Genomic DNA, 56010 nt, shown 5'->3' on the forward strand with positions numbered 1-56010 from the left:
CACCTCACCCTGCCCGCCTGGATCCACGACCATGTGGATGCCAGCCGCGCCTATCCTGGCGACGCCGAGAAAGTGGCGCTGGCGATCGATCTGTCGCGGATGAACGTGGAAGCACGCAGCGGCGGCCCGTTTGGGGCGGTGGTGTTCGGGCCCGACGACCGCATCATCGCCGCGGCGGTGAACCGCGTGGTGCCACAGAACACTTCGCTGGCACATGCGGAAAACATGGCCTACATGCTGGCCCAGCAGCGCCTGCAGACGCCACGGTTGAACGATGTCCTGTCGCCGGTGACCCTGGCCACCTCTGCGCAGCCGTGCTGCCAGTGCTACGGCGCCACCGTGTGGGCCGGCATCGACCGCCTGCTGATCGGCGCGCGCGCCGAAGACGTGATGGCCTTGACCGAATTCGACGAAGGCCCGCTGCCGGCCGACTGGGTGGGCGAGCTGACCCGTCGCGGCATCGAGGTGGTGCGCGATGTGCAGCGCGAACAGGCCTGCGCGGTGTTGCGCAGCTATGGCGAGGGTGGCGGTGATCATTATTGACCTCCCACGGCAGGCACTGCGATGAGCGGGCTGCTGTGCTATTGCCGGCAGGGCTTCGAGCCGGAACTGGCCGCCGAACTCAGCGCCCGCGCAGCGTTTGTCGGCATTGCCGGCTATGCGCGCACGCAGCGTAACGATGGCTATGTGTTGTTTGTCTGCGACGAGGCCGCGCAGATGGCCGCCAGGCTGCAGTGGCGCGAGCTGATCTTCGCGCGCCAGAAACTGGTGGTGCTCGCCGAACTCAAGGGCCTCGATCCCAAGGACCGCATCACCCCGATCCTGGCGGCGCTGGACGGCCAACCGCGCTTTGGCGATCTGTGGGTGGAGCATCCGGATTCGGACGCCGGCAAACCACTGGCCGGCCTGGCCCGCAGCTTCGGGAATGCGTTGCGGCCTGCATTGCGCAAGGCCGGCCTGCTGACCGACAAACCACAAGCGCGACTGCCACGCCTGCACATCTGTTTTCTGGATGGCGACCACGCACTGCTGGCAGTGGCCGACAGCAGCGACAGCGCGCCCTGGCCGCTCGGCATTCCGCGCCTGAAATTGCTGCCGGAGGCGCCATCGCGCTCGGCACTCAAGCTCGACGAAGCACTGCTCACGCTGCTGACCCCGGAAGAACGCGAACAGCTGGTCAAACCCGGCATGCGCGCCGCCGATCTGGGCGCCGCACCGGGCGGCTGGACCTGGGTGCTCACCCGCCAGCACGTGCACGTGACCAGTGTCGACAACGGCCCGCTACGCGAGCATGTGCTGGCCACCGGTCTGGTCGAACATCTGCGTGCCGATGGCTTTCACTGGAAGCCCGCGCAACCGCTGGACTGGATGGTCTGCGACATGGTCGAGCAGCCACGCCGCGTGGCCGAACGCATGGCCACCTGGGTGCGCGAAGGCTGGTGCCGCCACACCATCTTCAATCTCAAGTTGCCGATGAAAAAACGCTGGGACGAGACCCGGCTGTGCCTGGACCTGTTCGAGCAGCAAGCCGAGAAATCACTGACCGTGCGAGCCAAGCAGCTGTATCACGACCGTGAGGAAATCACGGTACTGGCGATGCGGGGCTAGGCGCTGGGAATTGGGAATCGGGATTGGGGAATCGTAAGAGCGGGGAGTGGTGGTGTCATTGCTACTCGCTGGCGGGCACTCGCTGACCAAGCATGACGTTTCACTCGCGCGCAGTTGATATTTTTCGGCGGGCGGTCGCGCTTTCGGTCACCGCAGGTAGTGCTGCTGCAGGCTTGTTCTCAGCGCATGCATCACGGCAGGCTGGTTTGCGCCAGCCTGCTCGCTTGATTTCAGCGGCCGCTCCGTCGATAAAAAGAGCGGGCTGCGGTTACAGCACGATGCGCTTGCTGCCCTCGCGCGCGGAGCGGTAGATCGCATCCACGATGCGGATGTCGCGCAGACCTTCTTCGCCCGGTGCACGTAGCGGCGTGCCGTTGAGGATGGCCAAGGCATCTTCATCCATCTGCAGTGCCTGCTGGTGCGGCACCTTGGCGTCGAACACGCGCCCATCGCTGGCCTTGCCGGTAACGCCCTGGTAGGCCTGAAACGGCGACAACTCATACCAGCCACGTTCGCACTCGGCACGCAGCACATTCATGTTGGCACCGAAGCTGGTCTTGCATGCGGCACGCACGGAATTGGGAAATTCCAGCGTAAAATCCATATGTTCGTCGACTTCGTCGAACAGCTCCGGGCGATCGGTCCAGCGCTTGGCGGTCACGGCCACCGGCTCGGCACCCACCGTATAGCGCGCGGCATTGAGCGGATACACGCCCATGTCGTACATCGCGCCGCCACCGAATTGCGAACGCAGGCGCCACGGCCGGTCCGCCGTGGTCGCATCGTGATAGCCGTTGTAGCCGGCTTCGGCACGCACGCGCTGCATGGCTCCAAACGGCTTCTCGCTGGCCATCGCAATCAGGCGCCGTGTGTTGGGCTCGTGCTGCATGCGATAGCCGATGGTCAACGCCACCTTGTTGCGTTTGCATGCAGCGATCATCGCCTCACACTCGCCTGCGTTCATTGCCATCGGTTTTTCGCACCACACGTGCTTGCCGGCCGCGGCCGCGCGCAATGTCAGCGGCGCATGCAGATGGGTGGGCGTGACGATGTAGACCACGTCGATGTCGCCGTTATCGGCGATCTGGTCGAAATTCTCGTAGTTGTAGACGTTGCGATCGGGAATCTTGTACTTGGATTGCCACTGCGGAATCTTCGAGGCCGTACCGGTCACGATGCCGGCGAGCCTGCAGTGCTTGGTCAAGGCCAGGCCCGGTGCGAGCTGTTCGCTGGCATAACTGCCCAGCCCGGCAAGCGCGACATTGAGCGGTTTTCCTGGCGCTTTTTTCGGCAATGCCCAGGCAGGTGCACCGAGCAGGATGCCTGCACCGCCGAGGGCGGCAAGCAAGCGGCGACGCGTTACGGATTCCACAGACATGCAAACCTCCCTCGCAAGACTAGGCCAATACTGCTCGCGCACCTTACTTGATCGGCGGCGATCACCGCCATGGTTGCAACGCACGTTCTGGCACACTGCGGCGCACCCTCTCGGAGCCTGTCGCATGATCGCTGCCGCCTGTGTTCGCTTGTTGCCGTTTGCGCTTGTCTTGTCCAGTTCGCTCGCCATCGCGGCCGATGCGCCCTTCGTTGCACGCGACCTGATCGGCGATGGGGCCTTCACGAGCAATGCAGAGGGCCCGGCCGCCGGGCCGGACGGTGCGATCTACGCGGTGAATCTCGGCAAGGACGGCACCATCGGCCACATCACGCTGCACGCCGATGGCAGTGCCAAGGCCGAGGTCTTCCTGACCTTGCCCGAAGGCAGCCGCGGCAATGGCATCCGTTTCCGCGATGGCGCGATGTTCGTGGCCGACACGCTTGGCCGCAAGATCCTGCGCGTGGATCTGCGCACGCGCGCAGTGAGCACGTTCGCCGCGCTGCCCGCCTCCAACGGCCCCAACGATCTTGCGCTCGCCCCCGATGGCAGCTTCTATACCAGCGATCCCAACTGGACCGACAACAGCGGCCGCCTGTGGCAGGTCAGCCGCGATGGCGCCGTGCAACTGCTCGAAGACGGCATGACCACGCCCAATGGCCTGGATGTGAGCCCGGATGGCAAGCACCTGTACGTCAACGAGAGCATGGCGCGCAAGGTGTGGGTCTACGACCGCGTGGACGGCGGCCTGCGCAACAAGCGCGTATTGATCGAATTCCCCGATTTCGGCCTGGACGGCATGCGCTGCGATGCCGACGGCAATCTCTACATCGGCCGCTACGACGCCGGCCAGATCGCGGTGGTGTCGCCGCAGGGCAAGCTGCTGCGCACCATCGCGCTCAAGGGCCGCAAGGCCAGCAACGTGGCGTTTGGCGGCACCGACGGCAAGCAGGTGTTCGTCACGCTGCAGGACCGCGGCGCAGTTGAAACGTTCAGGTCCGACCGCCCCGGCCGCGAAACCGGACGCTGAAACTGCTGCGCACGTCGCAGCGGTTCTCAGGGCGCGCAACGGCGTCCTGGCATGCTGCATGTCACCTGTGGAGGACTCCTCATGCAACCGATCGAACTGAAGGACGCGGCCGCCTTTGGCAGCGAATTCCTGCGCCTGACCTTGCTGCAAGGCTTCCAGTCGCTCACCAAACGCGATCTGGAATTGTTGATCTTCGTGTTGCTGGAGCGCGACGGTGCGATCTCCCGCAATAGCTCCAATGCCGCGGTCGCACTGCAGCTGCGGGTGACCTCGGCCAAGGTGAAGGCCCTACGTCGCGATGGCTACGCACGCTGGCGCGCGTTGGTGCCCGAAGAAGGCGACGCGGCAATGCAGCGCATCGTGGCCAACGTACTCACCGAAGATAATCTGCGCTCGGGCGCAAAACATGTCAGCGAACGCAGCCGCAAGGAAGGGTTTCTGGCCGTGCGTATCGAACACCCCGATGATGCACAGCAGTTCGAGCAGGCCATTCTGGATGTCGGCGCGCTGCCGGTGTACGAGCGCAATCGTGAAGTGGTGGCGGTGCGCTTCGACACGCTGTTGAAGATCGCCGAACGCTGGGGCTATCTGCAGCCGGACCCGCAGGCCACCGTGCGCGAACTGCAAAAGCTCACGCCTACCGCCGAAGAAGTGTCCGACCTGCTGAAAAAAGACATCACGCAGGTGCGCTGGGAAGATGTGCGGCGCGCGCTCAACAGCCTGGGAGCCAAGGCCGTGGCCAGCACCGCCGAAGGCGGCTTGAAAGGCTTGCTGAAGATCGTGTTCCCCTTCATCCCTGGCTGAGCGTACGCACGGCGTTGCAGGTCCGCACGATCCTGCAACGTCGATGCGTTGATCAGCGGTTCTTCGCTGCGACAACCAGTCACCACCGCATGGCTGCACACGCTCAACACGCATGCGGATGCCGCGTCCACCACGGAAATACAGCGCGCCTCACAACCGGCCACGCCAGGAATGGCTCGCAGCCGCCCGCCATCGGCGCTAGGCTTGCGGGCTGTTCCACATCAGGGGGGTCTGATGACCAAGCTCCGCACCGTTACCTGTTTTTTGCTGCTACTCGCCAGCGGCACTGCCTGGAGCCAGCAGGCGCCCACGCCCGCCAGCAGCATGCCGTTGATCGATGTGCCCAGCGCCATCCGTACCCAGCCGCTGGCCAGCGGCGAAGTGACCCACCAGGCGCAGCTGGAGCGCCCGCGCGGCGAATCCAGCGTGATCGTGCGCTCCATCCAGCCCACCAGCGTGGTGGGCAGTTACCGCATCGATTTCCAGGCGATGGACACCGATGGCGACGGCCGCATCAGCCGCGCCGAGGCGCAGGCCAACCCGGCACTGGCCGATGAATTCGACGCCCTCGATACGCGCCACAGCGGCGCCCTCAGCCGCGAACAGCTGGCCGGCTGGCTGATCCAGTAACTGCCCGCGCTCCTTGCGCAGCGGGCCGTGCGCGCCGCCGCACGGCCACGCGCACAGTTATTCATGCAGCGGCCGTCTTTGCCTATTGCAGGGTCCGCTTGGGTCGGCTAGATTGTATTTAATGGATACAATCTGGACGCCCCGATGACCGCTCGCCTGGCCCTTGCTGCCGACCTTGGCTATCAACTGCAACTGGCTGCCCTGGCTTCCGGGCATGCCGCGCGGCAGGAACTGGCCGAGCTGCACCTCACCCCGGCGCGAGTCACCGCACTGATCCACATCCGCGACCAACCCGGTTGCGATCAGACCGAACTTGGTCAACGCCTGCTGGTCAATCGCGCCACCGGCATGAAGATCGCAAACGCGCTCGCCGAGCAGGGCCTGATCGAACGCCTGGCCGGCCGTGATCGGCGCAGCAAGGGGCTCTATCTCACGCAGATGGGCGAACAGACGCTTGTGACCGCGCAGGGTTGCCTGGCGCGCGCCACCGAACGCACCTGCAGCGATCTGCAGGCTGGCGAACGCCAGACCCTGTTGCGCCTGCTGTGCAAATTGAACGCCAGCACTGTCCTGCAACCGGCAGACGCCGAAGACGCGCTGGCCGAATCACTCTGATCCGCTACATCCCTCACTGCTAGGAGAGGCCGCTTGAACGAGCATGACGTGGTATCGGTGCATGTGGAAAACCGCATTGCGTGGGTAAAGTTTGCGCGGCCGGACAAGCGCAACGCGATGAGCCCGGCGCTCAATCGCCGCATGCTGGACGTGCTGGACGAGCTGGAATTCGACGACAACGTCGGCGTGCTGGTGCTCGGCGGCGAAGGCACCGCGTGGTCGGCCGGCATGGACCTGAAGGAATACTTTCGCGAGACCGAAGCACAAGGCCTGCGCGGGGTGCGCCGTTCGCAGCGCGAATCCTATGGCTGGTTCCGCCGGCTGCGCTGGTATCAAAAACCCACCATCGCCATGGTCAACGGGTGGTGTTTCGGCGGCGGCTTTGGCCCGTTGTTCGCCTGCGACCTGGCCATCGCCGCCGACGAGGCGCAATTCGGCCTGTCGGAAATCAACTGGGGCATCCTGCCCGGCGGCGGCGTCACCAAGGTGGCGGTGGAATTGCTCTCCATGCGCGATGCAATGTGGATGACGCTCACCGGCGAATTGGTCGACGGCAAGAAGGCGGCCGAGTGGCGCCTGGTCAACGAAAGCGTGCCGCTGGAACGGCTGGAAACACGCACGCGCGAAGTGGCCGAGTTGCTGCTCAAGAAAAACCCGGTGGCACTGAAATATGCCAAGGACGCCGTGCGTCGCGTCGGCACCATGACCTACGACGAGGCCGAAGACTATCTGGTGCGCATGCAGGAAGCGGCCAACTCGTTCGACAACAACGCGCGCAAGGAAGGCATCCGTCAGTTCATCGACGAAAAGCGCTACAAGCCCGGTCTGGGCGCGTACGAGCCGGACGCCGGCACCAACTGAGCAACGCCTTCGGCGCGTGAGCGGCCCGTGCAACGCACGTGCCGCCCACCGCTGCCGCCAGTGGTTTTCTGCACCGAGGAGGGAGTATGGAAGCCTTAGCCGCGACCCTGCGTGGCATCGCCGCGCGTGGACCGTTGGGACTGTTCATCGATGGTCAGTGGCGCGCCAGCACCGGCAGTCAGACGCTGGATGTCATCGCGCCGCACACCGAAGAACGCCTGCTGCGCTACACCGAACCATCGCATGCCGACACCGAGGCCGCGGTTGCCGCGGCGCGCAGAGCCTTCGACAGGGGCCCCTGGCCGCAGCTGCCGCCGCCAGAACGCGGCGCCGCGCTCAAGCGCATTGCCGAGCATTTGCGGGCGCGCATGCCGGAACTGGCAGATGCATGGACCGCGCAGGTCGGCGCCACCATCGGCTTCAGTCGGCGCGCCTCCAAGCAGGCGCCGGATCTGTTCGACTATTACGGCGACCTGATCACCACCCACCCGTTCGTCGAGCCACGCACGCGCTCCAGCGGCGGACGCGTGCACGTGGTGCAGGAACCGGTCGGCGTGGTCGTCGCCATCACGCCGTGGAATGCGCCGTTGGTGCTGCTCTGCTACAAGGTCGCCGCCGCGCTGGCGGCCGGCTGCACCGTGGTTGCCAAGCCGTCTCCGGAAACGCCGATCGACGCCTATATTCTGGCCGAATGCATCAGCGCCGCCGGGCTGCCGGATGGCGTGTTCAATTTGCTCCCGGCTGGGCGCGAGGTGGGTGAACAGCTGATCCGGCACCCCTCCGTGGACAAGGTGAGCTTCACCGGCTCCACCCAGGCAGGGCGATCGATCGGTGTGGCCTGCGCCGAGCGCCTGGCGCGCGTCGGGCTGGAGCTGGGCGGCAAGTCGGCGGCGATCGTGCTGGAGGATGCCGACATCGAGAAAGTGCTGCCCAGCCTGGTGCCCTACTCGATGCCGATCACCGGCCAGGTGTGTTTCGCGCTCACCCGCGTACTGGTCCCCGCGCATCGGCGCGAGGCCATCCTGCACGCGTATTGCTCGGCGCTGGCCACGCTCAAACTCGGCGACCCGTTTGCCGCCGACACGGGCATGGGCCCGCTGGCACTCGGCCGCCAGTTGGAACGTGTGCAAGGCTACATCGCCCAGGGCAGCGCCGAAGGCGCAAAGCTGGTCATGGGCGGCGAGCGGCCAGAGCACTTGCCACGCGTTTTTTTTCTTGAGCCGACCGTGTTTGCAGGTGTGACGCCGGAGATGACCATTGCCCGCGAAGAAATCTTCGGCCCCGTCGTGAGTTTTATCGACTATCACAACGAAGAAGATCTGATCGCCAAAGTCAACGACAGCGATTACGGCCTGCATGGCACCGTCTATAGCGACGATCCCGAACGCGCCTACGCGATTGCGCGACGCGTGCGGAGCGGCAGCCATTCGATCAACGGCATGTGCGTGGATATCGAGATGCCGTTCGGTGGTGTCAAACACTCCGGCATCGGCCGCGAAGGTGGCATCGAAGGCCTGCACGGGTTTCTCGAAACCAAAACGATCTATCTCGGCTAACACCGTTTAACGCAGTCAAAAGCGTGCAACACCGATCACGTTGCCAACATGCGCAACGCGCTGCGTCATGCGTCGCGTTGCGCTCGCTGCTGCAGCTTGCTTGCCAATGCTGTGGTGAACGCGCACTGCATACAGATGCATGTACTTGAACCTTCTTGCCACCTCCGTCGCACTACACGCCCGTCACTCCCTCATCCGTACCGGAAGACAGCGCCTTGACCATGCCGACCGACTCGATCTCGTTCCATGCCCGCCTGACACCGCAGCGGCTTGCTGCCCGCGACCTGCTGCTGCAACAGGAATGGACCTACGCCGAACTGGACGACCTGATCGGTCGCCTGGCTGCCGTGCTGCAGACACGCGGCTGTGTCGACGGCGAACGGCTTGCGGTGCTGGCGCGCAATTCGGTCTGCCAGGTTGCGCTGCATTTTGCCTGTGCGCGGGTTGGTGCCATCTACGTACCGCTCAACTGGCGGCTGAGTGGCACTGAGCTGGATGCCTTGTTGCAGCGTGCAGAGCCTCGCTTGCTGCTGGGCGACGATGTCGCTGCCGGACGCGCGCAGGTGGAAGACTTCGCCCGCTTCATCGACAACGCCAAGCAGCTTGCACCTGCCGAAACACCCTACATTCCGCCCGATCGGGTCAGCCTGATCCTGTTCACCTCCGGCACGTCCGGCCAGCCCAAGGGCGTGATGTTGAGCGAACAGAACCTGCAACAGGTCGCGCACAACTTCGGCGTCACCACACGGGTGGAAGCGCACAGCAGTTTTCTGTGCGAGGCGCCGATGTTTCATATCATCGGCCTGGCTACCAACGTGCGCCCGGTGCTGGCAATGGGCGGCTCGATCCAGGTCTCCAATGGCTTCGAGCCCAAACGCACGCTGGGCTGGCTGGGCAACCCGGCATTGGGCATCACCCATTACGTCGGCGTGCCACAGATGATGCAGGCCTTCCGCAGCCAGCCAGGCTTCGATCCTGCAGCGCTCCGTCATCTCACCGCGTTGGTCAGCGGCGGCGCGCCGCACGCCAGCGAGGACCTGCTGGGCTGGCTGGAGGATGGCATCCCGATGGTCTGCGGCTTCGGCATGAGCGAAGCCGGCACCGTGTTCGGCATGTCGGTGGATTGCGAGGTGATCCGCAGCAAGCTCGGTGCAGCGGGAATCTCATCACCCACCGTGCAGACGCGGGTCGTGGATAACGAGGGCAACGACTGTGAGGTGGGCATGCCGGGCGAACTGCTGTTGCGCGGGCCCAACCTCAGCCCCGGCTATTGGCGCGACCCGCAGGCCACTGCCGAGATGCGCGATGGCGCGGGCTGGTTCCGCACCGGCGACATCGTCCGACGCGATGCCGATGGGTTTTTCTGGGTAGTCGACCGCAAGAAAGACATGTTCATTTCCGGGGGTGAAAATGTGTATCCCGCAGAGATCGAAGCCGTGCTGGCCGACCATCCAGAAATCCGCGAGTGCGCCGTGGTCGGCATGGCCGACGCGCAATGGGGCGAAGTGGGCTATCTGGCGATCGTGCCAGCCACTGAAACCCCGGACCTGGAGCGGATTCGCAGCTATCTGAGCGAACGCCTGGCCAAGTACAAGGTACCCAAGCACCTGCGCGTGGTCGCGGCGCTGCCACGCACTGCCACGGGCAAACTGCAAAAAGCGCGCTTGAAGGATGCACTGGCGAACGAGGCCTGATGCAGGCCAGCGGGCCATCGAACAGGCGGGCGCGCGTATTGCGGCCCGCTTCGTTCTTGTCATTCCGCACTACCCACGCATGCACGGTACGCGACGCAACAAGACGCATAGATCCAAAGAGAAGACGCAGCTGCGCTCAACCGGCGCAGCGAGCCGCACGCCGGCTCACCACTGTGCAACACCACTTCCGGACAGCACTGCAGCAGATACACGGACACGGACACGACCGCGACGGACACGATCGCGATCGAACGGAGACCGGCACCCAACACGGGCGTGCCCAGCCGTCCCGTTCAACCACGCAGCATCACGCGCGCGCAGCAACCCTCAGCTACGCAGACGCATCCATCAGCACGTCGTATTCACCGGCCTGGTCATCGACCCACACGGCGCCCTGCTCGGCCATGGTCTTCAGCTGACGCTCCAGCTCACGCATCAACAGCCGCACGCCCGGCTTGAGGATCGCGCCGCTGTCGCGGTAGATCACGCCACCGGCGCGCGCCTGCGACGGCTGCTGCAGCTGAAACGCGCGTAGCTCGCCACGTGCGATATCGCCGGAGACCATCATGCTGGGCATTACCGCGATGCAATCGGTGCCGAGCAGGATCTCGCGGGTAAAGCTCGCCGAGCTGGAACGCAGCTGATCGCGCGTGGCCAGCCCGTGCTCGCGCATCACCTGCGCCACATCGCGCTCGACATGCTGGCTTAAAGTTGGCAGTACCTGGCGATACGCCGCGGCCTCGGCGATACGCACCTGGCCATCGGCGAACAACGGATGGTCGCTGCGCGCCACCAGGGCGATCGGGTCCTGATACAGCACCTTGCGCACCAACGCGTCGTAGCGCGCCAGCGGATACAGCCGTCCAACCACCAGATCGATCTCATTGCCGGCCAGCTTGGGCAGCAGCTCGTCGGTGCGCCCATGCAGCAGGCGCACGCGCAACGTGGGCTCGGCACGGTACAGCGCCGCCAGCACTGCAGGCAGCAGCCCGCTGGCGGCCACGGGCAGCGCGCCGACGGTGATGGTGAGCGCGTCGTCCTGCAGCAGCCCTTCGAACGTATCCTGCGCGCGCCGCAGTTGGCCCAGCACCACGTGCGCAGTCTGTACCAGCACCTCGCCCATCGCATTGGGACGCACCCCGCGCGAGTGGCGCTCGAACAGCGGCGCACCGACGATCTCTTCGATCTCCTGCAATGCGCGCGTCAGCGCGGGCTGGGTAACGTTGAGCACGCGCGATGCGCGCAGCAGGCTCTTTTGCCGGTCCAGCGCTTCGATGACGCGCAGATGCCGGACCTTGATGCGGTGTTCGAAGAACACGGAGGACATGGTCATGGGGACGACCTTCAGTAGGGAAAAACAAAAAGGCCCGCGCAATCGCGTGCCCTGGACGTGCGTGAGGTGGGATCAGCGCGCATCGGGTACGCGTCGCGTCTGCATGAAGGCTTCAAAGGTCTCGCCGCGCATGATGGCGTAGACCTGCAGGTTGGTCATGCGCACCACCCGGGCGAACTTTTCGATCACGAAGAAGTTGGCGCCGTACTGCACCAACCCCAGCCAATCGCGTGCGCGGATCAACTCTTTTTCCTGCTCGCTGAGGTCGGCCTCCTGCATCAACGCCTCGGCATCCTGCAGGAAGCGGTCGCGCCACGGCGCGCGAATCATGTGCCAGAAAAAGCGGTTGATCCGCAGCGCGCGATTGCTGGTGCGCAGATCGAACACATACGTGCCGCCGAGTTGGTCCATGCCTTGCACTTGTGGATTCATGTCCGATCCTCAGGCTGCATTCGCGTTTGCGTGCCCAAGCCAGTCGGCAGAGCGCGGGGCATCGGCGCGTTCTTCGCCGGGCTCGTACAGCACCACGGTCATTGCGGTGGTGGTCATCAGGTAATAGTTCTGGTGCAGCTTGCGGATCGGCCCGCCCATCGCGCCGCGCATCGCCAGCCACATGATCTGCTCCACGCTTTCCGCGCCGCCCAGGCGGACGTAGTCGGTATGCGTCAGGTCGGTCAGCGTTTCCGGTGCGTGCTGGAAGCGGTCCAGAAATTCCATGTCCCACTCGGTGTTGTTGAAGCCGGTGCGCTCCCCATGGATCTGGTGCGACAACCCGCCGGTGCCCACCACCACCACCTTGAGATCTTCCGGATACGACTCGATCGCCCGCCGCAGCGCCTGGCCCAGGCGGTAGCAGCGGCGCGCGGTCGGCAGCGGGTACTGCAGGACATTGATGGCGATCGGTACCACCGTGCCGGGCCAGTCGGGCACGTGCGGCCACAGTAGTGGCAACGGCGCGGCGCAGCCGTGGTCGATGGGCTTGTCCTGGAATACGGTCAGATCGAATTCGTCATTGACCAGGCATTCGGCGATGTGGGCCTGCAGCTTGACGTCGCCCCGGATGGGCGGCAGGTCCCGCAAGCCGGCGCCCTCGTCGGCGATCGGGAAACGCTCGCCGACGCCCAGTGCGAAGGTCGGGTACAGGTCGAAGAAGAACGTCGTGCAATGGTCGTTGTAGAAGAACACCAGCACGTCCGGCTGCTGTTCGGCCAGCCAGTTGGCCACCGGGGTGTAGCCGTCGAACAACGGCTTCCACAGCGGATCCTGCTGTTTGCCCTTGTCGTAGGCCACGCCGATGGTGGGCACGTGCGAGGTGCCGATCCCGCCAATGATGCTTGCCATGCTGCACTCCTGCGAGGCGAGCGGCCGGACCGCGTCATGCGGAACAGCGCGCGTCAATGTGGGTGGGATCGATGGCGCTTGGGATCCCAAACTCGATCAACCGGGACGGCTTCGCCCCGAAACGGTATCCTTGGGATCCAAATTGCCATCAAGCGACCTCATCCGCAAGGTTTTTGTGCGGGCTGCATCGAGTTTTGCCACTCGGGCGGGCAGGCAGCACGGTTAGGCGCGAGAGAATGGAGCCCATGGCGAACAACCACCGATTGCAAGCGGTCCAGCAGCTACGCGAACTGATCCTGTGCGGCACCTTTGCGCCAGGCGAGCGCATCACCGAGGCCGCCCTGGCCGAGCGCCTGGCGATTTCCCGCACCCCCATCCGTCAGGCGCTGCCTGCGCTTTGCCAGGAGGGTTTGCTGGTGCAGGCGGGCAACCGCGGCTACGCAGTGCGCCGCTTCAGCCAGCAGGAGAGCCTGGACGCGCTGGCGGTCCGGGCCCTGATGGAAGGTATGGCTGCGCGCGCGGTGGCCGAACAAGGCGCCTCCGCCACCCTGCTCGCCGCACTGCATGGCTGCCTGGACGAGGGTGACCGCATCCTGGCCAAGCGCACCCTGGATGCCAGCGACGAACTGGCCTACGGCGATATGAACGCGCGGTTCCACCGGATGATCGTGATGGCGGCCGACAAACCGATCCTGACCGAGACAGTGGACCGCTGCACGCTGGTGCCGTTTGTCAGCCCCACCAACGTGGTGTTCGGGCAACGCTCGCCGACGCTCGCCTACGACGATCTGTTCTACGGCCACCGCCAGCACGGCGCGATCGTCACCGCCATCGAGCAACGCGATGGCGCGCGCGCCGAACTATTGTTCCGCGAGCATGCCAACACGCAACGCCACAGCATGGGGATGTAAGTCTGCGGCTCGGCTGCGTTTGCATCGCAGCCAAACCGCGAAAGTAGCCTGCGTCAATACTCACGCGCGTGTCCACCCTGTCGTTGCGCAAGCGCGCAGTGCGAGTTGCGCCACTCCTGCACTCCACGTCACGTGCATGCCGGCTTTGCGCCCGCATGCACGCCGTAGCGCACGCTACAACGAATGCACGTACATCAGGTTCACGCTGTTACCGGCGACCGAATTCTCCACGTCCAGCGGGATGTACAGATTGAGGTTGAACAGGTTCTTTGCATCCACGCGCCAGGACAGCCCAGGACCCAGATACAGCTGCATGCGCTTGCTGTCGGCCACGCGCTCGCCGTTGGTCCGGTTGTCTTTGAGCTGCTGCAGGAAATAGCCGTTCACACCCACGCGCAGTTGCTCGCTCACTTTCACCGAGCTGGCAAAGTTGACCCAGACCGCATCGCCGGCCTGGCCGTTGCGAAACCGGAACCCCGGGATTGGTGGCACGCCACCGGCGCGATCGGTGCGGAAATTGTAGAGATAGTTGATGCGCGCACTGATTTCCCAATTATCGGTGGGCTGCACCGTGAATGCCCACTGCGGTGCGATCGACCAGAAACCGGTGCCCTGGTTGATGGCGATGTCGCGATCAAACTTACCGACCGGTGCGAACAGATCCAGCGCAAAGCGCTGAAAGAAGAACACACGCCCGTCCCGCATGACCGGCGGCATCTGCAGCGCCGGACCGAACGAAATATCGCCCATGCCAAACCCATTGCTGCGCAAGCGCACCGGGCTGTCGGCTGCGAACGAGGTGTCGTAATTCACCAGCGGGATGATGGTGTTGAAACTCAGCGAGCCGCGCCCCAGCGAATACGGGGTCACGTAGATCAACTGGGTCAGCAACGCACTGACCCCGACCTGCGGGTCGCGAAACGCAGGCGAGTTATCCCCGCGCGCATTCTTGATCGCATCCAGATCGTAGTAGCGCAGGTATTCCAGCACCGTCCAGCCAGGTGTGGTGGAGCCGAAGCCATCCATGAAACTGGTGCCGCCCAGGTTGATGCCCTGCGGCATGGCCACTGTGTCGGGCGCTGCCTGCGCAAGGACGACCGCCGGTGCCAACGTGCCGAGCAAGATGGCCAGCCTGCCCGCATGCTGGCGGCGCGACCGGGACGATGAAGGACGACGACCAACAGACAAGCATGCGCGTTCCACCAGGCGATTCTCCGATAAGGATGGGCGATTGAGGCAACGCGACAGGGGGGAGGAGCGGTGGTGCAATGCCGCCCGGGTTCGTCGGCGGCATCGGTGAACAGCGGTGGTAGGTGTCTAGTGCGCTTCCACACGCACCAGCAATGCGCCGAGGCGTTGCTTGAACAGCCACTGGTCGTCCTGGCGCACCAGCACGTCCTCGAAAGTGCCAATCAATGCCGGCGCCTGTGCGGTCCACGGCGGCGGCGTGGTGGCCTGTGGTGCGCTGTACAGCACCACGTAGCTATGCGCATGGGCCAATGCGTCCGAGTGCACGCTGACCAGGGTATTGAGCATGAGATGGCAGGTACTACGCGGCGCACGTGCACGGAATGCTTCGCGAATCGCCTCGCGCCCATGCACGGGCGCATCTGGCGCGCTAGGCCGTGCAAACACGCCATCGGCGGTGAACAACGCAGCCAGTGCGTCATGTTCATGGCGATCGTTGTGCAAGGCGAAGCGGCGGATCAGCTGTTCGCAGGCAACGGTGATCGAAGCGTCTGGGGACACGCGGTGGCCTCACTGGCAATGGTGGTACTGATGAAGAACGCGGCGGGCGACGCTGACGTCAGCGCGCGTGCATTGGCGAGCCGATGGGTCTGCCGTCGAACGGGGAGACGGTGGTCATGCAGCCAGCCAATCGCGCAGCGCGGCGCTGACCGCAGCAGGCGCTTCCACCGGCGTCATATGTCCGCTGTATTCGAACACCACCAACTGCGCGTGCGGGATCTGCCGCGCAATATCCTGGTGGCGTTCCAGCGGACTCCAGCTATCTTGCCGGCCAACGCCCAGCAGCGTCGGACACTGCACCTGCGCCAGCACGGGCGTGGCATCGGGCCGGTTCAGTAGCGCGGTCACCTGGGCGGCATAGCTCTGCGGGGTCTGCCGCATGACCATTGCCACCAGCGCGTCCATCAGTTCGGCATCGTCGTGGCGGTCGGGGTGCAGCATCGGCGGCAGCCACTGCCGGGCCAGCACCTGCATGCCGGCACGGTGGGCAAGCTCCACCAGCGCACCACGCTGCGCATGCTCCTGCGCGTGCGCCGGATGCACGCCGGTGTCCAGCAGCGCCAGACGCTGCACGCGCTCCGGCGCCTGCCGCACGATCTCCAGCGCCACCCGGCCGCCCATCGAATGACCGGCCAGCGCAAACTGGTCTGGCGCGGCGGCCAATGCCTGTGCAGCCATCTGCTGCACGCTGTCGATGCCGGGAAAATCGAGCACCTGCACCTCGGCGATATCCGCCAGCGCCGCGCGTTGCGCGTCCCAGATGCTGGCATCGCACAGCAGCCCGCTCAGCAGGAGCAGCGGCGGGGTGAGGTGTGCTGAAACGGAAGTCATGGCCCGACTGTAGCCAGCCCGGGCGCATCCGTCGTATGGAACATGCGGCCTTCGCTATTAGCGCTTGAACATAGCGGCCAGCAGAATGTCAGCGCAGTGCGCCTACGCGTTGCCGGACGCGCGCTTCCACAGCAGGTCCACCAGCGGTGGCAGCTTGCCTGCCGCCCCCAGCACCGAGCCGCGCAGCAGGGTCAGATGCATCTCGTCGTTGGAGAACACGCGATTGATGGCGTCGAACCCATACGCAGCGACGGTATTTTCGCTGCGACGCGTGCGCGCCCAGCGTTGCAGCCGGTGCGGCGCGGCCCAGTCGGCGCGACGCGCCAGTGCGTCGTGCGCCAACGCGCTCAACGCCGCGACATCGCGCAATCCCAGATTCACGCCCTGCCCGGCCAGCGGATGCACCACGTGCGCGGCATCGCCCAGTGTCAGGACGCGGCCGCTGACGTACTGCTGCACCAGTTGTCGCTGCAGCGGGAACGCCGCGCGCGGCGAACTCACCTGCACCGCACCCAGACGGCCGGCAAAGGCCTGGGTCAGCTCGCGCGAAAACGCAGCATCGTCCAGACCCAGCACGCGCTCGGCGTCGGCATCGGGCAAGGTCCACACGATCGAACTGCGGCCATCGGCGAACGGCAGGAAGGCCAGCGGGCCGGTGGTCAAAAAGCGCTGCCAGGCCGTGGCCTGATGTGCGTGTTCGGTGTCCACGAAGGCGACCACGCCGCGCTGCGCGTAAGCGTGACGCGCCACCGGCAGCCCAGCCAACTCACGCAGCGTAGAAGACGCACCGTCGGCGGCGATCGCCACCGCAGCTTCCAGCCGGCTGCCGTCATCCAGGCGTAGGCGCACGCCGGTGGCATCCTGGTCCAGCTCGACCACGCGCGCCGGGCAATGCAGCGCAATGCCCCGGGCATGCACGGCCGCCCACAAGCGATCGACCAGCAGATCGTTCTCCACGATCCAACCCAACTGTTCGCGGCCCAGGGTGTCTGCATCGAAGCGCAGTTCACCGCCGCCACCGGCATCCCACACCCGCATGCGGCGATACGGCTGCACGCGCGCGCCGCGTACGTCCTTCCATACGCCAAGGCGCTCCAGCAGCGTGGCGTTGTCGGCGGCAAATGCGTAGACGCGCAGATCCGCAGAATCGGCACGCCAGCGCGGTGGCTCGCGCCCCTCCACCAACGCGACCTGCAGGCCGGCATCGGCCAGCGCCAATGCGCACGCCGCACCGACCACGCCGCCGCCGACGATCACGGCATCACGCCCCGAGCGCCGGCTCATGCCTGGCTCCGGCACAGCTGCGGCACATCCCCGCGGAATCCCATCGCCCCACCGACCAGCATCGATTGCAGCGGTGCCGCCTGCGAGGCGGCCAGCAGCCCCAGGCTGCGCAACGGGCGTAGCAGCGGCGCCGGGTTGCCGGTGAGCCGTGCCAAGCCGCTGGAAAAACCGATGGTGTGGTCGCGATCCACCCGCCGCCGCGCCAGATACTCCGCCAGCAAAGCCGCTGCGCCGGCATCGCTGCGGTCGGGCTCGATCAGTTCGGCCAGCGTGAGCGCATCGCGCAGACCCAGGTTGAAGCCTTGCGCGCCGATCGGGTGCAGCGTCTGCGCGGCGTTGCCCAGCAGCACCACGCGCTCGGCCACTACGGTGTTGGCCAAGATCTGCACCAGCGGATACGCACTGCGTTCGCCACTGGCAACAAAACGCCCCGCACGCCAACCGGCGGCGCGTTGCAGCCGCGCCAGCCAGCCAGCCTCATCGAGCGCTGCAACCGTCTCGGCCTCGGCCCGCGCCACACAGTGGATCGCACCGTAATGACGGTCGCCACGCGGCAACAGCGCGGTCGGCCCATGCTCGCCGAAGCGCTCCCAGGCCGTGCCATCGGGCGGGCGTGAGGCGCGCACGCGTGCTACGAACAAGGTCTGCAGGAAATCGTGTTGTTCGGTGCCGATATGCAGCAGTTCGCGCACCGCGCTATGGCTGCCATCGGCGCCGACCACCAGCCGCGCACGCACCAGCTGCTCGCCGTCGGCAGTGGCCAGGCGCACCGCGCGAGAGCCGTCCTGCACCGGTTCCACGCCGATGCAGCGCGCAGGCCGGTACCGCTGCAAGCTACGCAATTCGTCCAGGCGCGCTTGCAGGGCCTCGCCGAAATCCCGTGCCACCACCACCTGCCCGAAGCTGTCGCGACCGTAGTCGGCAGCGTCAAGCTGCACTCGGCCAAAATCGCCGGCACGGCTCACATGGATGCGCCGGATCGGGCCCGGCGCGGTGCGCAGCTTGGCCATCACCCCAAGCGTGCCGAGCGCGTTGACGGTCGCGGCGGCGAAACTGAGGTTGCGTTGATCGAACACCGCCGGGGGTGCGCCGGCCGGCGTGGCCTCCACCAGCCCCACATCCAGGCCGATGCGGTCCAGCGCAATGGCCAGGCTCGAGCCCACCAGCCCGCCGCCAACGATCAAAACGTCATGTACGTGTGTCATCGGCACATGATAAGCCTTCGATCCTGGCCCGTTGCCGCCCCCGGAGTGGGACACGTTGCCGCGTCTGCTGCGGATACCCTCGCCCATGCCCTAGACCGGTAGTCCCGCAGGTCGCGTCCGCACGCTCGCCCGGGCGCGGGCATGCCGGGTTCCACGCTACACTCGCGAGTCTGTAATCCGGCCACTTCCGCGCATGACGCCTCGTTCGCACGACACCCTGGTCCTGAGCCTGCTCGCCGTCCTGATGGCGGCCACGCGCATCCATCATTTCGGGCAGGTCCCGGACGCCTCCTGGGCCGTGTTCTTCCTGGGCGGATTCCACCTTGCGTCGCGCACCAAACTGGCCTTCCCATTGCTGATGGGATTGGCGGTGGCGATCGACTGGCTGGTGATCACCCAGCAGGGCATGAGCTTCTGGGCGCACTACTGCGTCTCGCCGGCCTACTGGTGCCTGATCCCGGCGTACTTCGCGCTGTGGGCCGGCGGCACATGGCTGCGGCGGCACTACCACGGCGCGCAGTGGAGCGCGCTGGCCAAGCTGGTGCCCGCGCTGCTGATCTCGGTGGCGCTGTGCCAACTGATCGCCCAGGGCAGCTTCTACTGGATCAGCGCCAGCGTGGCCGAGCCAACCCTCGCCGGCTGGTTCAAAAACTACACCGACTGGCTGTGGCCCTACCTGCGCAGCGCAGCGCTCTACGTTGCCGCCGCAGCGGTGATCCAGGTGGTTGCAGAGCGCCTGACCAGCCCACACGGCCAGGCGCAGGCCGGCTGAGATGGGCAACCGGCTCTCCCGCATCTATACGCGCACCGGCGACGATGGCAGTACCGGCCTCGGCGACGGCAGCCGCACCGGCAAGGATGCGCTGCGCGTCAACGCCTACGGCACTGTCGACGAGGCCAATTCGGCAATCGGCGTGCTGCTGGCCGCACCCAACGTGCCTGAGCCTGTCGCCGCCCTGCTGACCACCGTGCAGCACCAGTTGTTCGACCTGGGCGGCGAGCTGTGCATCCCGGGCCATGCGGCCATCGACGCCGACGACATCGCCGCGCTGGAACGGCAGTTGGACCATTTCAATGACGACCTGCCCGCGCTGAAGGAGTTCATCCTGCCAGCCGGGGGCGAAGCTGCCGCGCGCTGCCATCTGGCGCGCACCATCGTGCGCCGCGCCGAACGCGAAACCGTCGCGCTGTCGCGACAGGAGCCGGTGCGCAGCGAGGCGATCGGCTATCTCAACCGCTTGTCGGACCTGCTGTTCGTGCTCGCCCGTGTGCTTGCACGCGCCGATGGGCAGCAGGAAGTGCTGTGGCGGCATGACCGCCGGCGCGGCTGACCGTGCGCAACACCGCGCGGACAGGCTAGATTGCTCCCATGTTGGTCTTCACCCATCCCGCCTGCCTGGGCCACGACGCCGGCCCCGAGCATCCCGAAAGCCCCGCACGGCTGACCGCCGTGGTCGAGGCCCTGCGCGACGCGTTTACCGACCTCGACTGGCGCGAAGCACCGCTGGCCAAGCTCGGCGACCTGTGCCGGGTGCACGAGCGCGAACAGGTCGATGCGGTACTGGAGACCAATTTCCAGGGCTACCACCAGCTGGACGTGGATACCTTGATGTCGCCGGGCTCGCGCGCCGCCGCGCTGCGTGCGGCCGGGGCCGGCATTGCAGCGGTGGATGCGGTGATGCAGGACGGCGCAGGCACGGCCTTCTGCGCGGTGCGCCCCCCCGGCCATCACGCCACCGGCCAGGTCTCGATGGGCTTTTGCCTGTTCAACAACATCGCCGTGGCCGCCGCGCACGCCCGCGACCGGCATGGGCTGGAGCGCATTACGGTGGTGGATTTCGATGTCCATCATGGCAATGGTACCCAGGCAATCTTCGAACGCGACCCAACCGTGCAATACCTCAGCACCCACCAGTCGGGCCTGTACCCGCACTCGGGCAGCGTGCATGAGCGCGGTATCGGCAACATCCACAACCTGTTGCTGCCTCCCGGCAGCGACGGTCTGCGCTTTCGCAATGTGTGGGAAGACGAGATGCTGCCGCTGATCGACGCCTTCCGCCCGCAACTGATCCTGATTTCCGCCGGCTTCGACGCGCATCTGCGCGACCCGTTGGCCGATCTGATGCTCGACGCCGACGACTTTGCCTGGCTGACCGGTGCGCTCCGCGCGCTGGCCACCCGGCATGCCCGCGGCCGGGTGGTGTCGATGCTGGAAGGTGGCTACGACCTGCAGGCGCTGCGCGAAAGCAGCGTGGCCCACGTCGGCGCGCTGCGATGAATCCGGCGGCGCCAGCGCGGCGCCCGGCGACCATGGCGATGAACCTCGCCCCCCTTCCGCGGGGACTCTTCATTGCCCCTATGCGGGCTATACGGCAAGCTAGCCGCCATTTTACTGGTTGAACTTCACGCGTGCGCCGAGCTCTCCGCCTGCTGCCCCTGCCCTTGAGCATTGCCATTTGCCTGCCGGCAATGGCTGCCGACAAGCCGTTGAACTGGGGACTGTGCCCGGCCGTGGACCCGCTGCCAGGCTTCGACGGCGCGCCCGCCGCCGATCCCAAAGCCGCAGAAATGCGCCAGCAGTTGCCCACCGACATCGAAGGTGACCAGCTTTCCGGCACCAGCACCACCCCGCAGTACCAGGGCAACGTCGCGCTCAAGCGCGGCGACCAGTTCCTGGGCGCGGATAATCTGCGCATGGACACCGAGACCGGCAACTACATCGCCGAGGGCAATGTCCGCTACCAGGACACCTCCTTTCGCATGGTCGCCGACCGTGCCGAGGGCAACCAGGACACCGACAGCCACAAGGTCACCAACATCCAGTATCAGCTGGTGGACCGGCGCGGCAACGGCGGCGCAGAATCAGTGGACCTGCAAGGCCAGGTCGGGCAGATGCACCGCTCCACCTACACCACTTGCGACCCGTCGCAGCCAATCTGGCGCGTGCGCGCTCCCGAGATCGACGTCGACAACGACGAAGGCTTCGGCACCGCGCGCAACGCCGTGCTGCAGATCGGCAAGGTGCCGGTACTGTATTTCCCGTGGTTCAAGTTCCCGATCGACGACCGTCGCCAGACCGGCCTTCTGTTCCCGCAGTTCGGCCTGTCCGGCCGTAACGGCTTCGACTATCTGCAGCCGATCTACCTGAATCTGGCACCGAATTACGATGCCACCTTGCTGCCGCGCTATATGAGCAAGCGTGGCTTCATGTTCGGCACCGAATTCCGTTACCTATACGACGGCGGCCGCGGCGAGATCACCGGCAATTACCTGCCTAACGACGACTTACGCAAGAAAGACCGCGGCAGCGTGTTCTACAGCGGCTATCACAACGTCAATAAGTATTGGCAAGCACGCGCCAGCATCTCTTGGGTCAGCGACACGCGTTATGTCGAAGACTTTACCAGCCGCTTGAACGGCATGGGCTCGGCCTCGAGTTTGCAGAGCACCGTCGGCATTTACGGCACCGGCGAGAACTGGACCGCGGGCGTGATGGCCGACCGCTGGCAGCTCACCGATTACACGCTGGATGAGACCGCGCTGCCGTACAACCGTCAGCCACGCGCTTATTTCACCTGGGAAAAGCCGTTTGGAATTTTCGAGGCGGGCATCTATGCAGAAGCCGTCCGCTTCACGCATGACGATTCTTACCAGGTGATCCGGAGACCGAACACCGATAACGGCAGCGATAACAATGGTGACGACTACGTTCGCACCAACATCGTCAACCGCGATTACGCTGGCGGCTCGCGTTTGGATGTAAAACCCTATATTTCGATGCCGTTGTCTGGCGCCGCCTGGTTTCTGACACCAACCGTGGCGTGGCGTTACACCGCCTACCAACTCGACGACAAGCTGGCCAACACGCTTCCGTTGACCGGCAACCGCTCGCCAACCCGCAGCCTGCCCATCGCCTCGGTTGACGCCGGTCTGTACTTCGACCGCGAAACCACGCTGTTCGACACCAAGTACCTCAATACCCTGGAGCCGCGCGCCTACTACCTGTATGTGCCGTACCGCGAACAGACCGACCTGCCGGTGTTCGACACACGCCCGTTCACCTTTAGCTATGGCCAGCTGTTCCGCGACACGCGCTATACCGGTGCCGATCGACAGAACGACGCCAACCAGCTGACCCTGGCAGTGACTTCGCGTTGGCTGCGCCAGGACGATGGCCGCGAAAAACTCTCGTTGAGCGCAGGCCAGATCCTGTATTTCAACGACTCACGGGTCACCATCAACAACAGTACAAATGCCGCCGCTGGCAGCGAGCAGACCATCGAACAGGGCAAGTCCGCCTGGGTGGCCGATGCCAACTACATGATCAACGACCGCTGGTCGATGGGCGCCACCTACCAGTGGAACCCGAACTCGCGCAAGGAAGATCTGGCTAGCCTGCGCACGCGCTACCTGCTCAACAACGACGGCATCATCAACCTGGCGTACCGCTACCGTCGCAATCCCACCGACAATACTGACCAGTTGGAACAGGCGGACTTCTCCTTCCTGTATCCGATCAACCCCACCTGGAGTGCGGTCGGTCGCTATTACTACTCGCTGCTGGACCACCAGCCGCTGGAAATGATCGGCGGCGTGCAGTGGGACAGCTGCTGCCTGGCGGTGCGCGCCCTGGTGCGCCGGTTCGTGCGCAACCGCGACGGCGAGATGGACAACTCCATCCAGTTTGAGTTCGTGCTCAAGGGCCTGAGCTCGTTTGGCCAGAACACGGACCGCACTTTGCGCCGTGCTATTCTCGGCTATTACCGCGACGACCTCTACCTGGTCCCGCCCAGCAACACCACGACTAATCCGGACGATTACGATCCGAACTTGATTCCATGACCAAGCCTTTCTCTGTACTCCTCGCCTCGCTGCTGGTGATCACCAGCACGGTCTCGCCGCTGGCCTCGGCACAGCAATCCCAGCCGCTGGATCGCATCGCTGCCATCGTGGATGAAGACGTGGTGCTGCAGAGCGAGCTTGATCGCGCTGTGCGCAACGTCAAGTCGCAATACGCCGGCCGCGACAACCAGTTGCCGCCGGACGACGTCCTGCAGCGGCAGGTGCTCGAGCGCCTGGTGTTGGTCAAGTTGCAGGTCGGTCGCGCCGAAGGCAGCGGTATCCGCGTCAGCGACGAGGAACTGAACCGCGCCATCGCCAGCATCGCCCAGCAGAACGGCACCTCCGTGGACGGTCTGCGCCAGAAGCTGGCTGCCGATGGTATGGGCTACGCCGATTTCCGCGCCTCGGTGCGCGATGAAATCATCGTGCAGCGCCTGCGCCAGAGCTTTGCGCAGAGCCGCATCAGCGTGAGCGAAGGCGAAGTGGACACCGCACTGGCCCAGCAGGCCACGACCGGTAGCCAGTACCACCTGGCGCATATCCTGGTCGGCCTGCCGGAAGGCGCCACGGCCGAACAGATTGCCACTGGCCAGAAGAAGGTCGACGGCGTCAAGGCCTTGATCGACAAGGGCGAGCTGGACTTCTCCGCAGCTGCAGTGCGTTATTCGGATAGCCCGAATGCACTGGAAGGTGGCGACCTGGGCTGGCGCAGCCTGGACGAGATTCCCAACGCATTCGCCCAGCTGATCCGCGACATGCAGCCTGGCCAGGTTGCCGGGCCGCTGCGTGGCCCCAGCGGTTTCCAGTTGCTCAAGCTGGTGGAAATGCGCGACGCCAATGCAGGCGGCGAAAAGAAGGTCCTCACCGAGTACAACGCACGGCACATCCTGGTGCGTATCGGCGACAACCAGACCGAAGCGCAGGCCAAGGCGAAGATCGACACGCTGCGTGCGCGCATCGTGGGCGGCGCTGATTTCCAGGCAACGGCGAAGGAGTCCTCCGAGGACACCAACAGCCGCGGTCAGGGTGGCGACCTGGGCTGGTTCCCAGCCGATGCGTTCGGCCCGGACTTCGGCAAGCAGGTTGAAGGTCTGACCGATGGCGCGGTGTCCGAGCCGTTCCGCACCCAGGCCGGCTGGCACATCGTGCAGCGTGTTGGTACGCGCCAGACCGATGTCAGCGCTGAAAATCAGCGCGCCCAGATCCGCGAGACGATCGGTCGTCGCAAGCTGGAAGAAGAGTACAACCGCTACCTGCAGGAACTGCGTGGCGAGGCGTTTGTGAGCTTCCGCACCGGCGACCGCGCCGATGCGGATGCCACCGCAGCGCCTGCACCGGCGGCTGCACCCGCTGCACCCGCTGCACCGACGCCGCCGCCGGCCCAGCCGACGCGCTAAGCCGATGGTCCCCTCGCTCGCGCTGGTGCCAGGCGAGCCGGCCGGGATCGGGCCGGAACTGTGTATCCGGCTCGCCCAGCAGCCGCGCTCGGATGCCCATCTGATCGCCTACGCCGATCCTGACACCCTGCACAGCGCCGCCAAGGCGCTGTGTTTGTCTGTCCGTCTGCTCGATCCCGACCAGCCCGCACGCCTGCCCGGCGATCTGCCGCTGCATCCGATCCGTCAGGCCGCCCCCACCCGCTTCGGCACGCCCGATCCCGCCAATGCGGCCGCAGTGATTGCCGGCTTGCTGGGAGCAGCAGGCGACTGCCTGTCTGGCAAGCTGCAGGGCATCGTCACCGGCCCGGTACACAAGGCCGTGATCAACGCCGGCGGCATTGCCTACACCGGCACCACCGAGTTGCTTGCCGCACAGGCCGGCTGCCCGGTGGTGATGATGCTGGCCAACAGCATCGTGCGGGTGGCGCTGGTGACCACTCACTTGCCACTGCGCGCGGTGCCGGAGGCGATCACCGCCGAGGCGCTGGCGCGCTGCCTGCGCATCACCGCCACTGCCATGCAACGGGACTTCGGCCTGGAACATCCGCGCATCGCCGTGCTCGGTCTCAACCCGCATGCTGGCGAAGACGGGCTGCTCGGCCGCGAAGAACTGGACGTCATCATTCCGGTGCTCGATCAATTGCGTAGCGAAGGCATGCAGCTGATCGGCCCGCTGCCGGCCGACACCGCCTTCCTGCCGCAGAAGCTCACCGACTTCGATGCGGTGGTGGCGATGTACCACGACCAGGGGCTGCCGGTGCTCAAGTACAGCGGATTCGAGCAGGCGGTGAACATCACCCTCGGCCTGCCCTACCCGCGCGTGGCGGTCGATCACGGCACCGCGCTGGAACTGGCCGGGCGTGGGGTGGCCGATCCCTCCAGCCTGCTTGCCGCGACGGCGCTGTGTGCACGCCTGGCAGCACGCAGCTGATTCGAAAGATCGGTGCCGCGCAGCGGCAGACCCGGTTCAGCACGTGAGCGAATGCCGCCGCGTCGGCACCGCGCTTCACCGCCACCACCAGCCATGCGTTTGTTGCTGTGCCACTCCGGCCTGAGGTCAACGTGGCATTAGGGCCGAGGGTCATCGCGTTTGCAGGCGAGGCATCGCCGGCATGTTCAAGGTGATTTCCGTCAGCGGCCTTTACCGTGCGGACACCTGTGCGGAACGTGATGCACTGAATGTCAGGCACAGCCGCGCTCTACTTTCGCGTGTCGCAAACGCCGCACCCAAAGTGGCACACCGCGCCCTCCCGTATTGGATTGGCGATGTGTGCAGCGAACGCTCGCTTGTTAGAGAGCCGATTGCCAGCTGCGCCTATCTACATCGGCCAGTAGTTGGGGGTGGCACGTCTGTCGCCACGGATGCTGCTTTGGCGCTCACCCGCAACTGCGCGAATCAGCGCCAGGCCAAGGCCAACAGCGCCAAATCAATCAGCTCTTCGGTAGACGCACCAGGCGCGTGCCGCGGGCATGCCCGCGCTCCGTTAAACTCTGCGCATGAATTCCTCTTTCAGCGCACCGGCCAAGAAGTCGCTCGGCCAACACTTTCTTGCCGACCGGTATTACATCGACCGGATCGTCCAGGCAGTGGATCCGCGCCCCGGCCAGCATCTGGTCGAAATCGGCCCCGGCCAGGGCGCGATCACCTTTCCGCTGCTGCGCAAGCACGGCGCATTGACCGTGATCGAGTTCGACCGCGACTTGATTGCGCCGCTGACCGAAGCCGCTGCACCGATCGGCCAGCTGCAGATCATCCACCGCGACGTGCTCGCCGTAGACTTCACCGCAGTGGCCGATGGCACCCCGATCCGCTTGGTCGGCAACCTGCCTTACAACATCTCCTCGCCGATCCTGTTCCATGCGCTGGACCATGCCAGCGCAGTGGCCGACATGCACTTCATGCTGCAAAAGGAAGTGGTCGACCGTATGGCGGCCGGCCCGGGCAGCAAGGTCTATGGGCGGCTGAGTGTGATGCTGCAGGCCTATTGCGAGGTGACCGCGCTGTTCGTGGTGCCGCCGGGCGCGTTCCGCCCGCCGCCCAAGGTGGACTCTGCGGTGGTGCGGCTGGTACCGCGCGATGCGGCCAGCGTGTTGATCAAGGACCGCAAGCGCTTTGCCGATGTGGTGCGCGCCGGCTTCGGGCAGCGCCGCAAGACCTTGCGCAACGCCCTGTCCACGGTCTGCGAGCCAGCGCATTTCGAGGCCGCCGGGGTGCGCCCGGACGCACGCGCCGAGCAGCTGGAGGTCGCCGATTTCATTCGTCTGGCCAATGTCGAGCTGGCTTGAATCACCGCGCCCGACGCGGCGCGAGACAGACCGCACGCACTCACCTCAAAGTACAGAACACCCTCTAAACTTTCCCCATGCAAGATGATCCGCGCTACCGGGTCGAGGTCGAGGTGTCACCACGCTTCCTCGCCCATCAATCGACTCCGGAAGAAGGCCGCTACGCCTTCGCTTACAGCATTCGCATCCAGAACGCCGGCGCCGTGCCAGCGCGCCTGATTGCGCGCCACTGGAAAATCACCGACGCCAACGGCCGCACCGAGCAGGTGGATGGCGAAGGCGTGGTCGGCGAGCAGCCGCGGTTGCGTCCGGGCGAGGCCTTCCACTACACCTCCGGTGTGCTGCTGGAAACCGAACAGGGGCAGATGCAGGGCTACTACGACATGGTGGCCGACGATGGCACCGAATTCACCGCGCCAATCGCCGCCTTCGTGCTGAGCGTGCCGAGGACGCTGCACTGATGGATGCTGCATTGAGGGAGCACGCGCGATGAGCGTCTGGGCAATTGGCGATCTGCAGGGTTGCTACGACATCACCCAGCAGCTGCTGGAAAAGATCCGGTTCGACCCGGCCCAGGACACGCTGTGGTTCTGCGGCGATCTGGTCAACCGCGGTGGGCAATCGCTGGAAACGCTGCGCCTGGTGCACTCGTTGCGCGCGCACAGCGTGGTGGTGCTTGGCAATCACGACCTGTCGCTGCTGGCGATCGGCGCGCGCTCGGAAGAAGAACAACGCAAGGTCAATCCGGATCTGCAGCGCATCGTGCTGGCAGAAGACCGCGACGTACTGCTCGACTGGCTGCGCATGCAGAAGCTGGCGCACGTGGACCGCGAGCTGGGCTGGATGATGATCCATGCCGGGCTAGCGCCCAAATGGACCACGCAGATGGCCGAAAAGCATGCGCGCGAAGTCGAGCAGCAGTTGCAGGGCGGTGGCTATCGCAAGCTGCTGCGCAACATGTACGGCGATCAGCCGGGCTGGTCGCCGGGCCTGAGCGGGTACGACCGCAGCCGCGCGATCATCAACCTGTTCACCCGCATGCGTTATTGCACGCCACGTGGGCGCATCGCCACCGACGACAAGGGCACACCCGGCACCCAGGCCCAGGGCCTGTACCCCTGGTTCGAAGTGCCGGGGCGGGTGGAGCGCGATCTCAAGATCGTCTGCGGCCACTGGTCGGCCCTGGGGCTGACCATCACCCAGGGCGTGCATGCCATCGATACCGGTGCGGTGTGGGGCGGCAAGCTCACCGCCTTGCAGCTGGATACCGACGAACTGCGCGTGGTGCAGGTGCCGGGTCGCGAGGTCACTGCGCCGGCAACGGCGCCGCGTGCACCGCGTCGCCCGCGCGAACGCCAGGGCCGGCAACGCGCACGCGGTGGGCGTGGTGGCGGCAATGGCAATGGCAATGGCGGCAATGCTGCTGCACCCGCTGCAGCGCCGGGCGACACGTCCCAGGAGTGAGCCCGTGCACGCGTCGGTGCCGCCGGCCCGACGCCAGGGGCCCATCAGCGGCGCTGGTAATCCACGAAACTGAAAGCGAAGGCGTGCCGCGCGTCGGCCGCATGCGCGCTGCGCTCGGCAGGCACCCACACCGCCGGATCGATCGGCGGGAAGTGCGTATCGGCGCCCTCGACGGCCGTGTCCACTTCGGTAACCGCCAGCAGATCGGCGCGCTCCATGGTCAGGCGGTACACCTCGCCTCCCCCGATCACGCACAGCTCCTGCGCACCGTCCTGCGCCGCGCGTTCGATCGCCTCGTCTACCGAGGCCACTGCATGCATGTCATCGAAGGGCACTTGCCCAGAACGCGTCAGCACCAGATTCAGGCGCCCTGGCAGCGCACGGCCCAGTGACTGCGCAGTCTTGCGCCCCATCAGGATCGGCTTGCCCAGTGTCAGCGCCTTGAAGCGCTTCAGGTCATCGGGCAGCTTCCACGGCAGATCGTTGTCGCGGCCGATGGCGTGGTTGCGGTCGAAAGCGACGATGAGCGAGAGTTTCATGAGGGCAAAGACGTCCGTTCAAACAGAGCGTCAGCGTAGCGCAGCGCCTGTCGAGACCCTGCGCTGTCGTGCTCACACCGCCACTGACGCCTTGATGGCCGGGTGCGGGTCGTAGCCGTCGATGGCGATGTCCTCGAAACGGAACGCGAACAGGTCGGTGACATCCGGGTTCAGGCGCAAGGTTGGCAGCGGACGCGGTGTGCGTGTGAGCTGCTCGCGGGCTTGCTCGAAATGGTTTGAATACAGATGCGCATCACCCAGTGTGTGTACGAAGTCGCCCACGCCCAGGCCAGTGGCCTGCGCCACCATGTGGGTCAGCAACGCATAGCTGGCGATGTTGAACGGCACGCCCAGGAAGATGTCGCCGCTGCGCTGATAGAGCTGGCAGCTGAGCTTGCCGTCCACCACGTAGAACTGGAACAGGCTATGGCAGGGCATCAAGGCCATCTGCGGCAACTCGCCGACATTCCAGGCACTGATCACCAGCCGGCGCGAGTCCGGGTTGCGCTTGATCTCGTCCACCAGCCACTGCATCTGGTCGATCTCGACGCCGTCCGGGCCGGTCCAGCGCCGCCACTGCTTGCCGTAGACCGGGCCGAGGTCGCCGTTGGCATCGGCCCATTCGTCCCAGATGCGGACCTGGTTGTCTTTCAGGTACGCGATGTTGGTATCGCCCTGCAGGAACCACAGCAGCTCATGGATGATCGAGCGCAGGTGCAGCTTCTTGGTGGTGACCAGCGGAAAACCAGCATTGAGGTCGAAGCGCATCTGCCAGCCGAACACGCTGCGCGTGCCGGTGCCGGTGCGATCGGACTTCTCGGCGCCGTACTCGAGCACGTGCTGCAGCAACTCCAGGTACGGCTTCACTTGGCCGCCTCCACACCTGCTGCAGTCGGCACCACCGGCTGCAGGACCGGCGCGCGGCGCGACAGCGCCAGCAGCACCAGGCCCACGCCGATCAGCGGCAGGCTCAGGATCTGCCCCATCGTCAGCCAGTTGAAGGCCAGGTAGCCCAGCGGTGCATCCGGGACGCGGACGAACTCCACGATGAAGCGGAACACGCCATACAGCAGCGCGAACAGTCCCGACACCGCATAGCGGGCGCGCGGCTTCATCGAGAAGGTCCACAACACCACGAACATCACCACGCCTTCGAGCGCGGCTTCATACAGCTGCGACGGATGCCGGGCGAAGCGGTCCAGCGCGCCGGCCGCGTACTGGGCCTGGAGTTGCGCGGGCGACCAGTCGGCCAGCTCCGGCGCATGCGGGAAGATCACGCCCCAGCCGGCCTGAGTGAACTTGCCCCACAACTCGCCGCCGACAAAATTGCCCAGCCTCCCGAAGCCCAGGCCCAACGGCACCAGGGGCGCGACAAAATCCATGACATCGAAGAAATGCAGGCGGTGCCGGCGTGTCCACAGGCCGCATGCGATCAACACGCCCAGCAGCCCGCCGTGGAAGCTCATGCCCCCTTCCCACACCTTGAACAGGATCAGCGGGTTGGCCAGGAAGGTGTCGAAGGCATAGAACAACATGTAGCCGATGCGCCCGCCAAGCACCACGCCGAGCATGCCGTAGAACAACAGGTCGGAAAATCCGTCCATGTCCACGCCGGGCAGGCGGCCGCGCAGGATGCGCGAGCGGCCCAGGGCCCAGGCGGAGAAGAACGCGGCCAGATACATCAACCCGTACCAGTGCACCTGCACCGGGCCAAGCGAGAAGGCGATGGGGTCGATGGCGTGCAGATAGATCATGCGGACCGCGGATCACGAAAAAGCGAGGCCGCTATTCTGACATCTACGGCGTCCTCAGCCGAGGATGTGCGGCCGATTGGGCAGCTCGTCTTCATGCTGGGCCTGGGCAGCGGCCGGGAAATGCGCGCACAGCAGTTCGGTCACCGCCTCCACCCCCGCCAGCACTGCGGCCTCGTGCTGACCATCGCGCAAGAATTGCTGCATGCGCCGGCAGACCTCGGCCCAGGCCGCGTCCGGCACCAACGCACGCAGCCCACGGTCGGCCACCACTTCGATGGCATGGTCGGCCAGCAGCAGATAGATCAGCACGCCGTTGTTGGCCTCGGTATCCCAGGTGCGCAGCTGTGCGAACGCCTGCTCGGCACGTTGGCGAGCACCATGACCGCGCCAGAGCGCCGCCACCGACAGATCCGCCTCCACCGCCACCATCACCTGACCGGTGTGCAACTGCTCGCTGGCCGCGATCGCCGCGGCGATGCTGTCCATGCTGCGCGGCGGAAAGCTGCGTTGCGCCGAGGGCGCAAACATGTGTCTGATCCAGCGCATCACCAGCTCCCCGAGGCGCCACCGCCTCCCGACGACCCACCACCCCCACCCCAGCCGCCACCGAACCCGCCGCCGCCAAAGCCACCGCCGCGCCCGCCGCGCCCGCCGCCACCGAAACCACCAAATCCGCCGCCCCAACCGCCACCACCGATGGAGCGGCCGCCGGAACCGGACGCCAGGCCAACGACCAATCCGGCAACCGCCGCGCCGATGCTGGCAAACACCAGTGAGGTCAGCAGCAACGCGGCCGCGCCGGCCGCTGCACCGCTTAGCACTCCGCGCACCGGCCGCGGCAATGCCCGCAGGAACACCCGCGCGATCAGCGCGACGAACACGCCGATGAACAGCGCCATGACCCAACTACCGCTGTCGCTATCGCTCAGATCCGACGCATGCCCGCTCACCGGCGCGGGCAAGGCCTCGCCTTCGATCAGCCCGGCCAGCGTGGCGGTGGCGTCACGGATGCCGCCGCCGTAATCGCCCTCGCGGAACCGCGGCGCCAGGTACTCCTGGATGATGCGGTTGGCCACGATGTCGGGAATCGCCCCTTCCAGGCCATAGCCCGGTTGAATCCTCACCCGGCGGTCGTCCTTGGCCACCAGCAGCAGCACGCCATCGTCCACGCCCTTGCGGCCAATCTTCCATTGGTCGAACACGCGCTGGGTGTATTGCTCGATCGCCTCCGGCTGGGTGGTCGGTACGATCAGGATCTGCAACTGCGCGCCCTTGCGTTGCTGCAGGGCCAGCGCCTGTTGTTCCAGCTGCTGGAGTTGGGTGGCATCCAGCGTGCCGGTGGTATCCACCACCGGCGAGCGCAACGGCGGGATGGCGGCCAGATCCTGCGCGACCACCGTGGCCGGCAGCAGTGCGCAGAACAGCCACAGCATCCACAGGGCATATCGACGCTGGGGCATTACAGACTCCAAAGGGCGGCATTGCCCATCGACATAACTGCCACGTTTTCAGGCACATGGCGCGTGGGGCCTGGCGCCGCGCTGTCGAACATGGCCGCATGCCACCGCAGGCAATAACGAGACAGAAACGGCGAGCCCTGCGTGGCGGCTGACCTGGTAACAGTGTTTGACCCAGAGCGTTCGTCGATGCAACCACTGCGAAGTCGCGTAGCAGCGCGCGGGGCATTGGCGTCACCGCACACACCTCTGACGCAATGCCTGGCCTCCATCACAGCGACGTGCGCGCCGCCGCCAACGGCCGGCCGCCTCATCGACGGCCAGCCATCTACTCGCTGCCCACCACTGCGCCGCATTACTGCGCAGGCTGCGGTTGCTGCTGCGGTGCCGGCTGCGTGCCGAAATTCACCTCCGGCGCGCGCGAAATCTGCGCCTCGTTTTCCACGCTGAAATTCGGCTTGGGCTGGTAACCGAAGATCTTGGCGGTGATCACCTGCGGGAACGAGCGGATGTAGGTGTTGTAGTCCTGCACGGTCTGGATGTAGCGGCCGCGCGCCACGGTGATGCGGTTTTCGGTGCCTTCCAGCTGCACCTGCAGATCACGGAACGATTGGTCGGACTTGAGCTGCGGGTAGTTTTCGCTGACCACCAGCAAGCGCGACAGCGCACTGCCCAGTTCGCCCTGCGCCTGCTGGAACCGCTTGAGCGAGGCTTCGTCATCGGCATTGACCTGGATCTGGCCCACCCGGGCACGCGCGTTGGTCACTTCGGTCAGCACCTGGCGCTCCTGCTGGGCATAGCCCTGCACGGTACGCACCAGGTTGGGAATCAGATCGGCGCGGCGCTGGTACTGGTTGAGCACCTCCGACCACCCCGCTTTGACGCCTTCTTCCTTCTGCTGGATCGCGTTGTAGCCGCAGCCGGACAGCGAGGCGGTGAGGACCAGCAGCACCAGGGCGCGAATCAGGACGGGCATGCAGGCGATTCCATGACAAGGGACCGCGAGCATGCCACGGCGCCAGTCAAGCCGGCATGCACATCCCGGCATGCGGTGCGGCGAGCCGCTTGACAGCCACCACCGCGCTGCCGCGCTCAGAACAGCCGCGGTAGTAGGACTAGGCCCCAGCACAGCAAAACGTTGATCAGCAGCACGAACACGGCGGCCGAGCCCATGTCCTTGGCGCGCCCGGCCAGCACGTGGTGTTCCGGGCCATACCGCTCGATCACTGCCTCGATGGCCGAGTTCAGCAACTCCGCGGCCAGCACGATCAGCAACGGTGCAATCAGCGCGATGCGTTCCAGCCCCGAATTCCCCAGCCATAGCGCCAGCGGCGTCAGCAGCGCCGCCAGGCAGACTTCCAGGCGGAACGAGGATTCATGCAGCCACGCCGCACGCAGACCCTGCCACGACCAGACCGCCGCCTTGAGCATCCGGCGCGGGCCGCGCGGCACGTGCCCCAGTTGATCGGCCATCCGTCAGCGCATCCGAACGCTGGTGCAGGACAAGGATTGGATCAGGGACATGGGGAGGCCGTAGCAGCGGAAAGTGGGAATCTTGCCACCGCGACGGTTCCGGCCGCCAGTCGCGCCCGGATTTGCCGCTGCAGCCGCGCTGCCGCACCATGCGCAGTCCGCTCCACGTTGACAGGTCTGCCCGATGAAACAACTGCCCTTGCGCGCGATGTTGTGCGCACTCGCCATTGCGTCCAGCCCCCTGCAGGCCGCCGCGCCGCCTGCCACGCCCCAGGTGCCGGCACAGGTCTCCAATGCGGCATGGGAGCAGGACATGCAGCGCTTCGCGGCCAGCGATGCGCAGCAACCGCCGCCCCAACACGGCATCGTGTTCGTCGGCAGTTCGTCGATCCGTTTCTGGGAAACACTGGCGCAGGATTTCCCCGGCAAGCCGGTGATCAACCGTGGCTTTGGCGGATCGGAAGTGCGCGACAGCACCTGGTACGCCGACCGCATCGTGATTCCCTACGCGCCGCGCCAGGTGGTGTTGTATGCCGGCGACAACGACCTCAACAGCGGGCGCAGCCCGGAGCAGGTGCGCGACGATGTGGTGGCTTTCGTCACACGCATCCGCGCCGCACTTCCCGAGGCACGCATTGGCTACCTGTCGATCAAACCCAGCCCGTCGCGTGCACAGCTGCTGCCGGCGATTGTGCGCGCCAACCAGCTGATCAAGCAGGCATTGGCCAACGTGCCGCGGACCGACTACATCGACATCTATACGCCGATGCTGGATGCCACCGGCAAGCCGCGCCCGGAGCTGTTCCGCGAGGACATGCTGCACATGAAGCCGGAAGGGTACGCACTCTGGCGCAAAGCGGTGGCGCCGGTGCTGGATCGCAAGTAACGCTGGTCCTCAGGCAACGCCCCTTGCGACGGGCGTTGCTGGAACGACTCGCTGGTCCGGTCCGCAATTTGGCGTTGAGAGCATGCACTGTTAACTAGGTACGCCTGAGCCACGCACAGCAATCCTGAGCCACGCACGGCAACCGCTGCTTGCTCAAACGCGCTGCATTTACTTCGTGCTTCGCACTGTCGAGATGCTCACCGGTCAACGCAGGCCAGCACCTTCCTCAGGCTGAGGCACTGACACAGCGAGGATGCGTGCCCCGGGCATCTCGCTTTCTTCTGTAGCCATAGCGCGTTCGCTAAACCACTGCAGCGACGCATACACGGTAGCGATAAGCAGATTTGCCGCTATTTCCTGCGGACCAGCGTCAGACCCACCTACGCCACCACGACTGCAACAGAAGTACCGACACCCGCCTCGCTATGCAACTCGATGCGCCAGCCGAAGCGGTCGCACAGCCGGCGCACGATCGATAGCCCCAGTCCGGTGCCTTGCGGCCGGGTCGGGTCGGCGCGGAAGAACGGATCGAATGCACGCGCCCGCGCCTCCTCGCTCATGCCGATGCCGGTATCGCGCACCACGATGCGGTCCTGGGTGACTTCCACTTCGATGCTGCCGGTATCGGTGTAGGCACAGGCATTGCGCAGCAGGTTGCTGAGCACCACCCGCATCACCCGTGGCGGCGCAAACATCTGCAGGCTGCGGTCGCCCACCATGTGCAGCGAGACCGGCTTGTCGCCCAGCAGTTCGCGCGCATTGTCCACTTCCTCGCTGGCCAGTTCGGCCGCATCGAAACTTTCGCTCTGCGGGTCGATCTCGGCTTCGCGCGCCAGGATCAGGAAGGCATCGATCACCGCTTCCATGTCGCGTCCGGCGCGCTGGATGCGGCGCAGGCTACGTTGCGTGCGCGGTGCCAGTTCTTCATCGGCCAGGGCCATGTCGCTGGCGACCCGGATCACCGTCAGCGGCGTGCGCAATTCATGGCTGGCATCGCGGGTGAAGTTGCGTTCGCGCGCGACGTGGTCGCTGACGCGGCGGCCCAGCTCGTGCAAGGCAGCGGCGAGCTGCCGGGTCTCGCCCTGCATTTCCACCGGCAACCGTTCGGGCGAGAGCTCGTCCACATCGGGTTGGCGCGGATCCCACTGCGCCACGCGGCGCGCCAGCCAGGTCACCGGCGACACCAGCTGTTTGGAAAGACGGTAGGTAAACCACGACACGCCATAGATCGCCAGCAGCACCAGGATCGCCGGCACCACGCCGAACCACAGCGTCAGATGCGCCGCACGCGAGCGTGGAAACACCAGGTACAGCCGTCCTTCCGGGCGCTGGTCGACGTACACAAGCGCATCGGCGGCGGCCACTTCACGGAAGCCCGGCGACAGCAGACGCAGCGACTGCGGCACGTCATCACTCGCAGGGCCGGCAGGATCGAAATAGCCGCGGATGTTGCGTGTATCGGGTGGGCGATGATCGGGCGCGCTGCGGTACATGCGCCAGAAATGCACGGCCTCGTCGGCCAGCACGGTACGCACCAGGCTGTATTTGATGACCAGCGAGATCAGATAGCCGCCCAGCATGATCGCCAGGCTCGCCAGGACGACCTGCAACAAAAATGCGATGCGGATTTTTCGCGGGAGCCCGTGCGGCATTGCGGCATCCAGGAAGATCGCCGAAGTATAGGCAACACTTCCGTGAGCCCGTCGTGCAACCAACCGGCAGCACGCGGTGACGAGCGGCGCGTGGGCGCCTTGAGGAACAGCCGGCTGCCAGGCGGCAGCCGGCCAGCGACATCAGGCCATCGGCTGTGCGATGTCGGCAATGCGATAGCCGGCGCTCTGCACGGTGTGCAGCAGCGGGCGGTCGAACGGCTTGTCGATGATCTTGCGCAGGTTGTACAGATGGCTGCGCAAGGTGTCCGAGTCCGGCAGGCCGTTGCCCCAGATCTCGCGTTCGATTTCCTGACGCGTCACCACACGCGGCGATTCGCGCATCAGGATGGTCAGCAGGCGCAGACCGATCGGCGACAGCTGCAGCTCGGTGCCGGCGCGGGTGGCGCGCATGCTCACCGGATCCAGCACTAGGTCGGCGACCTTGAGCACTTCCGAACCCACCTGGCGGCGCTCACGACGGATCAGGGCACGCAGGCGTGCTTCCAGTTCCTGGATCGCGAACGGCTTGGTCAGGTAGTCGTCGGCGCCGAAGCCCAGACCGGTGAGCTTGTCGTCCAACGTGTCGCGTGCGGTCAGCATCAGCACCGGGGTCGACTTGCGTGCGTCATTACGCAGGCGGCGGCAGACTTCGATACCGTCCAGCCGCGGCAGCATGAGGTCCAGCACCACCACGTCATAGCTATTTTCGGCGGCCAGACGGTAGCCGTCCAGTCCGTCCATGGCATAGTCGACCTCGAAGCCGCGGCCTTCCAGGTACTCGCCGATCATTTCTGAGATATTGCGATTGTCTTCGACGACCAGCACGAGGCCGGACGTTTCCTTGGTCTGACGCATGGACTTTCCTCGGTCTTCAGCTTTGTGAAACATGCCGGATTGGCGGTGGAAATGGCGTGAAGACTTCGCGTCGGATTCGGGTCGCTCGAGGCCGCTTACTCAGGGTTTGAGCAGCGGCTGCAGTGCTGGCCAGACCGTTTCCAGCACCTTGGGCTGTGCGGCGGCGGTGGGGTGCAGACCGTCGGCCTGCATCAGGCCCGGCTGCAGGGCGACCTTCTCAAGAAAGAACGGCACCAGCGCGGTCTGGTATTGCTTGGAGAGGTCGGCATAGGTCGCCTTCAGCCGCTCGCGATAGGCCGGGCCATAGTTGGGCGGCACATCGATGCCCAGCAGCAAGACCTTCGCGCCCGCCTGACGGCTGAACTGGATCATCTTCTCCAGGTTGCCCTTGAGCTGGGCCGGCGTGAGGCCACGCAAGGCATCGTTGCCACCCAGCTCGATGACGACCACGCCGGGGCGGTGCTTTTGCAGCAGCCCAGGCAGCCGGGTCAAGGCGCCGGAGGTGGTTTCGCCGCTGATGCTGGCATTGACGACCGGCGGTGGCGTCGCCATGTCACGCTTCAGGCGCTGGTCCAGCAGGGTGACCCAGCCGGACTGCACCGGGATGTTGTGCGCGGCGCTCAGGCTGTCGCCCACTACCAGGATCGGCGCGGCAGTGGCCGGACTTTTGGCAGAGGCAATCCCCGGCGCAAGCAGGGAGAGTGTCAGCAGCCACAGGCTCATCACGCTGTACCGCAGTGTTCTTTCACGCATTCGGAGATTCCTCATCGACAGTCTGGCCCCCCACTCCAGCACCCGCACCGCCATCGACGTCCGCGAGGTCGGCAAGTCCGTCAGCGGACCGGAGGGAACACTCCACATCCTCGACAACATCAGCTTGACGGTCAGTGAAGGCGACAGTATCGCCATCGTCGGCGCCTCGGGGTCAGGCAAGACCACCCTGCTCGGCCTGCTCGCCGGGCTGGACCTGCCCAGCCGCGGCAGCATCGCGCTGGCCGGGCAGGACCTGGGCCAGCTCGATGAGGAAGCACGCGCGGCCCTGCGCGCCCGCGAGGTGGGCTTCGTATTCCAGAGCTTCCACCTGCTGCCAGCGCTGACGGCCGAAGAAAACATCGCGCTGCCGCTGGAACTGGCCGGGCGCGAAGATCCGGCGCGGGTGCGCGAGGTGCTGCAGGCGGTTGGCCTGAGCGCGCGTGCGCGGCATTACCCACGCCAGCTCTCCGGCGGCGAGCAGCAACGCGTGGCACTGGCGCGCGCGTTCGTGGCCAAGCCGCGCATTCTGTTTGCCGATGAGCCCACCGGCAGCCTGGACCAGGCCACCGGCGCGCAGATCAGCGACCTGCTGTTCGCGCTCAATGCCACCAGCGAGACCACGCTGGTGCTGGTCACCCACGACATGACCCTGGCGCAGCGCTGCCGCCATATCTACCGCATCGATGGCGGGCGCCTGCACGCACAGCAGCCCGGCGCGGCGGCATGAACGTCCTCAAACAGGCCGCACGTGCGGTGCGCCGCGAGTTCCTGGCCGGCGACCTGCTGACCGTCTTTGCCGCGCTGGTGCTGGGCGTGGCGGTGATGACTGCCGTGGGCACGTTGGTGGACCGCGTCACCCTGGCGCTGACATCCAGCGCAGCTGAGGTGCTGGGCGGCGACCTGGGCGTCACCGGGCGCCAGGAGATTCCCGCCTCCTTTGCCGACGAAGCGCAGCGGCGCGGGCTGCAGACCACCCGCCTGGTCAGTTTCCCCAGCGTGTTGTTCCATGGCGAATCCAGCCAGATGGCCAACATTCGCGGCGTCGGCGCCGGGTATCCCCTGCGCGGCGAGCTGCTGGTATCCAAGGACGCGGCCGGCACGCAAGCGCAGGCATCTTCGGCACCGCCGCCGGGCCAGGCCTATGCCGATCCACGCCTGCTCGACGCGCTGGGCCTGCGCGTTGGCGAACAGCTGGAATTCGGCGCCGGCCATCTCACCATCACCGGCGTGTTGCGTGCCGAACCCGATGCCTCCGGCGAGCTGATGCAGCTGTCGCCGCCGTTGCTGGTCAACCGCGCAGATATCGATCGCGCCGGACTGCTCGGCCCGGGCAGCCGCGCCTCCTACCGGTTGATGTTCGCCGGTACGCCGCAAGCCATTGCCGACCTGCGCGCCTGGCTCAAGCCGCGCGCCAGCGAATACCGGCTGGTGGGCATCGAAGACACCCAGCGCGGCATGCGCGCCGCGTTCGACCGGGCAGGCCGTTTCCTGGCCCTGTCGGCGTTGCTGGCGGTGTTGCTGTCGGGCGTGGCAACCGCGCTGGCAGCGAACCGGTTTGCGATGCGCCGCATCGACACCGTGGCCGTGCTGCGCTGCCTGGGTGCGCGCCAGCGCGACATCCTGGCGATGCTGTCGCTGCAGTTGCTGTTGACCGCGATCCCCGCCTGCCTGGTCGGCATCGGCCTGGGCATGCTGGCGCAGGAAGGCCTGGTGCAGGCACTGGGTAGCCTGATCCCGAACCGGCTGCCACTGCCACAGGCCACCCCGGCCCTGGCGGGCGCCGGCATCGGTTTGGTGCTGCTACTGGGCTTCGGGCTGCCGCCGCTGTTGCGGCTGCGCAATGTGCCGCCGATGCGCGTGCTCAACCGCAGCTTTGCCGCGGTGCCGCCGAGCTCCTTGCTGGTCTATGCCGCTGCGTTAGCGGCGACCCTGGCGCTGACCGTCTATGCCACCGGCAACCTGGTGCTGGCCGGCTGGGTATTGGGCGGATTGGCGGCACTGGCCGTGGTGGCGATGCTGCTCGGCCTGGGCCTGCTGGCGGCGCTACGGCCGATCCAGCACCGCCTGCGCGGCGCCTGGAAGCTGGGCCTGGCCTCGCTGACCCGGCGGCGTGGGCTGAGCGTGGTGCAGCTGGTGGGGCTTTCGCTGTCGTTGTGCGCGCTGTTGCTGCTGGCCGTGGTCGGGCCCGGCCTGCTCGGGCAATGGCGCGACCGTCTGCCGGTGGACACGCCCAACTACTTCCTGATGAACATCCAGCCCGAACAGACCGAACCGGTGCTGCAAACCTTGCGCAGCCTCGGCGTGGAAGGTGCAGCGGTGGAGCCGTTTTCGACCGGGCGGCTGGTGGCGATCAACGACAAGCCACCGCTGCGCGGCGATCGCGACCCGCAGGACGATGGCGACGGCGACAACCGCCCGGTGAACTTCTCCTGGCGGCACGCCTTTCCGCCAGCGAACACGCTACTGCAGGGGAAATTCTGGAGTGCCGACAGCACGGCGCCGGAAGCCTCGGTGGAAGAAGGCTGGGCGCAGCGCTACCAACTCAAGCTGGGCGACCGCATCAACTTGTTGCTGGGCGAACAACAGCGCAGCTTCACCGTGACCAGCATCCGCAAGGCCGATTGGGATTCGTTCCGGGTCAACTTCTTCCTGCTGCTCAACCAGGGCGCCGTGGGCGATGCGCCGTACAACCTGATTTCCAGCTTCCACCTGCCGCCGGGCAACGCCCCCAAGCTGGCCACGCTCAGCCGCGATTACCCGAACATCTCGGTGCTGGATATCGACGCCATCCTGGGCCGGGTGCGCGAGGTGATTGATCAGGTGGCGCAGGCAGTGCAGTTGGTGATGGGCTTCAGCCTGCTGGCCGGCGTGCTGGTGTTGCTGGCGGCATTGCAGGCCACCGCAGGCGAACGCCGTTACGACAGCGCCGTGCTGCGCACACTGGGCGCACGGCGCGGCCAGTTGCGTGGTGCGGTGCTGGTGGAATTCGGTGCGTTGGGCCTGCTGGCGGCGCTGTTGGCAGTCACGGCCGCAGCGGTGATCGGTGCAGTGGTCGGGCAGCAGGCGTTCGAGATCGCGCTGACTCCGGACTGGCCACGCCTGCTGATTGGCGGCGCGTTCGGCCTGGCGCTGAGCCTGCTCGCCGGTTGGTCCGGGACGCGGCGCATTTTGTCCACGCCACCGGCGTTGGCCTTACGCACGCAGTAACACCCCGGCGGACACGGACGCACCGCGTGCACGTCCGCCGGTGCTGCATATATCCGCAGCGCATGACGAAGTTGCCAATGGTTGGTTCGCAGCCTGGCAACGACTGCCTAGAGTGAGGTGTCTGGTCGCCGGCATGCCGGCGGCCCTTCATTGCCTCCGAGGTGTTCGTCATGGCCAGTGCCACATCCGCAGCGCGCGCGCCCAACCCGCGCGGCCACGCGTCCGGCGTGCAGATCGTGCCCTTCGATGCGCCCCTGGGTGCGGAGGTCATCGGCCTGGCGTTGTCGCAGCCGCTGGATGCAGACACGTTCGCGCGCCTTCACCGCGCGCACCTGGACCACCACGTGCTGGTGTTCCGCGATCAACGCATCACCCCGGCGCAGCAGGTCGAATTCAGCCGGCGGTTCGGCCCGTTGCAGATCCATGTGCTGCGCAATTTCCAGCTGCGCGGGCATCCGGAAGTGCTGGTGGTCTCCAACATCAAGGAAAACGGCCAGCCCATCGGGCTTGGTGATGCCAGCCATTACTGGCACTCGGATCTGTCGTACAAGGAAACGCCGAGCCTGGGCTCGCTGCTGCACGCGCAGGAGCTTCCAGCCGAGGGTGGCGACACCTTGTTCGCCAACCAGCATCTGGCCTGGCAGACCCTGCCCGACGCACTCAAACGCGCGGTGGAAGGCCGGCAGGCCGAGCACAGTTATCTCGCCAAGTACGAGGAACTGCGTGCGCGCAATCCGTGGCGCCCGGCGTTGACTGCCGAGCAGATTGCCGAAGTCACACCGGTGCAGCATCCGATCGTGCGCACGCACCCGGAAACCGGCCGCAAGGCGCTGTTCGTCAGCGAACACTTCACCACCCGCATCGTCGGCTTGCCGGACGACGAAAGCCATACATTGCTGCAGGCGCTGTTTGACCACAGCACGCGCGATGCGCTGGTGTATCGCCACCGCTGGCAGCCGCACGACATGGTGTTCTGGGACAACCGCTCGGTGATGCATCTGGCGGCCGGCACGCCAGACCATCTGCGTCGCCGGCTCAATCGCACCACCATCGAAGGCGACGTGCCGGTCTGACCTGCACGCACACCGTTTCCCTACCCCTTCCCCACTGGAGCGTCGCATGCGCTTGACCGTTGTTGGTGACGCCATCCCCCATCGCCGCAAGACACCCCGCCTGGCCTGGTTGCTGCTGGCCGCGTTGCCGCTGCTGCACAGCGCGCACGCGCACGCCGAAGGAAAACTGCGCATCGCCAAGCAGTTCGGCATCGTGTATCTGCTGCTGGACGTGGCGCAGGACCAGAAACTCATCGAGCAGCAGGGCAAGGCCGCCGGCGTGGACATCGATGTGCAGTTCCTGCAGCTATCTGGCGGTGCCGCCGTGAACGATGCCTTGCTCACCGGGTCGATCGACATCGCCGGTGCCGGCGTCGGCCCGTTGTTCACGATCTGGGACCGTACCCGTGGCCGCCAGAACGTGCGCGGCGTGGCGTCGCTGGGCAACTTCCCGTACTACCTGATCAGCAACAATCCGCGCATCAAGAGCATCGGCGACTTCACGCCACAGGACCGCATCGCGGTGCCGGCCACCGGCGTGTCGGTGCAGTCGCGCTTCCTGCAGCATGCCTCGCAACAGCGCTGGGGCGACAAGGGCACCCATCAGCTCGATCCGCTGCAGGTGGCGTTGCCGCATCCGGATGCGGCGGCGGCCATCATCCGTGGCCGGACCGAGATCACCGCGCACTTCGCCAGCCCGCCGTTTCAGGAACAGGAACTGGCGCGCAACCCGGCCGCGCATATCGTGACCAGTTCCTACGACATCGAAGGCGGCCCATCGTCGGCCACGGTGCTGTACGCCACCGAAAAGTTCCGCCGCGACAACCCCAAGACCTATCGCGCCTTTGTGGCCGCGCTGGATCAGGCGGCGAAATTCGTCACCGCGCATCCGGAGCAGGCCGCCGACATCTTCCTGCGCCGCAACGGCTCGCGCATCAATCGCGCGCTGGTGCTGCAGATCCTCAAGGACCCCAAGGTGCAGTTCACCGTGGTGCCGCAAAATACGCTGAAATTGGGCACCTTCATGCAGCGCAGCGGTGCGATCAAGCAGGCGCCTGCCAAGGTGGGCGACTACTTCTTCGACGACCCGTTGATTGCGGGCGGGAGCTGAGTGATGACCACCGCCGCGCCACTGCTGCAGGTCGATAACGTCAGCCTGGAATACGCCTCCGCGCAGCGCGTGGTCCGTGCCACGCATCGGGTGCGTTTCGATGTGCACGCGGCGGATCGCTTCGTGCTGCTTGGTCCGTCGGGCTGCGGCAAGTCCACCTTGCTCAAGGCGGTGGCCGGTTTCGTGACGCCGCGCGAAGGCCAGATTCGGCTGGATGGCGCAGCGGTCACCGGACCGGGGCCGGACCGGGTGGTGGTGTTCCAGGAGTTCGACCAACTGGCTCCCTGGAAGACCGTGCGCGAGAACGTGGTGTTCGGCCTGCGCGCCACCCGCACGCTATCGCGCGCCGAAGCACGTGAGCGCGCCGACGAGGGCCTTGCGCAGGTGGGATTGACCGGTTTTGCCGATGCCTACCCGCACACCTTGTCCGGCGGCATGAAGCAACGCGTCGCCATTGCACGTGCGCTGGCGATGCGCCCGCGCGTGCTGCTGATGGACGAACCGTTCGCCGCACTGGATGCGCTCACCCGTGCGCGCATGCAGGAGCAGGTGCTGGAGCTGTGGGAACAACTGCGCTTCACGCTGCTGTTCGTCACCCATTCCATCGAGGAAGCATTGGTGGTGGGCAACCGCGTGCTGCTGTTGTCGCCGCATCCTGGCCAGGTGCGGGCCGAACTCAACGCGCATGCGTTCGGCCCGCAGAGCGCCGGCAGAGTGGCGTTCCAGTAGACCGCGCAGCGCATTCACCGCCTGTTGTTCGATCTTCCCGATGCCGCCCTGGAGGATGCCAAGGTGGCGCCGCTGCGCAGGCCGGCCGTGCGTCAACGCGAGGCCTTGCCATGAGCACGCGCAGCACGGCGTTGCCAGCCACGCCGCCGGTGCGGCCGGAGTACGAGGTCGCGCTGCAGCCGCTGGATCCAGCGCTGCTGCAGGTGCATGCACAAGCGCGCTGGCAGGCGCCTGGCTGGTTGCGCAAGACGCTGGTGCTGGCAGTGCTGGTGGCCGCGTGGTACGTGGCCGCGCGCGTGGTGGCCGACGATCTGATGCTGCCAAGCCCGTGGCAGACCGCGCAGGCGTTCTACACCGGCCTGCTGTCGGGCGAATTGCTGCGCCGGGTCGGCACCTCGTTGCGGGTGCTGGCACAAGGCTACGTGGTGGGCGTGGTGCTGGCCTTCGTGCTGACCGCGTTGGCCGCCTCCACGCGCTGGGGCCGCGATCTGCTCGGCACGCTGACGGCCATGTTCAATCCGCTGCCGGCGATCGCGCTGCTGCCGCTGGCGCTGCTGTGGTTTGGCCTGGGCACCGGCAGCCTGGTGTTCGTGCTGGTGCACTCGGTGCTGTGGCCGCTGGCGCTGACCACCTACGCCGGGTTCCAGGCGGTGCCGGACACCCTGCGCATGGCTGGCCGCAACTACGGCCTGCGCGGCCCGCGCTACGTGGTGCAGTTGCTGATTCCCGCGGCCCTGCCGGCGATCCTGTCCGGGCTGAAGATCGGCTGGGCATTTGCTTGGCGCACCTTGATCGCCGCCGAGCTGGTATTCGGCGCCACGTCCGGGCAAGGCGGGCTGGGCTGGTACATCTTCCAGAACCGCAACGAGCTGTACACCGACCGCGTATTCGCCGGCCTGGCCATGGTGATCGCGTTGGGGCTGCTGGTGGAGGGCGTGGTGTTCCAGGCGATCGAACGGCTGACGGTGCGCCGCTGGGGCATGCAACGCTGAACCCTGCTGTGGCCAAGGTCGGCATGGTCGCGTGCGCTTAACGAGGCTGGCTTATGCTGCCGGCCCCGTCCTGCCGCCGCCTGCCGTCATGCCTACCGCGCCCTTCACCGCCTACCTGTATCCGATCCTGCTGCTGCTCGCCAGCAACGTCTTCATGACCTTTGCGTGGTACGGGCATCTGAAGTACAAGAGCACGCCGCTGATGATCGCGATCCTGGTCAGCTGGGGCATCGCCTTCTTCGAATACTGCCTGCAGGTGCCGGGTAACCGCCTGGGCAGCGCGGTGTATTCCGCGCCGCAGCTCAAGGGCATGCAGGAAGTGATCACCCTGCTGGTGTTCGCCGGGTTCTCGACGTTCTACCTGGGCCAGTCGTTGAAGTGGAACCACTGGGCCGCGTTCGGGCTGATCCTGGTCGCGGCGTTCTTGATGTTCAAGGAATAACCGTCTTGCACGTATGAGCGCGCTTGCGCGCGAGGGCCGTTCTCGGAAATGCCCCTCGCGCGCAAGCGCGCTCCTACGACAGCTGCATGCCTGGTTGGCGATGCACGCCTAGTTCGCAGGTTCCACCCCACTGTGTGAGAACCACATCGATGCAGTGAAATTACAGGGACGCGTTCGGGCTGATCCTGGTCGCGGCGTTCTTGAGGTTCAAGGAATACACCTGCCTTGCACGTAGGAGCGCGCTTGCGCGCGAGGGGCCGTTCTCGGGAATGTCCCTCGCGCGCAAGCGCGCTCCTACGACAGCTGCATGCCTGGTTGGCTGATGCACGCCTAGTTCGCCGGTTCCACCCATTGCGTGAACACCGCATCGATCTGCGCATCGGTGACGCGTTTGCCGCCCTGCACCGTCTCGGCTTGTTCGAACATCGGCATGATCATTGCCATGCCGTCCGGCTTGGTTTTCAGGTGTAGGCCCGGCGGTGTGTCGAGGAACTTCGCCCAACGCGCACGCACCTTTGCCCAGTAGCCCTGCGTGCCCTTCCAGTACGCATAGGCCGGTGCGAAGTCCACTTCGGTGGTCTTGCGGTAGTCGTTGAAACCGAACTCGCGGGCGATGGCTTCCTGGCTGCCGTCGGGCTTGCGCAGCACCTTGGTGTTGAACTGTTCGTGGGTCCAGCCGTTGGGCGTGAGCGTGTGCCGGTTGATGACCGACAATGCGTTGTAGTCGCTGCGTTTGGTGTACTCGCGACGCGGCAACGGGCGCCAGCTCAGGTCGCTGGTCCAGGTGGGATGTCCCTCGGCATAGTCCCAACGGCCCGTGCCGCAGTAGCGCGGGGCATCGCTGACCTCGAACACGCATTGGGTCCACGCTCCCTGCGTCATGGCTGCAGGCAGCGCGCGCACCTGCCAGGTCTGCTCGGCGCTGAACTCGAAACGCTGTGGTGCTTCATAGGTCCAGTCCTGCCGCCAGTGCTTGGTCACATGCCTGGTTTTCTCGTCCACCAGCAGATGCTGCAGCACCACCTTGCGCGGCGAATCCTCCACCACGATGACCACTTCGTTGGCGCCACTGCGCATCGCCGAGGCGCGTTCGTAGCCCGGCTTGAGCAGCACGGTTTCGTCGAAGGCAAAGTCCACGGCGTACTCGCCCTGCATCGCCAGGATGCTGGCACGGTCACGCTGGGCATCGGCGGCAGCCACCAGCGGCAACAGCGCCAAGGCCGCGGCAAGATAACGGGGAAACGCTCGGATCATCGGTAGGCTCGTCTATAAAGGGTGAACGTCAGCGGCGCAGCCGCAACAAGGAGGCCGTCATGGCCTGCGGATCACTGCCGGTGCCCGGCGCAGTGGCGCTGGCAGCAGCATGGCGCAGGGCGGCGGCGCGCGCGCAGCAGCAATCATCCACCGCCACGCGGCCGTCGATGCCTTCTTCGCGCGCCAGGCGTGCGGCCACCTCCGCGCCGAGCGCAGAGACACTGGCCAGCGTGGCGCCCAGCGGGCGATCACGGCTACCACCGGCATGCAGCCGCAGCGCGCTCAGCCGCCAGCTGTCGCCACGCATGCGCCCGGCCAGACGCCGCCACAGGCGCTCGCCCACGCCTAGCCCCTGGCCGTCGATCGGCAACGTCGGCAACCGCGAGACCAGCCGATCCCAGGCCAGAAAATCGCTATCGGGCAGCAGGCACAGGCGCCAGCAGCTGCTGCCGTCAGCATCGAAGAACCAGATGCTTTCGCGCAGGCCATCGCTGTCGACCTGGCGGAACGCTGCCGCCGACACCGCATGCTGCCAACCATCGCATTCATCGCCGAGCGAAGGGCGATAGACGCACAGCACCGTGCCCAGGGCCATCAGCTGCCGTGGTTGCGGCAAGGCACGATGGGCAGTGCGCGCATGCGCGAGCGGCATTGGGTGGGCGATCGGCATGGCCGCTACCAGCTCACAGCGAGGCTGACCGAGGCGGTACGCCCGGCGCCGGTGAAGCGATCGAGCACCGTGCTGCTGTCCAGCGTGCCGTTGGGCAGCGCGTTCCAGTCGACATAGCGGCGATCGGCGAGATTGAAGATACCGGCGGTGACCTTGGCACCCGGTGCGAATTCCCAGTGGCCCATCAGGTCCAGCGTGGCGTAACCGGCAGGCGTGTAATAGCTGGCCAGTTGCGGGCGGCGCTTGCGCGCCACGAACGTGCCGATCACTTCCGCACCCCAGCGCTCGCTGTCGAACGCCACGCCCAGCGTGCCGCGCAATGGGTCGACCGAATTGAGCGGCGTGTCGTCGGTAAGGTTGTCGCCTTGCGAATACGCCACCGCGCTATTGACCGACCAGCCCTGCCAGCCGGCCAGCGCGCCCAGGTCGACACCGGCACGCGCCTCGGCACCCTTGATCACCACATCGTCCACGTTGCGCGACTGGAACAGCAGCAAGCCTTCGGCGTTGACGCCGGCCGGCGCATACGATTCGATGAAGTTGCGGTAATCGGTGTAATACACGCTGACCCCGAGGTAGCCGACGGTGTCATTGAAACGCAGGCCCAGTTCGCCGCCGCGGCTGGTTTCCGATTTCAGGTCCGGATTGGCGATGGCGGTGTAGCGCGCCTGCAGATTGGTGAAGCCGATATTGACGTCGTTGTACGGCGGCGCGCGGAACCCGTGCGCATAGTTGGCATACGCCGACCACGCATCCGAAAACCGCCACACCGCGCCGAACTTGGGCGACACCTGCTGCTCGTCGATGGTTTCGGCGGCTACGCCCGGATTGTCCTGGCGGAAGATGTCATCCACGCGCGGCGACAGCCGGAAATAATCCACGCGCACGCCGGGAATCAGCGACAACCGCCCGTCCAGCAGCCGCATTTCGTCCTGCGCGTACACGCCCAGCTTGGTGGTCTCGCTCATCGGGAAATCGCGCACCGGGAACAGGTCCTGCCCCACCAGCTTGCTCACCGCACCGTTGGCCAGGTTGAGCGAATACCCATCGCGCTTCTCGCGGGTGTCGGTCCAGGAGCCTTCCAGCCCGTAGGTGATGTCGTGCCGCAGCGTGCCGGTGTCGATCGCCTTGTGCGCATTGACCAGCAGGCCGTAGACGCGTTGGTCGAAGTGATGTTCGTTGTGCCGGCGCGTGTTGTTGCCGCGCAACTCGTCGGTGCGCTGCAGGCTTGCGCTGTCCTGGCGGTAGAGCTGCCAGAACAGGTCGTCGGCGAGCGCGGTATCCAGCGCATCCAGTTCGTGGCGCAGCGACACCCGCGCGCGGGTCTGATGGTCGCGGCCGTCCTGCGACAGGATGCGTTGCGATGCGCTGGGGCTGCGCGCATCGATACCGCTCAACGCCTCGATGCGGCCGTCGTCCTCATTGCCCTCCACGGTGAGCTTGAAGCGCTGCTGCGCGTTGGGCGCATATACAAGCTTGCCCAGCACGCTGCGGCCATCGACCTGCTGCGGATTTGGTGCGGTGCGGGTGTAGTTGCGGGCGCGGTTATCGCCCTGGTTCTGCGCTTCCTGGCCCTGGCGATGGCTCACCGCGACCATGCCGCTCCAGCGCTCGCCACCGAACGCGCCGGTGGCGCCGGCGAACAGGCCGTTCCAGTCGCCTTCGTAACCGAACTTCAATCCCACATAGCTGTGCTTGTCGGCGCTGAGGTAATCCGACGGATCCTTGGTCACGAACGCCACCACGCCGCCCAGTGCATCGGAGCCATACAGCGAACTGGCCGGGCCACGCACCACCTCGACCCGCTTGAGCGTTTCCAGGTCCACGAAATTGCGGTTGGCGTTGAGATAACTGCCGAAATTGAAGGTGTCCGACACCGGCACGTTGTCGACCAGGATCGCCACGCGGTTGCCATCCAGACCGCGGATGCGCACGCCGCTGGCACCGGTGAAGCGCCCGCTGGTGCTGGTGACCGACACGCCGGGCGTGTAACGGAACAGATCCTTGAGCTCGCGCACCAACTGGTTGTCCAGCTGCTCGCGGTCGATCACATCCACGGTGCCCGGCACCTCCACCAAGGCGCGCTGGGTGCGCGTGGCGGTGACCTGCAGACGGTCGAAGTCATGCACGTCGCGCGCCGCGGCAGCGCCGGCATCGGCTTCGGCAGCAATGGCGCACAGGGGAACAACGGGCAGCGCCAGTGACAGCGCAACCACCAGCGGATGCAGGCGGATCATCGGTAACCTTTGGGAGAACCCTCGGCCACGCAGACGGCAATCGCCGCGACCGTTAGCCGAGGGTGGAGAGAGAACGCACGGACGGCGATGGCAACGCCCGTGGCAGGCAGCGGAAGGCGCGCGCAGGCGCGGCCTTCGCCAGGACTTACTTGGTCAGGATCAGCTTGTCGTTGCTGGTGTGGCGCAGGCGATAGATGCGGTCGCCATGCTGGATCAGCACTTCGCGACGGCCCTTGAGCAGCGCCTCGCTGCTGAAGAGGTCTTCGGCAGGAACGGCACGCGGCGCAGCGCGGTCGCGCAGGTTGACCGGTTCGGAGCGGAGCAGCACGGGATGAGCGGTCATGATCTGGATCTCCAGTCGGTTGGCCAGACAAATAATAACCATTCTCATTTATTGATCAAGAGCCATTCTCATTTGGATGGCTGGATCTTTGCATTGGGTCATGTTTTTCGATTGGAACTGTCAATCGAAGCTCGGCATTTTGGCGTACGTGTGCGCAATGAAGCGCATCTCGTATGCCCCATCGGGCTTGCGGCGACGAGACCTGGATGGCGGCAGTGCGCAGGCAATGACGCTGCCCCCGGACTTGGCTTCCTTGCGGTCATGGCCACCTAACTGTGGCAACGATGTACGGCTTGTCATCGATGCGGCGCGCAGCGCTCGCACCAGCTGACCGGCACAGCCGCTCAGCGCCGGGTCTGCGGGCGGAATTGGGGACGCGCGCAGGCCGTGCGTGCGTCCAAACCGGCCTGGGCGGCACGATGCGCTCGACGCCAGCGGCCAAGCCGTTCCGGAAACAAACCACCCGCTCGCCAGGACCCCAACACCGCCACCAAGCGCTGCGACGTCTCAGCCGTGCCGCTTCACCGCGTCGCCGCGTCCACCTGCGCCCAGCCGGCGGCATCCACCTGCTCCAGGGTCTGCAATGCAGCCAGGTTTTCTTCCAGTTGCGCGACCCGGCTGGCGCCCAGGATCACCGTGGACACATGCGGGTTGCGCAGGCACCAGGCGATGGCAAGCCGCGCCGGCGACTGCCCCAGCTCGGCCGCCACGGCGCTGAATGCACGCGCGCGCTCGAGCCGTCGGCTTTCCGGCGTGCCCAGCACTTCGTCCTGCAGCCAGGCATTGCCGGGCTGGCCCAGGCGGCTGTCGGCATCCACGCCGGCGTTGTACTTGCCGGTCAACAGGCCAGAGGCCAACGGCGACCAGATCGTGGTGCCCAGGCCGGCCTCGCACAGCGGCGCGTATTCCTGCTCCAGGCGGCTGCGGTGCAGCAGGTTGTACTCCGGCTGCTCCATCGCCGGCGCATGCAGGTGTTCGCGCGCGGCGATCTCCAGCGCAGTGCGCAGCTGCTCGGCGCTCCACTCGGAGGTGCCCCAGTACAGCACCTTGCCCTGGCGGATCAGCGCGTCCATGGCACGTACGGTTTCCTGGATCGGGGTGTCCGGGTCGGGCCGGTGGCAGAAGTACAGGTCCAGGTAATCCACCCGCAGCCGGCGCAACGCGGCATGGCAGGCGTCGGTGACGTGCTTGCGCGACAACCCGCGCTGGGTGGGCCGCGGGTCGTCCACCGCACCGAAGAACACCTTGCTGGACACGCAGTAGCCATCGCGCGGCAGCCGCAGGTCGCCGATCACATCGCCCATGACCTCCTCGGCGCGCCCGCGTGCATAGACCTCGGCGTTGTCGAAGAAATTGACCCCGTTGTCCCACGCTGCAGCGATCAGGTTGCGCGCCTCGCTGCGGCCGATCTGCTTGCCGAAGGTGACCCAGGCACCGAACGACAAGGCCGACAATTGCAGCCCGGTGGATCCCAGACGACGGTAATGCATTGGCAGACTCCAGCAGCCTCCGGCGCACCGCGCCCCGGACCGGCGTGCGCAGTGTAGGAGATGGCGTTGGATTGGGGATTGGGGATTGGGGATTGGGGAATCGGGAATCGGGAATCGGGTGCAGCGTTGCAGCTTGGCTGCGAGCCAGCCAGGCATGTGACGAGACGGGGCTGCCCGGATGTGTGGGCAGCTTGGTGGCCAGCAGGCGGACGCCGCCTGGATGTGGGTCCGGGTTGCACGCATGCGCGGCTGCCGGCATCCACCTCCACGTCTTCCAGGCGTCACCTCGGCGCTTCAAGGCATTTCGCTTGATTGCACACATGCTCCGCTCACTCGAACGCACGCTCTTGGAGGCCATCAGCGCGCCGCATTCCCCCCTTCACGCCATGCGCCAGCACCCGCAGCGTACCGGCCGATTTGCGCACGGCCGACGGCACTGCGGCATCGGGCGCGATCGCCCTGCCCGATGCGCCACGCTCTGCGGCCGGCGGCGGCGTCTGAACACCCCTCGCCTTGCCCACCGACACCCCCTGCTCTAGGCTTCTCGTTTTGCCGTCAGCAGCCCGGGGATTGGAATGGTCGAAGGTTTGGGGAGGATCGGGTTCGGCCTGTTCGGTCTGGTGGTGCTTATCGGCATTACCTGGCTGTTTTCGACCAACCGCCGTGCGATCGACTGGAAGCTGGTCGCCACTGGCCTGCTGCTGCAGATCTCGTTCGCCGCGCTGGTGTTGCTGGTGCCGGGCGGACGCGACGTGTTCGACTCGCTGGGCAAGGGGTTCGTGAAGGTGCTGAGCTTCGTCAATGAGGGGTCCACCTTCATTTTCGGCAACCTGATGAACATCGACAGCTACGGCTTCATCTTTGCGTTCCAGGTATTGCCCACCATCATCTTTTTCTCCGCGCTGATGGGCGTGCTCTACCACCTGGGCGTGATGCAGGTGATCGTGCGGGCGATGGCGTGGGCGATCACCAAGGTGATGCGCGTGTCCGGCGCCGAAACCACCAGCGTGTGCGCCAGCGTGTTCATCGGCCAGACCGAGGCGCCGCTGACGGTGCGCCCGTATATCCCGAAGATGACCCAGTCCGAGCTGCTGACCATGATGATCGGCGGCATGGCGCACATCGCCGGCGGCGTGTTGGCCGCGTACGTGGGCATGCTCGGTGGCAGCGACCCGGCGCAGCAGGCGTTCTACGCCAAGCATCTGCTGGCTGCCAGCATCATGGCCGCGCCGGCAACGCTGGTGGTGGCCAAGCTGCTGGTGCCGGAAACTGGCACCCCGCTGACCCGCGGCACGGTCAAGATGGAAGTGGAAAAGACCACCAGCAACGTCATCGACGCGGCCGCGGCCGGCGCCGGCGATGGCCTGCGGCTGGCGCTGAACATCGGCGCGATGCTGCTGGCCTTCATTGCGCTGATCGCGCTGATCAACGCACCGCTGACCTGGCTGGGCGAGATCACCGGCGCGGCCGCCGCGCTGGGCCGCCCGACCAACCTGTCGACCATCTTCGGCTACGTGCTCGCACCGGTGGCCTGGGTGATCGGCACGCCGTGGGCGGACGCGACCACGGTCGGTTCGCTGATCGGGCAGAAGGTGGTGATCAATGAGTTCGTCGCCTACACCGAGCTGTCGCAGATCGTGAAGGGCCAGGTGCCCGGCGTGCGCCTGAGCGAAGAAGGCCGGCTGATCGCCACCTATGCGCTGTGCGGCTTCGCCAACTTCAGCTCGATCGCGATCCAGATCGGCGGGATCGGCGGCCTGGCACCGGAACGCCGTCACGATCTGGCCAAGTTCGGCCTGCGCGCGGTGCTCGGCGGTTCGATCGCCACGTTCATGACCGGTACCATTGCCGGGGTGCTGTCGCACTTCGGGTGAGGCGGCGCCGGTTCATCGGCGTGCCGGTCTAATCACCGCACGCCAAGTGTCATCTTAGTCATTCAAGCAAGCAGGTATTTATGAGTTCGGTCGTCGTTGTCGGGTCCTTCAATGTCGATCACGTGTGGCGCTGTGATGCCCTGCCCGCGCCGGGCGCCACCATCGCCGGTCGCTACAGCACCGGTCCCGGCGGCAAGGGGTTCAACCAGGCGGTTGCGGCCGCACGTGCCGGCGCCAAGACGCACTTCCTGTGCGCGCTGGGCGACGATGCCGGCGGCGCACTGGCGCGTTCGCTGGCCGCGCAGGACGGGTTTGCGCTGATCGCCGAGCCCAGCAATGAGCCCACCGGCACCGGCGGCATCTATGTCGACGCGCATGGCCGCAACACCATCGTGATCGGTGCCGGCGCCAATTCGGTGCTGAGCGCCGGGTTTGTCGACAACCAGCGCGCGCTGGTGACCTCGGCACGCGTGCTGCTGGCGCAGCTGGAATCGCCGGCCGAAACGGTGGAATCAGCGCTGGCGCTGGCACGCGAATGCGGTGTGCTCACCGTGCTCAACGCCGCGCCGGCCAACGCGCCGACCTCGATCAGCCTGCTCAAGCTTTCCGACGTGCTGACGCCGAACGAGACCGAATTCGCCGCGCTGCTCGGCCGCCACGTTGGCGAGCGCATCAACGCCGACGACGTGGCGGCGCTGGACGGCAATACGCTGCATTCGCTGTGCCGCAAGCTGCTGCCGGGCGGCACCGTGGTGGTGACGCTGGGCGCGGTGGGCGCCTTCATTTCGCACGCCGAAGAACAGCTGCGCGGCGACACCCAGGCGCATTACCGCGTGGGCGCAGAAAGCGCGCAGACGGTGGATACCACTGGTGCGGGCGATGCCTTCAACGGCGCGCTGGTGGCCTCACTGGCGCACTCGCCCAACGCCAGCTTCATCACCCACGTGCGCTTTGCCACGCGCTACGCCGCACGCTCCACCGAAGTGGAAGGCGCGGCGACCTCGATGCCACGCATGGTGCCCGAACCGGCGGTGTGAGCCGCACGCTTTACGCGACGACGAAGGCGACCGCAGCGATGCGGTCGCCTTCTGCGTTCAGGACGTTGGCCTGCATGTTAGAGACTGTTTTTGATTGGCGAACGGCATGTTGAGACCTGTCTGCCGACGGATGCTGCGAACCGCGCTCCCAGCGGAACTTCGGTCTTCTTCCTCGGACAGTCGCTCGGGTAAGGAGGCGAGGCATGATGCAGCGTCGGGCGCCCGTACCCTCATCCGGCGCTGACGCGCCACCTTCTCCCGAGGGGAGAAGGATGGAGAAGCCCCCTCCCCGCGGGGCGAAAAGGCGCTGCTTTCGCGCCATTGGCGCGTGTGCCTTGGAGCGCCCGCGCCGCAAGCGCGGGCAGGGGCGCGAAGCGGGGGTTGGGGTGAGGGTACGACGGAAGACAGTCAACTCCACAGCACAGTTGGAGTGAGGTACGGCCAACCAATACTCCCGCCACTGTCGTCCTCTACACGTCGCACTTTGCCAATCACGCCGACATCGCTCGAACGACTCCTAGCAATCGCTCAGGCAGAAGCCCGCAAGCGCTCTTACGATTCCCTAATCCACATTCCCGACTCCCTTACCCACCCCAGCTACAATGCCCGCATGCAGATCGGCCCCTACACCATCGCCCCCAAGGTGATCCTCGCCCCCATGGCGGGCGTCACCGACAAGCCGTTCCGCTTGCTGTGCAAGCGGCTGGGTGCGGGCCTGGCGGTGTCGGAGATGACCATCTCCGATCCGCGGTTCTGGGGCACGCGCAAATCCCTGCATCGCATGGACCATGCCGGCGAGCCGGATCCGATCAGCGTGCAGATTGCCGGTACCGAACCGCAGCAGCTGGCCGAAGCGGCGCGCTACAACGTCGACCACGGCGCGCAGCTGATCGACATCAACATGGGCTGTCCGGCCAAAAAGGTCTGCAATGCCTGGGCCGGCTCGGCGTTGATGCGCGATGAAGAACTGGTGGCACGCATCCTGAGCGCGGTGGTGCGTGCGGTCGATGTGCCGGTGACCTTGAAGATCCGCACCGGCTGGGACTGCGACCACCGCAACGGTCCGACCATCGGACGCATCGCGCAGGATTGCGGCATCGCGGCGCTGGCCGTGCATGGGCGCACCCGCGACCAGCACTACACCGGTACGGCCGAGTACGCCACCATCGCGCAGATCAAGGCCGCCCTGCAGATTCCGGTGATCGCCAACGGCGATATCGATTCACCGCAGAAGGCCGCGCAGGTGCTGCGCGACACCGGCGTGGACGCGGTGATGATTGGCCGCGCTGCGCAGGGCCGGCCGTGGATCTTTGGCGAGGTGGCGCATTATCTGGCGACCGGCGCC

General features: G+C 66.0%; 54 protein-coding genes and 1 pseudogene (2 of these 55 only partly in view). 31 read left to right on the plus strand and 24 right to left on the minus strand.

Annotated elements, in window-relative coordinates; all coding sequences use genetic code 11:
- Positions 1-543, plus strand: partial view of a nucleoside deaminase gene (locus ACCQ09_RS17340; RefSeq protein ID WP_011036053.1) — the 3' portion only. Its footprint begins 18 nt before the window's first position; only the last 543 of its 561 coding nucleotides appear in the window; its start codon lies beyond the left edge, outside the window; it ends in the stop codon at positions 541-543.
- A gap of 21 nt (positions 544-564) precedes the next feature.
- The gene (rlmM, locus tag ACCQ09_RS17345; protein WP_040941733.1) at positions 565-1608 is read left to right on the plus strand and encodes a 23S rRNA (cytidine(2498)-2'-O)-methyltransferase RlmM; all 1044 of its coding nucleotides are present in this window, start codon (positions 565-567) and stop codon (positions 1606-1608) included.
- Positions 1609-1876: 268 nt separating this feature from the next.
- Here rlmM and ACCQ09_RS17350 read toward each other — a convergent pair whose 3' ends face one another.
- The gene (locus tag ACCQ09_RS17350) at positions 1877-2986 is read right to left on the minus strand and encodes a Gfo/Idh/MocA family protein (RefSeq protein ID WP_040941734.1); all 1110 of its coding nucleotides are present in this window, start codon (positions 2984-2986) and stop codon (positions 1877-1879) included.
- A 124-nt stretch (positions 2987-3110) separates the two neighbouring features.
- On the opposite strand from ACCQ09_RS17350, the gene ACCQ09_RS17355 reads away from it, so the two are divergent.
- The 7 genes from ACCQ09_RS17355 (at position 3111) to ACCQ09_RS17385 (ending at position 10173) form a co-directional block, all read left to right on the plus strand.
- Positions 3111-4013 carry an SMP-30/gluconolactonase/LRE family protein gene (locus ACCQ09_RS17355; RefSeq protein WP_019237929.1) on the plus strand — a complete coding sequence of 301 codons (903 nt, stop codon included), beginning with the start codon at positions 3111-3113 and terminating at the stop codon, positions 4011-4013.
- Between the two features lie 81 nt (positions 4014-4094).
- Positions 4095-4817: a hypothetical protein gene (locus ACCQ09_RS17360; RefSeq protein ID WP_040941735.1), complete on the plus strand. Its 723-nt coding sequence runs from the start codon at positions 4095-4097 to the stop codon at positions 4815-4817.
- Positions 4818-5051: 234 nt separating this feature from the next.
- Positions 5052-5447: an EF-hand domain-containing protein gene (locus tag ACCQ09_RS17365; RefSeq protein WP_040941736.1), complete on the plus strand. Its 396-nt coding sequence runs from the start codon at positions 5052-5054 to the stop codon at positions 5445-5447.
- Between the two features lie 144 nt (positions 5448-5591).
- Entirely contained in the window at positions 5592-6062 is a 471-nt protein-coding gene (locus ACCQ09_RS17370; RefSeq protein ID WP_040941737.1) for a MarR family winged helix-turn-helix transcriptional regulator, read from the plus strand.
- A 33-nt stretch (positions 6063-6095) separates the two neighbouring features.
- Complete coding sequence (locus ACCQ09_RS17375; RefSeq protein WP_014506751.1) at positions 6096-6923, plus strand: p-hydroxycinnamoyl CoA hydratase/lyase; 828 nt, start codon at positions 6096-6098, stop codon at positions 6921-6923.
- An 86-nt stretch (positions 6924-7009) separates the two neighbouring features.
- Entirely contained in the window at positions 7010-8479 is a 1470-nt protein-coding gene (locus tag ACCQ09_RS17380) for an aldehyde dehydrogenase (RefSeq protein WP_228427862.1), read from the plus strand.
- A gap of 215 nt (positions 8480-8694) precedes the next feature.
- Positions 8695-10173, plus strand: coding sequence for an AMP-binding protein (locus tag ACCQ09_RS17385; RefSeq protein WP_228427861.1), 1479 nt, complete (start codon positions 8695-8697; stop codon positions 10171-10173).
- Positions 10174-10504: 331 nt separating this feature from the next.
- Here ACCQ09_RS17385 and ACCQ09_RS17390 read toward each other — a convergent pair whose 3' ends face one another.
- The 3 genes from ACCQ09_RS17390 to ACCQ09_RS17400 all read right to left on the minus strand — a co-directional run bounded on the left by ACCQ09_RS17390 (position 10505) and on the right by ACCQ09_RS17400 (position 12847).
- Positions 10505-11506 (minus strand): LysR substrate-binding domain-containing protein, encoded by a 1002-nt coding sequence (locus ACCQ09_RS17390; protein WP_011036042.1) that lies wholly within the window; start codon positions 11504-11506, stop codon positions 10505-10507.
- 72 nt (positions 11507-11578) lie between these two features.
- The gene (locus tag ACCQ09_RS17395) at positions 11579-11938 is read right to left on the minus strand and encodes a protocatechuate 4,5-dioxygenase subunit alpha (RefSeq protein ID WP_011036041.1); all 360 of its coding nucleotides are present in this window, start codon (positions 11936-11938) and stop codon (positions 11579-11581) included.
- A 9-nt stretch (positions 11939-11947) separates the two neighbouring features.
- Complete coding sequence (locus tag ACCQ09_RS17400; RefSeq protein ID WP_011036040.1) at positions 11948-12847, minus strand: gallate dioxygenase; 900 nt, start codon at positions 12845-12847, stop codon at positions 11948-11950.
- 236 nt (positions 12848-13083) lie between these two features.
- Between ACCQ09_RS17400 and ACCQ09_RS17405 the strand changes: the two genes are divergently transcribed.
- Positions 13084-13758: a GntR family transcriptional regulator gene (locus ACCQ09_RS17405; RefSeq protein WP_011036039.1), complete on the plus strand. Its 675-nt coding sequence runs from the start codon at positions 13084-13086 to the stop codon at positions 13756-13758.
- Positions 13759-13932: 174 nt separating this feature from the next.
- On the opposite strand, the gene ACCQ09_RS17410 is transcribed toward ACCQ09_RS17405, so the two are convergent.
- From ACCQ09_RS17410 to ubiH, 5 genes are all read right to left on the minus strand, one after another.
- Entirely contained in the window at positions 13933-14880 is a 948-nt protein-coding gene (locus ACCQ09_RS17410) for a SphA family protein (RefSeq protein WP_014506747.1), read from the minus strand.
- Between the two features lie 195 nt (positions 14881-15075).
- Entirely contained in the window at positions 15076-15507 is a 432-nt protein-coding gene (locus tag ACCQ09_RS17415; RefSeq protein ID WP_014506746.1) for a nuclear transport factor 2 family protein, read from the minus strand.
- A gap of 114 nt (positions 15508-15621) precedes the next feature.
- A complete protein-coding gene (locus ACCQ09_RS17420; RefSeq protein WP_228427860.1) occupies positions 15622-16338 on the minus strand; it encodes an alpha/beta fold hydrolase in 717 nt (238 codons plus the stop codon).
- A gap of 102 nt (positions 16339-16440) precedes the next feature.
- Positions 16441-17622 carry a UbiH/UbiF family hydroxylase gene (locus tag ACCQ09_RS17425; protein ID WP_223647524.1) on the minus strand — a complete coding sequence of 394 codons (1182 nt, stop codon included), beginning with the start codon at positions 17620-17622 and terminating at the stop codon, positions 16441-16443.
- Positions 17619-18827, minus strand: a complete 1209-nt coding sequence (gene ubiH / locus ACCQ09_RS17430) for a 2-octaprenyl-6-methoxyphenyl hydroxylase (RefSeq protein WP_228427859.1) — start codon at positions 18825-18827, stop codon at positions 17619-17621. The genes ACCQ09_RS17425 and ubiH overlap by 4 nt, the downstream gene beginning before the upstream one ends.
- Before the next feature lie 193 nt (positions 18828-19020).
- Between ubiH and ACCQ09_RS17435 the strand changes: the two genes are divergently transcribed.
- The 9 genes from ACCQ09_RS17435 to ACCQ09_RS17475 all read left to right on the plus strand — a co-directional run bounded on the left by ACCQ09_RS17435 (position 19021) and on the right by ACCQ09_RS17475 (position 28858).
- Entirely contained in the window at positions 19021-19599 is a 579-nt protein-coding gene (locus ACCQ09_RS17435; protein ID WP_011036033.1) for a hypothetical protein, read from the plus strand.
- A gap of 1 nt (position 19600) precedes the next feature.
- On the plus strand, positions 19601-20158 hold the full coding sequence (locus ACCQ09_RS17440; RefSeq protein ID WP_011036032.1) for a cob(I)yrinic acid a,c-diamide adenosyltransferase: 558 nt from the start codon (positions 19601-19603) through the stop codon (positions 20156-20158).
- Between the two features lie 38 nt (positions 20159-20196).
- Complete coding sequence (locus ACCQ09_RS17445) at positions 20197-21105, plus strand: histone deacetylase family protein (RefSeq protein WP_040941743.1); 909 nt, start codon at positions 20197-20199, stop codon at positions 21103-21105.
- Positions 21106-21236: 131 nt separating this feature from the next.
- A complete protein-coding gene (gene lptD / locus ACCQ09_RS17450; RefSeq protein ID WP_115572530.1) occupies positions 21237-23669 on the plus strand; it encodes an LPS-assembly protein LptD in 2433 nt (810 codons plus the stop codon).
- Positions 23666-25066, plus strand: coding sequence for a peptidylprolyl isomerase (locus ACCQ09_RS17455; protein ID WP_040941745.1), 1401 nt, complete (start codon positions 23666-23668; stop codon positions 25064-25066). The genes lptD and ACCQ09_RS17455 overlap by 4 nt, the downstream gene beginning before the upstream one ends.
- 4 nt (positions 25067-25070) lie before the next feature.
- A complete protein-coding gene (gene pdxA, locus ACCQ09_RS17460; RefSeq protein WP_040942383.1) occupies positions 25071-26039 on the plus strand; it encodes a 4-hydroxythreonine-4-phosphate dehydrogenase PdxA in 969 nt (322 codons plus the stop codon).
- 566 nt (positions 26040-26605) lie between these two features.
- Positions 26606-27394 carry a 16S rRNA (adenine(1518)-N(6)/adenine(1519)-N(6))-dimethyltransferase RsmA gene (rsmA, locus tag ACCQ09_RS17465; RefSeq protein WP_040941746.1) on the plus strand — a complete coding sequence of 263 codons (789 nt, stop codon included), beginning with the start codon at positions 26606-26608 and terminating at the stop codon, positions 27392-27394.
- A gap of 77 nt (positions 27395-27471) precedes the next feature.
- Entirely contained in the window at positions 27472-27855 is a 384-nt protein-coding gene (gene apaG / locus ACCQ09_RS17470; RefSeq protein WP_011036026.1) for a Co2+/Mg2+ efflux facilitator ApaG/CorD, read from the plus strand.
- 28 nt (positions 27856-27883) lie between these two features.
- Positions 27884-28858, plus strand: a complete 975-nt coding sequence (locus tag ACCQ09_RS17475) for a symmetrical bis(5'-nucleosyl)-tetraphosphatase (protein WP_040941747.1) — start codon at positions 27884-27886, stop codon at positions 28856-28858.
- A 44-nt stretch (positions 28859-28902) separates the two neighbouring features.
- Here ACCQ09_RS17475 and ACCQ09_RS17480 read toward each other — a convergent pair whose 3' ends face one another.
- The 7 genes from ACCQ09_RS17480 to ACCQ09_RS17510 form a co-directional block, all read right to left on the minus strand.
- Entirely contained in the window at positions 28903-29397 is a 495-nt protein-coding gene (locus ACCQ09_RS17480; protein ID WP_040941748.1) for a dihydrofolate reductase, read from the minus strand.
- A gap of 72 nt (positions 29398-29469) precedes the next feature.
- The gene (locus ACCQ09_RS17485; protein ID WP_040941749.1) at positions 29470-30264 is read right to left on the minus strand and encodes a thymidylate synthase; all 795 of its coding nucleotides are present in this window, start codon (positions 30262-30264) and stop codon (positions 29470-29472) included.
- Positions 30261-31151: a prolipoprotein diacylglyceryl transferase gene (gene lgt / locus ACCQ09_RS17490; protein WP_040941750.1), complete on the minus strand. Its 891-nt coding sequence runs from the start codon at positions 31149-31151 to the stop codon at positions 30261-30263. Before lgt ends, ACCQ09_RS17485 begins: the two co-directional genes overlap by 4 nt.
- Positions 31152-31205: 54 nt before the next feature.
- Positions 31206-31697, minus strand: a complete 492-nt coding sequence (locus ACCQ09_RS17495) for a TPM domain-containing protein (protein ID WP_040941751.1) — start codon at positions 31695-31697, stop codon at positions 31206-31208.
- A complete protein-coding gene (locus tag ACCQ09_RS17500; RefSeq protein WP_040941752.1) occupies positions 31697-32611 on the minus strand; it encodes a TPM domain-containing protein in 915 nt (304 codons plus the stop codon). The genes ACCQ09_RS17495 and ACCQ09_RS17500 overlap by 1 nt, the downstream gene beginning before the upstream one ends.
- Positions 32612-32963: 352 nt before the next feature.
- Positions 32964-33584, minus strand: a complete 621-nt coding sequence (locus ACCQ09_RS17505) for a LemA family protein (RefSeq protein WP_011036019.1) — start codon at positions 33582-33584, stop codon at positions 32964-32966.
- A 116-nt stretch (positions 33585-33700) separates the two neighbouring features.
- The gene (locus tag ACCQ09_RS17510; protein WP_011036018.1) at positions 33701-34081 is read right to left on the minus strand and encodes a diacylglycerol kinase; all 381 of its coding nucleotides are present in this window, start codon (positions 34079-34081) and stop codon (positions 33701-33703) included.
- A gap of 184 nt (positions 34082-34265) precedes the next feature.
- Between ACCQ09_RS17510 and ACCQ09_RS17515 the strand changes: the two genes are divergently transcribed.
- Positions 34266-34967 carry an SGNH/GDSL hydrolase family protein gene (locus ACCQ09_RS17515; RefSeq protein ID WP_040941753.1) on the plus strand — a complete coding sequence of 234 codons (702 nt, stop codon included), beginning with the start codon at positions 34266-34268 and terminating at the stop codon, positions 34965-34967.
- Positions 34968-35347: 380 nt separating this feature from the next.
- On the opposite strand, the gene ACCQ09_RS17520 is transcribed toward ACCQ09_RS17515, so the two are convergent.
- From ACCQ09_RS17520 to ACCQ09_RS17530, 3 genes are all read right to left on the minus strand, one after another.
- Positions 35348-36619, minus strand: a complete 1272-nt coding sequence (locus ACCQ09_RS17520; protein ID WP_011036016.1) for a sensor histidine kinase — start codon at positions 36617-36619, stop codon at positions 35348-35350.
- Positions 36620-36760: 141 nt separating this feature from the next.
- Positions 36761-37474: a response regulator transcription factor gene (locus ACCQ09_RS17525; RefSeq protein WP_228427858.1), complete on the minus strand. Its 714-nt coding sequence runs from the start codon at positions 37472-37474 to the stop codon at positions 36761-36763.
- A 99-nt stretch (positions 37475-37573) separates the two neighbouring features.
- Positions 37574-38242 (minus strand): arylesterase, encoded by a 669-nt coding sequence (locus ACCQ09_RS17530; protein WP_029629036.1) that lies wholly within the window; start codon positions 38240-38242, stop codon positions 37574-37576.
- 109 nt (positions 38243-38351) lie between these two features.
- Between ACCQ09_RS17530 and ACCQ09_RS17535 the strand changes: the two genes are divergently transcribed.
- From ACCQ09_RS17535 to ACCQ09_RS17565, 7 genes and pseudogenes are all read left to right on the plus strand, one after another.
- Positions 38352-38954, plus strand: a complete 603-nt coding sequence (locus ACCQ09_RS17535) for an ABC transporter ATP-binding protein (protein WP_011036013.1) — start codon at positions 38352-38354, stop codon at positions 38952-38954.
- Entirely contained in the window at positions 38951-41434 is a 2484-nt protein-coding gene (locus ACCQ09_RS17540) for an ABC transporter permease (RefSeq protein ID WP_040941754.1), read from the plus strand. Before ACCQ09_RS17535 ends, ACCQ09_RS17540 begins: the two co-directional genes overlap by 4 nt.
- A gap of 170 nt (positions 41435-41604) precedes the next feature.
- Positions 41605-42507, plus strand: coding sequence for a TauD/TfdA dioxygenase family protein (locus tag ACCQ09_RS17545; protein WP_228427857.1), 903 nt, complete (start codon positions 41605-41607; stop codon positions 42505-42507).
- A 46-nt stretch (positions 42508-42553) separates the two neighbouring features.
- Complete coding sequence (locus ACCQ09_RS17550; protein WP_228427856.1) at positions 42554-43597, plus strand: ABC transporter substrate-binding protein; 1044 nt, start codon at positions 42554-42556, stop codon at positions 43595-43597.
- Between the two features lie 3 nt (positions 43598-43600).
- Positions 43601-44440: pseudogene (locus tag ACCQ09_RS17555) on the plus strand (ABC transporter ATP-binding protein).
- A complete protein-coding gene (locus ACCQ09_RS17560) occupies positions 44437-45318 on the plus strand; it encodes an ABC transporter permease (protein ID WP_228427855.1) in 882 nt (293 codons plus the stop codon). The pseudogene ACCQ09_RS17555 and the gene ACCQ09_RS17560 overlap by 4 nt, the downstream one beginning before the upstream one ends.
- An 88-nt stretch (positions 45319-45406) precedes the next feature.
- Positions 45407-45760 (plus strand): DMT family protein, encoded by a 354-nt coding sequence (locus ACCQ09_RS17565; RefSeq protein WP_011036007.1) that lies wholly within the window; start codon positions 45407-45409, stop codon positions 45758-45760.
- Between the two features lie 330 nt (positions 45761-46090).
- On the opposite strand, the gene ACCQ09_RS17570 is transcribed toward ACCQ09_RS17565, so the two are convergent.
- The 4 genes from ACCQ09_RS17570 to hemP form a co-directional block, all read right to left on the minus strand.
- Entirely contained in the window at positions 46091-47014 is a 924-nt protein-coding gene (locus tag ACCQ09_RS17570; RefSeq protein WP_040941758.1) for a DUF6607 family protein, read from the minus strand.
- Between the two features lie 28 nt (positions 47015-47042).
- Positions 47043-47684 (minus strand): hemin transporter, encoded by a 642-nt coding sequence (locus ACCQ09_RS17575; protein WP_040941759.1) that lies wholly within the window; start codon positions 47682-47684, stop codon positions 47043-47045.
- A gap of 5 nt (positions 47685-47689) precedes the next feature.
- Positions 47690-49921, minus strand: coding sequence for a TonB-dependent hemoglobin/transferrin/lactoferrin family receptor (locus ACCQ09_RS17580; RefSeq protein ID WP_040941760.1), 2232 nt, complete (start codon positions 49919-49921; stop codon positions 47690-47692).
- A 145-nt stretch (positions 49922-50066) separates the two neighbouring features.
- Entirely contained in the window at positions 50067-50306 is a 240-nt protein-coding gene (gene hemP / locus ACCQ09_RS17585) for a hemin uptake protein HemP (protein ID WP_011269995.1), read from the minus strand.
- Here hemP and ACCQ09_RS17590 point away from each other — a divergent pair.
- The gene (locus ACCQ09_RS17590) at positions 50253-50537 is read left to right on the plus strand and encodes a hypothetical protein (protein WP_162866339.1); all 285 of its coding nucleotides are present in this window, start codon (positions 50253-50255) and stop codon (positions 50535-50537) included. The two genes, hemP and ACCQ09_RS17590, sit on opposite strands and share 54 nt — an antisense overlap.
- Before the next feature lie 248 nt (positions 50538-50785).
- On the opposite strand, the gene ACCQ09_RS17595 is transcribed toward ACCQ09_RS17590, so the two are convergent.
- Complete coding sequence (locus tag ACCQ09_RS17595; protein ID WP_040941761.1) at positions 50786-51754, minus strand: potassium channel beta subunit family protein; 969 nt, start codon at positions 51752-51754, stop codon at positions 50786-50788.
- Between the two features lie 575 nt (positions 51755-52329).
- Between ACCQ09_RS17595 and ACCQ09_RS17600 the strand changes: the two genes are divergently transcribed.
- The 3 genes from ACCQ09_RS17600 to dusB all read left to right on the plus strand — a co-directional run.
- Entirely contained in the window at positions 52330-53628 is a 1299-nt protein-coding gene (locus ACCQ09_RS17600; RefSeq protein ID WP_040941762.1) for a NupC/NupG family nucleoside CNT transporter, read from the plus strand.
- 80 nt (positions 53629-53708) lie between these two features.
- On the plus strand, positions 53709-54665 hold the full coding sequence (locus ACCQ09_RS17605; RefSeq protein ID WP_011036000.1) for a ribokinase: 957 nt from the start codon (positions 53709-53711) through the stop codon (positions 54663-54665).
- Positions 54666-55275: 610 nt separating this feature from the next.
- On the plus strand, positions 55276-56010 hold the 5' portion of the coding sequence (gene dusB / locus ACCQ09_RS17610; protein WP_040941763.1) for a tRNA dihydrouridine synthase DusB. Its footprint extends 264 nt past the window's final position; only the first 735 of its 999 coding nucleotides appear in the window; its start codon is at positions 55276-55278; its stop codon lies off the right edge, out of view.

Origin of the sequence: Xanthomonas sp. NCPPB 2586 (assembly GCF_041475775.2) — a bacterium.
GTDB classification, from domain to species: Bacteria; Pseudomonadota; Gammaproteobacteria; order Xanthomonadales; family Xanthomonadaceae; genus Xanthomonas; species Xanthomonas campestris.

Excerpts from the sequence above, each read along its gene's own strand:
- rlmM (WP_040941733.1), top strand. The coding sequence starts at position 565 with ATGAGCGGGCTGCTGTGCTATTGCCGGCAGGGCTTCGAGCCGGAACTG.
- ACCQ09_RS17350 (WP_040941734.1), bottom strand. The coding sequence starts at position 2,986 with ATGTCTGTGGAATCCGTAACGCGTCGCCGCTTGCTTGCCGCCCTCGGC.
- ACCQ09_RS17355 (WP_019237929.1), top strand. The coding sequence starts at position 3,111 with ATGATCGCTGCCGCCTGTGTTCGCTTGTTGCCGTTTGCGCTTGTCTTG.
- ACCQ09_RS17360 (WP_040941735.1), top strand. The coding sequence starts at position 4,095 with ATGCAACCGATCGAACTGAAGGACGCGGCCGCCTTTGGCAGCGAATTC.
- ACCQ09_RS17365 (WP_040941736.1), top strand. The coding sequence starts at position 5,052 with ATGACCAAGCTCCGCACCGTTACCTGTTTTTTGCTGCTACTCGCCAGC.
- ACCQ09_RS17370 (WP_040941737.1), top strand. The coding sequence starts at position 5,592 with ATGACCGCTCGCCTGGCCCTTGCTGCCGACCTTGGCTATCAACTGCAA.
- ACCQ09_RS17380 (WP_228427862.1), top strand. The coding sequence starts at position 7,010 with ATGGAAGCCTTAGCCGCGACCCTGCGTGGCATCGCCGCGCGTGGACCG.
- ACCQ09_RS17390 (WP_011036042.1), bottom strand. The coding sequence starts at position 11,506 with ATGACCATGTCCTCCGTGTTCTTCGAACACCGCATCAAGGTCCGGCAT.
- ACCQ09_RS17395 (WP_011036041.1), bottom strand. The coding sequence starts at position 11,938 with ATGAATCCACAAGTGCAAGGCATGGACCAACTCGGCGGCACGTATGTG.
- ACCQ09_RS17400 (WP_011036040.1), bottom strand. The coding sequence starts at position 12,847 with ATGGCAAGCATCATTGGCGGGATCGGCACCTCGCACGTGCCCACCATC.
- ACCQ09_RS17405 (WP_011036039.1), top strand. The coding sequence starts at position 13,084 with ATGGAGCCCATGGCGAACAACCACCGATTGCAAGCGGTCCAGCAGCTA.
- ACCQ09_RS17420 (WP_228427860.1), bottom strand. The coding sequence starts at position 16,338 with ATGACTTCCGTTTCAGCACACCTCACCCCGCCGCTGCTCCTGCTGAGC.
- ACCQ09_RS17425 (WP_223647524.1), bottom strand. The coding sequence starts at position 17,622 with ATGAGCCGGCGCTCGGGGCGTGATGCCGTGATCGTCGGCGGCGGCGTG.
- ubiH (WP_228427859.1), bottom strand. The coding sequence starts at position 18,827 with ATGACACACGTACATGACGTTTTGATCGTTGGCGGCGGGCTGGTGGGC.
- ACCQ09_RS17435 (WP_011036033.1), top strand. The coding sequence starts at position 19,021 with ATGACGCCTCGTTCGCACGACACCCTGGTCCTGAGCCTGCTCGCCGTC.
- ACCQ09_RS17440 (WP_011036032.1), top strand. The coding sequence starts at position 19,601 with ATGGGCAACCGGCTCTCCCGCATCTATACGCGCACCGGCGACGATGGC.
- ACCQ09_RS17445 (WP_040941743.1), top strand. The coding sequence starts at position 20,197 with ATGTTGGTCTTCACCCATCCCGCCTGCCTGGGCCACGACGCCGGCCCC.
- ACCQ09_RS17455 (WP_040941745.1), top strand. The coding sequence starts at position 23,666 with ATGACCAAGCCTTTCTCTGTACTCCTCGCCTCGCTGCTGGTGATCACC.
- pdxA (WP_040942383.1), top strand. The coding sequence starts at position 25,071 with ATGGTCCCCTCGCTCGCGCTGGTGCCAGGCGAGCCGGCCGGGATCGGG.
- rsmA (WP_040941746.1), top strand. The coding sequence starts at position 26,606 with ATGAATTCCTCTTTCAGCGCACCGGCCAAGAAGTCGCTCGGCCAACAC.
- apaG (WP_011036026.1), top strand. The coding sequence starts at position 27,472 with ATGCAAGATGATCCGCGCTACCGGGTCGAGGTCGAGGTGTCACCACGC.
- ACCQ09_RS17475 (WP_040941747.1), top strand. The coding sequence starts at position 27,884 with ATGAGCGTCTGGGCAATTGGCGATCTGCAGGGTTGCTACGACATCACC.
- ACCQ09_RS17480 (WP_040941748.1), bottom strand. The coding sequence starts at position 29,397 with ATGAAACTCTCGCTCATCGTCGCTTTCGACCGCAACCACGCCATCGGC.
- lgt (WP_040941750.1), bottom strand. The coding sequence starts at position 31,151 with ATGATCTATCTGCACGCCATCGACCCCATCGCCTTCTCGCTTGGCCCG.
- ACCQ09_RS17495 (WP_040941751.1), bottom strand. The coding sequence starts at position 31,697 with ATGCGCTGGATCAGACACATGTTTGCGCCCTCGGCGCAACGCAGCTTT.
- ACCQ09_RS17500 (WP_040941752.1), bottom strand. The coding sequence starts at position 32,611 with ATGCCCCAGCGTCGATATGCCCTGTGGATGCTGTGGCTGTTCTGCGCA.
- ACCQ09_RS17505 (WP_011036019.1), bottom strand. The coding sequence starts at position 33,584 with ATGCCCGTCCTGATTCGCGCCCTGGTGCTGCTGGTCCTCACCGCCTCG.
- ACCQ09_RS17510 (WP_011036018.1), bottom strand. The coding sequence starts at position 34,081 with ATGGCCGATCAACTGGGGCACGTGCCGCGCGGCCCGCGCCGGATGCTC.
- ACCQ09_RS17515 (WP_040941753.1), top strand. The coding sequence starts at position 34,266 with ATGAAACAACTGCCCTTGCGCGCGATGTTGTGCGCACTCGCCATTGCG.
- ACCQ09_RS17520 (WP_011036016.1), bottom strand. The coding sequence starts at position 36,619 with ATGCCGCACGGGCTCCCGCGAAAAATCCGCATCGCATTTTTGTTGCAG.
- ACCQ09_RS17525 (WP_228427858.1), bottom strand. The coding sequence starts at position 37,474 with ATGCGTCAGACCAAGGAAACGTCCGGCCTCGTGCTGGTCGTCGAAGAC.
- ACCQ09_RS17530 (WP_029629036.1), bottom strand. The coding sequence starts at position 38,242 with ATGAGGAATCTCCGAATGCGTGAAAGAACACTGCGGTACAGCGTGATG.
- ACCQ09_RS17540 (WP_040941754.1), top strand. The coding sequence starts at position 38,951 with ATGAACGTCCTCAAACAGGCCGCACGTGCGGTGCGCCGCGAGTTCCTG.
- ACCQ09_RS17545 (WP_228427857.1), top strand. The coding sequence starts at position 41,605 with ATGGCCAGTGCCACATCCGCAGCGCGCGCGCCCAACCCGCGCGGCCAC.
- ACCQ09_RS17550 (WP_228427856.1), top strand. The coding sequence starts at position 42,554 with ATGCGCTTGACCGTTGTTGGTGACGCCATCCCCCATCGCCGCAAGACA.
- ACCQ09_RS17560 (WP_228427855.1), top strand. The coding sequence starts at position 44,437 with ATGAGCACGCGCAGCACGGCGTTGCCAGCCACGCCGCCGGTGCGGCCG.
- ACCQ09_RS17565 (WP_011036007.1), top strand. The coding sequence starts at position 45,407 with ATGCCTACCGCGCCCTTCACCGCCTACCTGTATCCGATCCTGCTGCTG.
- ACCQ09_RS17570 (WP_040941758.1), bottom strand. The coding sequence starts at position 47,014 with ATGATCCGAGCGTTTCCCCGTTATCTTGCCGCGGCCTTGGCGCTGTTG.
- ACCQ09_RS17575 (WP_040941759.1), bottom strand. The coding sequence starts at position 47,684 with ATGCCGATCGCCCACCCAATGCCGCTCGCGCATGCGCGCACTGCCCAT.
- ACCQ09_RS17580 (WP_040941760.1), bottom strand. The coding sequence starts at position 49,921 with ATGATCCGCCTGCATCCGCTGGTGGTTGCGCTGTCACTGGCGCTGCCC.
- ACCQ09_RS17590 (WP_162866339.1), top strand. The coding sequence starts at position 50,253 with ATGAGCGGTCATGATCTGGATCTCCAGTCGGTTGGCCAGACAAATAAT.
- hemP (WP_011269995.1), bottom strand. The coding sequence starts at position 50,306 with ATGGTTATTATTTGTCTGGCCAACCGACTGGAGATCCAGATCATGACC.
- ACCQ09_RS17595 (WP_040941761.1), bottom strand. The coding sequence starts at position 51,754 with ATGCATTACCGTCGTCTGGGATCCACCGGGCTGCAATTGTCGGCCTTG.
- ACCQ09_RS17600 (WP_040941762.1), top strand. The coding sequence starts at position 52,330 with ATGGTCGAAGGTTTGGGGAGGATCGGGTTCGGCCTGTTCGGTCTGGTG.
- ACCQ09_RS17605 (WP_011036000.1), top strand. The coding sequence starts at position 53,709 with ATGAGTTCGGTCGTCGTTGTCGGGTCCTTCAATGTCGATCACGTGTGG.